This is a genomic window from Methylocella sp. (assembly GCF_044226135.1).
Taxonomy (GTDB): domain Bacteria; phylum Pseudomonadota; class Alphaproteobacteria; order Rhizobiales; family Beijerinckiaceae; genus Methylocapsa.
On sequence record NZ_JBGAHM010000020.1, the window covers coordinates 1 to 53,289 of the forward strand.

The following is a 53,289-nucleotide window of genomic DNA, read 5'->3' on the forward strand; positions in this document are numbered from 1 at the left end:
GGCGCGACGCCCGAAACGCTGACCGGCGCGCGCACGATCGACGCCGCCGGCGTCGCGGAACTGATCGCGTCCGGCGGGCCCCTGCTGTTGCTCGACGTCGGGCCGGCCGACCGCCGTCCGCCCTCGCTTGCGCCCGACGCCGTGTGGATGCCGGCGCATCGCTCGATTCCGGGCGCGACGTGGCTGCCGGGGGCTGGGCTCGGCACGGACGATCCGGCCTATGCCGCGGCCTTCCGCGACCGCATCGCGACATTGACGGGCGGCGATCTCGATCGGCCGATCGTCGTCTTCTGCCAGCCGAACTGCTGGGGCAGCTGGAACGCCGGCAAGCGCCTGATCGGGCTCGGCTACAGGCGCGTGCTCTGGGCGCCTGGCGGCGTCGACGCCTGGCAGGCGGAGCATGAGGTCGCGACCGTCAGGGCCGATCCCGTCTGGGCCCGCGCCGCCCCCCAGGGAGCGCCGCAATGACGCCGGCCGCGCTCTGGCGCGGCGCCGGCCGTCAATAGGCGCGCGCGGAAAAGACCTCGCGCAGGACAGTGAGCGCCATGATCCTGAGATCGAAGGCCACGGACCAGTTGTCGATGTAGTAGAGGTCGCAGCGCACGCGGTTCTCGATCTCCTCGACCGTCGTCGTCTCGCCGCGCCAGCCGTTGACCTGGGCCCAGCCGGTGACGCCGGGCTTCACCCTGTGGCGCACGGCGTATTGCTTGACGACGTCGGCGAACAGCCGGTCGGCCGCCTTGGTGTTGGGCGCATGCGGGCGCGGGCCGACAAGCGACATCGTGCCGTCGAGGACGTTGAACAGCTGCGGCAGCTCGTCGAGGCTGAAGCGCCGCAGCCATTTGCCGATCCGCGTCACGCGCGGGTCGCCGCGCACGGTCTGGCGGTCGGCGAGGACGTCCGTCATATGCGTGTGCATGGTGCGGAACTTGTAGCAGGTGAAAAGGCGATTGTTGAAGCCGAGCCGGGGCTGGCGGAACAGCGCCGGGCCGGGACTGTCGAGCTTCACGGCGACGGCGATGAGCGCGAGCAGCGGCGCGAGCAGGAGCAGCGCGAGCGACCCGAAGCCGTAGTCGAGGCAGGCTTTCTTGACGGCGCGCCAGTCCTTGATCGGCGTTTCGCTGACCGAGATCACCGGATTGGCCCCGACCGCCGCGAACTGGCGTCCGTGATAGGAGACGCCGGCGAGGTCGGTGGTGAGGCACAGGTCGGCGACGGCGCTCGACAGGCCCTGCAGCACGGCGGCGATGCGGTCGACGGCGGACAGCGGCAGAGCCACGGCGATCACGTCGACGCGCGCGTCGCGGCTGTCGCGCAGCAGATCGGCGAGCGAGCCGCGCACCGGCACGCCCGCATGAACGCGCGGAACGCGGCCCGAGCGCAGCCTGTCGTCATAGACGCCGACGATCTCGAACAGGTCGGGCTCGGCCTGCAGCCGCCGGATGAATTCGGCGCTGAAGTCGCTGACCGCGAAGATGGCGACGCGGCGGCGGAAGCGGCCTTCGCTCAGCCAGCGCCCGAAGACGCCGCGAAGGCCGAGCCGCGACGCGACGAGCAGAAGGGCCCCGGCCGCGCCGAAGGCGAAGGGAAAGGCGCGCGCGAAGCCGCCCTGCGCGCCCGAGAGAAACAGGCACAGCGCCGCCGCGACGGCGGCGGCGAGGCTGGATTTCAGCAGCGTCGCGAGGCCCTGCGCGCGCCCGCGCGAGGCGATGGCGCGAAGCCGTTCGAGGTCATGCGCGCCCGAGGCCGACAGCGTCGCCGCGCCCGCGACGACGCCCGCGAGACAGGCGAGCGCGAGCGCGCCGCCGGCCGGCGGCGGCCCTGACGCCGCTGCGAGCGCGGCCGAGGCCGCGCCGCCCGCCGCGACGAGCGCCGCCACGTCGAGGGCGGCCAGCGCGCCGCGGAAGACCGGCGCGGACAAGGCCCTCTGGCCGCCGCGCGCGGGCGCTCCCCGGACGCGGATCGCCGATCGCTCGGCGGTCATGGGCTCGGCGGTCATGGGCTCGACGCTCATGGGTTCGACGGTCATATGTTCGGTCATGGATCCGCGCTCTCCGCTTGCGCCAAGACTGAAGGCTCAATCCTGTCCCGGCCTTGCGGCAAGGTTCCAGCCCGGGGCCCTGAACAGGGGCTCCTCGGGCGTCTCGTCCGCCGTCGCCGCGGCATGGCGCGCGGGGTCGATCACGAACGGCCGGCCGCGCCCGCGATGAAGCTCATCGAGCGGCGCCGCGAAGAGGCGGAGCGGGCCGCCGCCAGAGTCGAGGCTCGCGCCATAGGGCGGATCGCCGCCGAGCTTCGCGCGCACCAGGGCGCGGCCGTCGGCGGCGCGCCCGAGAGCCGCGCAGGGCGCGTCGAGCGCGATCCATTGGTCGCGCCGCTCGCGGTGGAAGCGCATCACGGGCAGGTCCCAGATCTCGTCCATGTCGAGCGTGGTCTCGAACCAGGATTCATAGTCTTCGGGCCGCCACGCCCTGAGCGTCTCGCGGCCGAGCTCATAGAGCGAGCGGCCTCCCGCCGCTCCGGCCGGGATCGCGTCGAAGATCCGCGCGAACACGACGGCGACGGCGGCCCATTCGACGCGGTCCTCATACCAGCCGTCGGCGCTGCGCAGGGCGCGTGGCACGGCCCTCTGGCGGCGCGGCGCGAGATGATAGCCGCCGCGCTCCTGCGTCTTGAACCAGCAGAGCCCCGGGGCGACCTCCGCCCAGTCGACGAGCGCCCCCCAGGGCGACAGCGCGGGCGGGCGGGCGCCCTGGCGTGTGCGCAAGAAGCCGAAGACGCGCGGCCGCGGCGCCGCGCGCGCGGCGAAGAAGGGCGCGAGGCTAAAGGGCGCGGGCGCGATCAGATCGGCGCTGTCGAGCGTGAGCGGCGGCATCGCTTGCGGTCTCCTGCGGCTCGCCGCGCCCGCAGCTTCGGGCGGAAGGCGGACGGGCCGACGCTTCGGGGGTCTCGCCAGAAGCATAGGGCGCGAGGCGCTAGCGGCCGCTTGCCGCAAACCACAGGATTTTAGCGAAGGGCCGCGCCGCTCAGCGGCAAGAGGCGGTGAAGGAAAAATCGCCCTTCGGCCCGCCGTCGAGCGGGGCGACGTCGCGCAGCGCGATCGTGGCGAGCCCGGGCCCGCGCGGCGCAAGCCGCGCGATCGCCACATGCGACCAGATTTGCGGAGCCTCGCGCGCCGAGGCCACGCCGCCGGCTTCGACCCGCGCCGAGGCGACGGGCCGGTCGAACAGCACGAACAGCGCGCCGTCGCCGCAGGCGATCGAGGGCGCGCCCGGAGGCCCGAGCCGCACGTCCCGCTTGCCCGACTTCAGGTCGGGGCCCGGGCGGAAGAAGGCCTCCGTCACGGCGAGCGGCCGGGCGGGCTCGGGCGGCGTGACGCCATGTTCGGAATTATAGGCGAGCGCCCGGGCCGAACGTTCGCCCGGCAGCCAGACGAAGGGGCGTTCATCCTTGAACGAGTCGCGCGGCGCGGCGACGATCCGCGTGACGCGCTCGTCGTCGCCGCCAAAGGGCGCGCGCGGAGGCTGCGGGCCGTCGACGTCATAGGCGGCGAGCCAGCCGCCGCGGCCGCGCCAGTCTGGCGCGAGCGCCGGGCCGCGCGTCGGCGCGTCCGGCGGCAGGCGGGCGGAGAGAACCTCGTCGAGCCACAGCGCCATGAAGGAGAAGTCGGCGACGTTGTGGAAGGTGTGATAGGCGCCGCCGTGGAAATGGCCGAGCTGGCTCGCGACGGTGATCGGCGCGCCCTGCGCGGCGCGGCTTTTCGCATAGGCGTCATGGGTGATCTTCGGCTCATAATCCTGAACGTTGGTCTCAAGGCCGCCGTAGAAATCGCCCGGGTCCGACAGAAAGAGATGCGGCGTGGAGAGCGGCGGCGAGAACGGCGGCCGGTCGATCTCGTCGAGGCCGACGACGGCGAGGACGCGCTGCGGCGGCCGTTCCGGATCGGGGTTCGACAGCAGCGGGCTCGCCGCCGTGCGCCCCGCCGCCGCGGCCGAGGCCGAAAAGCCGAACAGCGCCACGCCGAGATGCGCGAGTTCGGGCCGCGCGGGCAGACGGCGCGCGCCGTCGGCGAGCGCGTCGAGAATCAGGCGCGCGTTCGCGTCCTGCTCGCGCCAGTCGAGCTTCAGGGCGAGAACCAGCGCGTTATATTTGCGGGCGAGCGCGCGCAGACGCGGATCGTCGGGAGGAAGCGCGTCGGGCGAGGCGTTGACGAAGGCGAATCGCGCCGGGCTGTCGGCGTCGGGCAGATAGGCCGAGGCCGCGCCGAGCCGCCCCCGCCACGCCTTCGCCGGAAGCGGATCGGGCGCGGCGAAGGCCGGCTGCGCCGGCGCGGCCATGAGAAAGGCGAGAAGGAGGGCGCGCCAGTTCGGCATGCAGACGCTTTCGGCAGCTTTTCGAGCGGAATCGCGCGCCGGGCCTTGCGGAGCCATGGCGCCCGCGCGAGCTTAAGGGCGGCCGCGCCGTTTCTCCAATAACGCCTGCGTTGACGTCCGGCCGCGGCGCGTTTGCGAAGGCCGCGCCTTCGGGATAGAAGGCGAAGCTCCGGAGCGCGCGGGCTTTTGTCGTCCGCCCGCAAGGAGGATCTCCCGATGAAGGACGATGATGCGCGGACCTGGATGTGGTCCGACGCCGTCGAGGTCTTGAGCCGCGCCGACCGCCTGCACCGCCAGCTATTCCAGCTCGCCGCCACGCACGCGCGGCGCCCGAGCTGGGAGCCGCCGGTCGATCTGTTCGAGACGGAGCGCGAGGTGCTCGCGCTCGCGGCGCTTCCGGGCGTCGATCCCAAGGACATCGCGCTTCGCGTCGAGAACGGCTCGCTCGTCATTTCGGGCGAGCGCGTGCTGCCGCCGCAGGCGCGGGCGGCGGCGGTCCACAGGCTCGAGCTGCCGCAAGGGCGCTTCGAGCGCGTCCTTCCCCTGCCGTCCGGCCGTTACGAGGTCATGGCGCCCGCCATGCTGAACGGCTGCCTCGTCATAAGCCTGCGCAAAATCTGATCGGGGGTCTTCGATGGATCCGTTCGCTCCGGCGCGCTATTCGCGCGCGGTCTATTCCGCCGACGACTCCGCCGCCGGCGCGCCGCAAGCCGGCCCGCCTCAGGACGGCGCGCCCAAAGCCGACGAGCCGCTGATCATCGTGCCGGTGCGTCGCTTCGTGATGTTTCCGGGCGTGGTGCTGCCGGTCACGGTGCAGCGTCCGGCCTCGATCGCGGCGGCGCAGGAGGCGGCGCGCACGCAGCGCCCGGTGGGCGTGCTGATGCAGCGCGACCCGTCGCAGGACGCGGTCGACCCGCTCAACATGCATCGCTTCGGCGTCGTCGCCAACATCGTGCGCTACATCACGACGCCGGACGGCGGGCATCATCTCATCTGCCAGGGCGAGCAGCGCTTCTTCGTCGAGGAGTTCGTGCGCGCCGAGCCCTATCTCGCCGCGCGCGTGCGCCTGATCGAGGAGCCCGACGCCAGCGCGCCCGAGATCGAGGCCCGCTTCGCCCATCTCCAGGCGCAGGCGACCGAGGCGCTGCAGCTGACCCCGCAGACGCCGCCCGAGCTCATCGCCGCCGTCGCCAACGCGCCCTCGGCCTCGGCGCTCGCCGACCTCGTCGCCGCCTATATGGAGGCGACGCCGGAGCAGAAGCAGGATATTCTGGAGACGGTCGAGCTCAAGGCGCGCATGGACCTCGTCTCGAACATCCTCGCCCAGCGCCTCGAAGTGCTGCGGCTGCGCGAGGAGATCAGCCGCCAGACGAAAGCCACGATCGACGAACGCCAGCGCGAGATGCTCCTGCGCGAGCAGATGGCCTCGATCCAGCGCCAGCTCGGCGAAGGCGACGGCAAGGCGCAGGAGCTCGCCGAGCTCGCCGAAGAGATCGCCAGGGCCGACATGCCGAAGGAGGTCGAGGAGGCGGCGCGCAAGGAGCTGAAGCGGCTCGAGCGCATGCCCGACGCCTCGTCGGAATATGGCATGATCCGCACCTATATCGACTGGCTGATCGAGCTGCCCTGGAAGCTGCCGCAGGACGGCGGGATCGACATCGCCGAGGCGCGGCGCATCCTCGACGCCGACCATTTCGGCCTCGACAAGATCAAGCGGCGGATCATCGAATATCTCGCCGTGCGAAAACTCGCGCCGCAGGGCAAGGCGCCGATTCTCTGCTTCGCCGGGCCGCCCGGCGTCGGCAAGACCTCGCTCGGCCAGTCGATCGCCCGGGCGATGGGGCGCAAGTTCGTGCGCGTCAGCCTGGGCGGCGTGCATGACGAGGCCGAGATCAGGGGCCACAGGCGCACCTATGTCGGCGCCATGCCGGGCGACGTCATCCAGGCGATCCGCAAGGCCGGCGCGCGCGACTGCGTGATGATGCTCGACGAGATCGACAAGATGGGCGCGGGCGTCCAGGGCGATCCGGCCGCCGCCATGCTCGAGGTGCTCGACCCCGAGCAGAACGCGACCTTCCGCGACAATTACCTTGGCGTGCCGTTCGACCTCTCGCATGTGGCGTTCATCGCCACGGCGAACCAGCTCGAGACGATTCCGGGGCCGCTGCGAGACCGCATGGAGGTCATCTCGCTGCCCGGCTACACGGATCAGGAGAAGCTCGAGATCGCGCGCCGCTACCTGCTGCGCCGCCAGCTCGAAGCTAACGGCCTGGCGCCGGAGCAGGCGCAGATCGACGACGACGCCCTTGGCGAGATCATCCGCGGCTACACGCGCGAGGCGGGGGTGAGGACGCTCGAACGCGAGATCGGCCGCGTGCTGCGCCATGTCGCGGTGCGCGTCGCCGAGGGGACGGCGAGCGCCGTGCATGTGACCCGCGGCGACCTCGCCGAAATCCTCGGCCCGCTGCGCTTCGAGGACGAGGCGGCGATGCGCGTCTCGACGCCCGGCGTCGCCACCGGCCTCGCCTGGACGCCGGTCGGCGGCGACATCCTGTTCATCGAGGCGACGAAGACGCCGGGCCACGGCAAGCTGATCCTGACCGGCCAGCTCGGCGAGGTGATGCGCGAAAGCGTGCAGGCGGCGCTGAGCCTCGTAAAGAGCCGGGCGGATTCGCTCGGAATCGATCCCGCCGCTTTCGATCGCGCCGATATCCACGTCCACGTGCCGGCCGGCGCGACGCCCAAGGACGGGCCGTCGGCGGGCGTCGCCATGTTCGTGGCGCTGACCTCGATCCTGACCGGGCGCAAGGTGCGCAGCGATACGGCGATGACCGGCGAAATCAGCCTGCGCGGTCTGGTTCTGCCGGTCGGCGGGATCAAGGAGAAGGTCATCGCCGCGGCGCGCGCGGGCCTGACGCGCGTGCTGCTGCCGGCGCGCAACCGGCGCGACTATGACGACATCCCGGCGCAGGCGCGCGAGAAGCTCGCCTTCTTCTGGCTGGAGACGGTCGACGACGCGCTGGCCCAGGCGTTCGAGGAAGCCCCGGCGGTGGCCGAGACGGCGTGAGGCGCCGGTCGCGCGCCCGGCGCCGGCGCGCGACAAGACTTGCGGCGGCGCAAGGCCGCCGCAAGCTTCTTGTGGCGCAATGCCCGCGTCAAACATGCGGGGGGTCGCCATCATGGGTTTCGCAGTTCCGCGTTTCGCGGCGCCGTGCGCGCGCAGTCGCCTGCGGGTCGTCGCCCTTCTCGCCTGCGGCCTCGCCGCCGCGCCGGCTCTCGCCTGCACCAGCTTTCTCCTCAAGGCAAAGGACGGAACGCCCGTCTACGGGCGCACCATGGAGTTCGGGCTCGACCTCGAATCGTCGGTCTTCGTCGCCCCGCGCGGCTACGCCTATGACACGCAGCGGCCGCAGGGCGCGGCTGGCCCCAAATGGCGCGTGCGCCACGCCTATGTCGGGGTCACGGCCTTAGGCCTGCCCTTCGTCGCGGACGGGATGAACGAGAAAGGCCTCGCCGTCGGCGCGCTCTATCTGCCGGGCTTCGCCGGCTATGCGGCGCCCTCGCCGGCCAATACGGGGCGCGCCTATGCGCCCTATGAATTCGCGAGCTGGCTGCTGTCGACTTTCGCCACGGTCGCGGAGGTCAGGGCCGGGCTCGACGGGGTCGAGATCGCCGCCCTGCCGACGCCCGGATCGAGCTTCGTCCTGCCGCTGCATTTCACCGTTCATGACGCGAGCGGCGCCTCGCTCGTCATCGAGCCCATCGACGGCAAGCTCAAGGTCCATGACAATCCGCTCGGCGTCCTGACCAACGCGCCGACCTTCGACTGGCATCTGACCAACATCCGCAATTATGTGAAGCTGTCGCCGGTCGCCGCCCCGCCGCTGAAGATCATGGGCGAAACCTTCGCGCCGCTCGGCGAAGGCTCGGGCCTGCTCGGCGTTCCGGGCGACGTCACCCCGCCCTCGCGCTTCATCCGCGCGCTCGGCTTCGCCGTGTCGGCGGAGCCCGGCGCGGACGGGCCGCAGACGGTGCGCGTCGCCGAGCATGTAGCCAATAATTTCGACATTCCGGCTGGCCTCGTGCGCGATCCCGAGAAAGGCGCGCCGCGCGAGACGACCCAATGGACGGCGATCGCCGACCTGCGCGCGCGCAAATATTACATCAAGACCTATACTGACCAGACCCTGCGCGAGATCGACCTGATGAGCTTCGACCTCGACGCCAGGGAGCCCCGCGTCGCGCCGCTGAAGCCGCTCGCGAAGCCGCCGGCGCTGGAGTTTCCAGAGCCCTGAGCCGTCTGGCGGTCACAGCAAAGGGTCGAGCATGCGCGCCGCGCCCTCGATCGCGTCGCGCAGGTTCGAGACGGGCAAAACGCCTTTCTCCGTCCTGTCGCGCAGCGTCTCGATCCAGCGCTCCACGGCCTTGATCTCGGGCGCGCTGTAAAACACCGCATTGACCTCGAAATTGAGGAACAGGCTGCGCGGGTCGAGATTGACGGAGCCGACCATGGCGAGCCCGTCGTCGACGAGCAGGATCTTGGCGTGCACCATGCCGCCGACGAAGCGGATCACATTCACCCCCGCCGCCGCCGCGTCGCGCAGCGGCTGGCCGCGGGCGAGGTCGGCGACCGGATGATTCGAAGGGTCCGGCACATAGACGCGCACGTCGACGCCGCGATGGGCGGCGAGCGCCAGCGCCTCGGCGAGCGCGTCGGGCGGGATGAAATAGGGCGTCACCACCCACAGCCGGCGCTTCGCCGCGAAGATCGCCGACAGGATCGCGGCATAGACCGGATCGCCCGGCGCGTCGGGGCCTGAGGCCGCGATCTGGGCGATCGCCTCGCCCGCCGGCGGCGCGGGCCGCGCGGGCTCGACGTCACGGCCGGTCGCGAAGCGCCAGTCTGCGGCGAAGATCGCGGCGTAGTCGGCGACGGCCGGCCCCTCGATGAGGAAGGAGAGATCGCGCCAGCGCTTCGGGTCGGGCTCGGGGCCCATATATTCGCCGGCGACGTTGGCGCCCCCCGCCACCGCCCGGGCGTCGTCGGCGATGAGCATTTTTCGGTGGTTGCGCAGATTGGTGCGGGCGAGCGTCCGCAGCCTCACCGGAAGAAAGAAGGCCGTCTCGCCGCCCGCCCGCAGGATCGGGTCGAGCGCCCGCTTCGATGTGCGGAAGGAGCCGAAGCCGTCGAGCAGCAGCCGCACCTCGACGCCGCAGCGCGCGCGCTGCGCGAGCGCCTCGATCACCGCCGTTCCGACCGAGTCGGGATGCAGGATGAAGCTCGCCATATGCAGGCGGCGGTCGGCGCTTTCGATCGTCTCCATCACGCGGCGGTAGATGTCGACGCCGTCGGCGCAGAGCGCGACGCGGCAGCCGGCGCGCGCCGACGGCAGGCCGTAGCTTTCCATGAGCTTGTCGGCGCCGGCCTGCGCCGGCCGCAGCGACGCTTCGGGCGGCGGCGCGACGAGCGGCGGCTTGATCTCGCTCTCGCCCTTGAGCTTGCGCGCGCCGAACATGAGATAGGCCGGGATGCCGACGGGCGGAACGAGCAGGATCGCCATCAGCCACGCCGTCGTGCTCGTCGCCGCGCGGCGCTGGCGCAGGAGCTTCGGCGTGATGACGATCGTCAGGACGACGCCTGCGATCATCGCCAGATGCGAAGCGATGGCTGAAAGCAAGATGAAGGCCGCCCATGTCGAGATGCAGAAGCAAGCTTTTGAACATGGCGCCCCGCGCTCCGCAAGGACGGCGCAGGCTTGCCGTGAAAAATTAACCCGCGCGGGCGAAGCTTGCGCCGTGCGCGGCTCGCGCCTCCGCAATGCCGCCGCAAAGTTCGGCGAGCCTGAACGGCGCGCTCCAGGAGAGACGCGGCGCGCGAGAATTTTTCAGCGCGCGGGACTTATGCGGCGCATGGCCCGACGCCCGGTCGGCGCGCCTGAGCGGGGACAGGGCTTTCCATGCGAGAAAGCGAAACGCGGCCGCCGTCGCGGCCGGGGCTTCTTGCGCGCCTGCTGCGCGCGTCGCGGCGCCGGCGCGCGACCGCCGGGCTCGTCGTTTCATGCGCGCTCCTTTCCGTCCTGCCGCTCGCGGCCGCCCGCCCCGCTAAGGCCGGCGCGCGCTCCGAGGCGCCGGTTCCAGCGGCCACGCTCGCCCTCATGCGGGCGAAAGGCGTCGCGCCGGACGCCCCGATCCTGATGCGCGCCTACAAGAAGGAATCCGAGATAGAGGTCTGGAAGCGCAACGCCGAAGGACGCTACGTCCATCTCAAGACCTTTCCGATCTGCCGCTGGTCCGGCGCGCTCGGCCCCAAGCGGCGCGAGGGCGACCGGCAGACGGTCGAGGGATTTTACAGCGTCGCCGCGCGGCAGATGAATCCCAATTCGGCCTATTATCTCTCCTTCGACACGGGCTATCCCAACGCCTATGACCGCGCGCACGGGGGCTCGGGCTCGGCGCTGATGGTGCATGGCACATGCTCGTCCGCGGGCTGCTTCGCCATGACCGACAAGGGCGTCGCCGAGCTTTACGCGCTCGCCCGCGACGCGCTGCGCGGCGGCCAGGCGGCGTTCCAGTTCCAGGCCTTTCCCTTCCACATGAGCGCGCAGAACATGGCGCGCTACCGGGCCGACCCCAACATCGGCTTCTGGCGCCAGCTCAAGGAGGGTTCGGACCGTTTCGAGGCCACGGGCGAGCCGCCCGAACCTCTCGTCCTTGGCGGGCGCTACGCCTTCGCCCCCTACCCCGACGCCGAGAAGGAGGCGCTGGCGCTGGCGCGGCGCCTGCGCGAGACCATGCGGATCTCGAAATATGTCGCGCTCGGCAGCGCCTCCGTGCGCACCACCTATGTCGACGGCGGCCAGCATCCGAGCTTTACGGCGCAGCTCGCCCGCGGCGCCGACCTCGGCATGGTGAGCCGGCCCGAGGCGCTCGCCTACGCCGGCTTCGACGAGGTGCTGAGCCCGGCGCGCGGGCTTTGCGCGCGCAAGGGCGGCTGCCCCGAGACGATCATGGCCGGCCCTTCGCCCGCGCGGGCGAAGCCGGCGGCGGGCGACGTTCTGGCCGCCGCGGCCGATCTCGCGCCGAACGCCGACATGACCCCGGCGGCCGAGATGGCCCCCGAGCCGGCTGGCGAAGCCACGCCGCCGGACGCCGCCGCGTCGAGAGCCGCGGGACGAATCACCTTCGCCGCCGCAAGGGTCGTCGCCCTGCGCCAGCCCGAGCCCACGACGCTGCGGCCGACGCGCCTGTCCTATGAGCTGCAGCTCAAGACGCCGCCGCAGACGCTGATCGCCGGGGCCATGCCGATCCTCCCCGACGCCTGGTTCTGACGCCTGGCTCAGCCCCCGGCCTTCGCTCAGGCGAACGCCCTGCCGCGCTTGCGCTGCGCGACCGGCTGCGCCTCCGGCCGGGCCACGGGAGCCGAGAGGCGCCGCAGCACGCCGATCGACGGCGCGAAGAAATAGGCGCCGCCGACCATGAGAATGAAGCGCGCGAAATCAAAGGCCGGCTTGCGCGCGCCGTCTCCCGAATCCGGCGCCGCTCCGACGAAGCGCTGCGGCGCGTCCGGCTGGCCGATACTGGTCCTCGATCGAGGCGACATGGCATTTGAACAGAAGGCCGCGCCGTATCTCGTCGCTTGACGCGCCGGCCACCGCCGCGTCCTCGGCAAGTTCCGGCCCAAAGGCTATTCCGCGCCGCGTCATGCGACGCGTCTGCGTGCGCGCTCCGGCCGGCTTCACGACCTTCTTCTTGCGCGGATCGACGTCGCCCGGAACGTCGTCGCGCGGACAGGCCTTGCGAGTATGCGCGGCGGAGGGACATCTGACGCCTTGGCGGTCGTCGCGCCGTTCTTCATGTGGTCAGAGATCTCGCCCTCGACGCGGTCGCCGTCGCTCGTGAAGCTGTCGGCCTCCGCATCCTGCCCCGGCGCGCGCCGATCGTCATTGTCGCCGCGCGAGGGACGAGAAACGCGTCGCCCTTCACGCGGCCCCGCGCGCCAGGCTGGGAGACGCCGTCGGCCAAGCCGAAACGCTCATGCCCTTCCGTCGGCTTGAGGCGCAGGTCGCCGACCCCGGAGGCGACCTTCCTCCGCCCGTCGGCGGCGGCCTCTGAGAGATCCCATGAAACATGCCCGCCTGCATGGAGCCGGCGAGGATGAACATGCCGTGGATCGTCGCCTTGGCGGCGGCGGCCGGCGCGGCGGAAACCGTTCAGGCTTCGCCGCGCCGGCGCGCGTCAAACAGCGCCAGCGCCTCGTCGGCGAGAAGTCCGCCTTCGATCTCCATCGCGGCGAAGGGCGCCGCCGCGGCGAGGGCGCGCGCGCCGATTTCGATCTGGCCGAGCTTTTCGGCGAGCCGCGGAATCGACGCCCCATACACGAGCCGGTCGATTCCACACCAGAGACTCGCGCCCATGCACATGGCGCAGGGCTCTCCCGTGGCGTAGAGCGTCGCGCCCCTCAGCCGTTCGGCGCGCCCGGCGGCGATCACGGCGCGCAGCGCCTCCATTTCGGCGTGGGCGGTCGGGTCGCGCGCCGAGCGCCCGCGGTTGCGCCCGCGCGCGAGAAGGGCGCCGTCGCGCGTCACGACGGCGCCGAAGGGAAGATCCCCGAGCGCCGCCTCGTCGAGGGCGACGCGCATGAAGTCTTCGTCGCCCTCGCGTCCCGGCATGGCTCGCCTCCCCGAGCGCCGTTTTCCGGCGCGAATCGATCCGCGCCCGAAGCGGCGCGAAAGCGCCCGCGGTTTTGCGCCGGCCTGGCGAAAATCCTGCGCCTTTTCGGGCGGGCCCGCTAGATCTTCATCGTTCCCGTTTCGACGAAACGCTGGTGCCAGGACAGCGCCTCGCCGAGCAGGCAGGGAGACTGGCGCCCATAGGAGCCCTTTTCGGCGCGGGCGAAATAATCCTCGAGCATCGGCCGGTAATCGGGGTGCGCGCAATTGGCGATGATCACCGCCGCGCGCTGGCGCGGCGACAGGCCGCGCAGGTCGGCGAGCCCCTGCTCGGTGACGAGAATCTGCACGTCCTGCGAGATATGGTCGACATGGCTCGCCATCGGCACGATCGCCGAGATCGCGCCGCCCTTGGCGGTCGAGGGCGTCATGAAGATCGACAGATAGGCGTTGCGGGCGAAATCGCCCGAGCCGCCGATGCCGTTCTGGATGCGCGAGCCCATGACATGGGTCGAGTTCACGCGGCCGTAGATGTCGGCCTCGATCAGCCCGTTCATGGCGACGCAGCCGAGCCGGCGCACGAGTTCGGGATGGTTCGAGATCTCCTGCGGGCGCAGGATCATCCTGTCGCGGAAGCTTTTCATGTCGGCGTTGATCCGCTCGGCCGCCTCGGGGCTGAGCGAGAAGGCGGTGGCCGAGGCCATGCGCAGCTTGCCGGCGGCGAGCAGGTCGAGCATGCCGTCCTGGATCACCTCGGTGTAGGAGGTCATGTTCTCGAAGGGGGCGTCGAGGAGCCCGGTCAGCACGGCGTTGGCGACGTTGCCGACGCCCGACTGGAGCGGCAGCAGGCTCTGCGGCAGCCGGCGCCGCGCGACCTCGTGCCGGAAGAATTCGACGAGATGGCCGGCGATCGCCTTCGCCGCCGCGTCGGGGGCGGCGAAGGGCGCGTTGCGGTCCGGCGCGTTGGTCTCGACGACGGCGACGACCTTGTCGAGGTCGCAGCGGAAATAGGGCTCGCCGATGCGCTGGTCGGGCTTCGTCAGCGGGATCGGCACGCGGTCCGGCGGCAGCGCCGTGCCGTAATAGATGTCATGCATGCCCTCGAGCGCTTCGTTCTGCCAGGCGTTGACCTCGAGGATGATCGACTTCGCCTGGTCGAGCCAGGTCTTGTTGTTGCCGACCGACGAGGAGGGGATCAGCGCGCCGTCGGCGGCGACGCCGGAGACCTCGACCACCGCCGTGTCGAGCGTTCCGAGAAACCCCTGCCAGGCCATCGGCGCGACCTGGCTCAGATGCATGTCGACATAGTCCATCTCGCCGCGATTGATTCTCTCGCGCAGATAGGGGTCGGTGTTGAACGGAAGGCGAAACTCGATGCCGTCGGCCCGCGCCAGCGCGCCGTCGAGCTCCGGCCCGGTCGAGGCGCCGGTCCACACGCGCACCCGGAACGGATGGCCCGCCGCCCGCGCCTCCTCCATGCGCAGCGCGAGCGCCATCGGCACAGCCTTCGGATAACCTGATCCGGTAAAGCCGCTCATGCCGACGGTGGACCCCGAGGCGATCAGCGAGGCGGCCTTTTCGGCGCTGACCACTTTCTGGGCGAGCTTCGCGCACTGGATTCGTCCCAATCTCCCAACTCCCTGTTCTCGGCGCGGCGCGGACGACGCGAGGTCCGGCGCCCGTTCGGCGCCGGAAAAGGTTCGATTAGTCAGGCGCGGCGGACGCCGCCATCGCGCAAAACGACTAGAACCGGGCCTTATCGTCGCAGGCGCGCGCGGATTTGCGCGAGATCAAGCCGGCTTGCGCGCGCCGGCGCGCGGCGCTAGGGTCGGATTTCGCCCTGGGGTGCCGCCAAGACGGCGGCTGAGATCATACCCATCGAACCTGAATCTGGATAATGCCAGCGCAGGGACCGGCCGAAACGCGCGACGCGCCGATGATTCGTCATCCGCCCCGCCGTCCCCCGCCAGCGAAGGCATTTCGGACGCGCGGAGGAGCTCGCATGAACATCCATGACAAGGCGCAGCGGCAACGGCCCGAAAGCGTGACCTGCGGGCCGCTGCCCGGCTCGCGCAAGATCCATGTGAGCCCAATGGGCTGGCCGGACGTTTCCGTGCCCTTCCGCGAAATCGCGCTCGACCCTTCCGCCAACGAGCCGCCGGTTCGCGTCTATGACGCCTCCGGCCCCTACACCGAGGACGGGCGCGGGATCGACCTTTCGGCCGGCCTGCCGCGCCTGCGCGAGCCCTGGATCGCGCGGCGCGAGGGGCTTGAGCGCTATGAGGGGCGCGCGGTGAAGCCCGAGGACAATGGCTCGGCGCCGCCGGACCGGCTCGCTCCGCCCTGCCCCGCCGTGACCGCGCCGCGGCGCGGGCGGCCCGGCGCGCGCGTCACGCAATATGAGTTCGCCCGCGCCGGCGTCGTCACCGAAGAGATGGTCTTTGTGGCGGCGCGCGAAAATCTCGGCCGCGAGACGATGCTTCAGGACGCGCAGGCGCGCATCGCCGACGGCGAGAGCTTCGGCGCCGAAATCCCGGCCTTCATCACGCCCGAATTCGTGCGCGACGAGATCGCGCGCGGGCGCGCCATCATCCCGGCCAACGTCAACCATCCCGAACTCGAGCCGATGATCATCGGCCGCAACTTTCTGGTGAAGGTCAACGCCAACATCGGCAATTCGGCGGTCACCTCCTCGGTCGCCGAGGAGGTGGAGAAGATGGTGTGGGCGATCCGCTGGGGCGCCGACACGGTGATGGACCTCTCGACCGGCCGCAACATCCACAACATCCGCGACTGGATCATCCGCAACTCGCCCGTGCCGATCGGCACGGTGCCGATCTACCAGGCGCTCGAAAAGGTCGACGGCGACCCGACGAAGCTCACCTTCGAGCTGTTCCGCGACACATTGATCGAGCAGGCCGAGCAGGGCGTCGACTATTTCACCATCCACGCCGGCGTGCGCCTCGCGCATATCCCGCTGACCGCGAAGCGCACGACGGGCATCGTCTCGCGCGGCGGCTCGATCATGGCGCGCTGGTGCCTCGCCCACCACCGCGAGAGCTTCCTCTACGAGCGCTTCGACGAGATCTGCGAGGTCATGCGCGCCTATGACGTGTCGTTCTCGCTCGGCGACGGGCTGCGCCCCGGCTCGATCGCCGACGCCAATGACCGCGCGCAGTTCGCCGAGCTCGAGACGCTGGGCGAATTGACGAAAATCGCCTGGGACAAGGGTTGCCAGGTGATGATCGAAGGCCCCGGCCACGTGCCGATGCACAAGATCAAGGTCAACATGGAGAAGCAGCTCAGGGAGTGCCACGAGGCGCCGTTCTACACGCTCGGGCCGCTGACCACCGACATCGCGCCGGGCTACGATCATATTACGTCGGGCATCGGCGCGGCGATGATCGGCTGGTTCGGCTGCGCCATGCTCTGCTATGTGACGCCGAAGGAGCATCTCGGCCTGCCCGACCGCGACGACGTCAAGACCGGCGTCGTCACCTATCGCATCGCCGCCCACGCCGGCGACCTCGCCAAGGGGCATCCCGCCGCGCAGCTGCGCGACGACGCGCTGAGCCGCGCGCGCTTCGACTTCCGCTGGAACGACCAGTTCAACCTCGGCCTCGACCCCGACACGGCGCGGCTGTTCCACGACGAGACGCTGCCCAAGGACGCGCACAAGAGCGCGCATTTCTGCTCGATGTGCGGGCCGCAGTTCTGCTCGATGAAGATCACGCAGGACCTGCGCGACGAGGTCGCGGCCATGGAGCGCGAGCGTGCGAAGGGCATGGCCGAAAAGAGCGCCGAATTTCTGGAGGGCGGCGCGAAGCTCTATGTCTGAGCGGCGCGCGGTCCTGAGCTGAGCGCGCGGCGCCCCTGACGGGGCCGCGCGCCGCCGGCGCGAAAGCTGAAAGGCTGGAGACAGACAAAGCCCGCCCGCGCGAAAGCAGCGGGGCGGGCTCTCCGGCTCCGCGCCTTGCGAGACGCGTCAGGCCATGTACTGGCCGCCGTTGGCGCTGAGCGTCGACCCGGTGATGAAGCCGGCCTCGTCAGAGACGAGGAAAGCGACGCAGCGGGCGATCTCCTCGGGCTCGCCGAGACGGCCCGTCGGAATGAGCGGCAGGATCTTCTTGTCGAGCACGTCCTTCGGCACGGCGCGGACCATTTCGGTGGCGATATAGCCCGGGCAGACGACGTTGACGGTGATTCCCTTGCCCGCGCTTTCGAGCGCCAGCGCCTTGGTGAATCCGATGTCGCCGGCCTTCGAGGCCGAATAGTTCGCCTGGCCGAACTGGCCCTTCTGGCCGTTGATCGACGAGATGCTGACGATGCGGCCGAAGCCGCGCTCGCGCATGCCCTCGATCACCGGGCGGGTCATGTTGAACAGCGAGTTGAGATTGGTGTTGATGACCTCGAACCACTGCTCGGGCGTCATCTTGTGGAACGGCGTGTCACGGGTGATGCCGGCGTTGTTGACGAGAATCTCGACGGGGCCGAGGTCGGACTCGACCTGCTTCAGCCCTTCCGCGCACTGCTTGTAGTTGGAGACGTCCCACTTGTAGACGGGGATTCCGGTCTCCTCCTTGAACGCCGCGGCGGCGGCGTCGTTGCCGGCGTAATTCGCCGCAACGGCGTAGCCCGCCCCCTTCAGCGCCTTGCTGATCGCCGCGCCGATGCCGCGCGTCCCGCCGCTGACCACTGCCACTCGCGCCATGTTCGTCTCCCTATCCGGCGTTGCGCCGTTGTTATCGCGCCTCGCTGACCGCAGGGCGCAGGTTGATGCGATGATTTTCGCCCGGCCTCGCGAACGGGGCCGGGCTCAATGCAATGTGGAAAAACGCCTTCGCGCCCTTAGCGCTCGATGGTCAGGGCGATGCCCATGCCGCCGCCGATGCACAGCGTGGCGAGGCCTTTCTTGGCGTCGCGGCGCTTCATTTCATGCAGCAGGGTGACGAGGACGCGTGCGCCCGAAGCGCCGATCGGATGGCCGATGGCGATGGCGCCGCCGTTGACGTTGACCTTGTCGGGGTCGAGGGCGAGGTCCTTGCAGACCGAGAGCGACTGCGCGGCGAAGGCCTCGTTGGCCTCGATGAGGTCAAGGTCGGAGACTTTCCAGCCGGCCTTTTCGAGCGCCTTGCGCGAGGCCGGAATCGGGCCCGTGCCCATGATCGCCGGATCGACGCCCGCGGTCGCCCAGGAGGCGATGCGGCCGAGCGGCTCAAGGCCGCGCTTCTGCGCCTCTTCGGCGGTCATCAGCACCACCGCGGCGGCGCCGTCGTTGATGCCCGAGGCGTTGCCGGCGGTCACCGTGCCGTCCTTGTTGAAGGCCGGGCGCAGCTTGGCCAACGCGTCGAGCGTCGCGCCCTGGCGGATGAACTCATCCTTGTCGAAGGTGACGTCGCCCTTCCGCGTCTTGATGACATAGGGGAGGATCTCGTCGTCGAAGCGGCCGGCCTTCTGCGCCGCCTCGGCCTTGTTCTGCGAGGCCACGGCGAAGCGGTCCTGCTCGTCGCGCGAGAGCTGCCATTTGACGGCGATGTTCTCGGCCGTCTGGCCCATGTGGTAGCCGGCGAAGGCGTCGGTCAGGCCGTCGGTGAGCATGGTGTCGCCGAGCTTGAGCTCGCCCATCTTCACGCCGGAGCGCAGATAGGCCGAATGCTGCGCCTGCGACATGCTCTCCTGGCCGCCCGCCACGACGATCGCGGCGTCGCCCGCGGCGATCTGCTGCATGCCGAGCGCCACCGTGCGCAGGCCCGAGCCGCAGAGCTGGTTGACGGCGAAGGCGGTGCGCTCGGCCGGCACGCCGGCCTTCATCGCGGCCTGCCGCGCGGTGTTCTGGCCCTGGCCGGCGGTGAGCACCTGGCCGAGAATCACTTCGTCCACCTCGCCCGCGTCGACCTTGGCGCGCTCCAGCACGCCCTTGATGACGGCGGCGCCAAGCTCATGAGCGGGGACGCTGGCGAGGGCTCCGTTGAAAGAGCCGACGGCGGTGCGCGCCGCGCTCACGATGACGATATCTGACATTAGGCACATCCTCCTTGGGCCCCCGGTCAGCGGCCGGCGGCAAGCTGAAAGCGTTCTTCATTGCGTTGTCACGACGCCCGCCACTGGTTTATCGCGGCGGCTGCGAAAAAGGGAGGGAAAAAATGGCCTCCAAAGGCCTTACGGGCGGTCCGGAGCGCCGCCCCCCTCGCCTGCGCCCGAAACGTCCGCCCGAAACGCCGGCCGCGCCCGCCGCCGCGCCGAGAATCCTTGAAAATAACTTGACCCGCGGGCTTGCTTGCAGGCACGCTTCCCGCACAATTACGGAGCGGGCCCGAACGTCGAGCCGGACCGCCCGTGGCGCGCCAGGGCAAGAGCGTCGACCGACCTCGAGCGCCGCGGACGGCGGCGTGAAGGGCACTTCAAGGGGAGCTAAGCTGATGGCGCATTCGGCTCAACTGGCGAGCTCCGCAGACAGGCGAGCGACCATGGCCACCGACAAGCAGCCGATCACCATCAAGAAATACGCCAACAGGCGGCTCTACAACACCGGCACCAGCGCCTATGTGACGCTCGAAGACCTCGCCGGGATGGTCAAGAAGGGCGAGGACTTCGTGGTCTACGACGCCAAGAGCGGCGAGGACATCACCCGCTCCGTGCTGACGCAGATCATCTTCGAACAGGAGGGCAAGGGCGGCCAGAGCCTTCTGCCCATCGCCTTTTTGCGCCAGCTCATCCGCTTCTACGGCGACAGCATGCAGATGCTGGTGCCGAGCTATCTCGAATTCTCGATCGACAAGCTGACGAGCGAACAGAGCAAGTTCCGCGACAAGATGGCCGGCGGGCCGCTGCAGCAGGGCGTCGGCCCGAGCTTCGCCTCGCTCGAGGAGCAGGCGCGCAAGAACATGGCCCTGTTCAGCCAGGCGCTCAGCATGTTCAGCCCCTTCGTGCCGCAGCTCCCCGCGCATGAGGAGCCGGCCGAGCCGGCCCCCGCCCCGCGCAGCGACATCGAGGAGATGAAGCGCCAGCTCGAGGAGATGCAGAAGAAAATCGAGGGCATGGCCTCGAAGGACTGAGCGCCGCGCAGGGCCGGCGCCCCAAAAGCCCCGCCGCGCCCGGATTGACCCGAATATGATTTGGGCCGCGCCTGCGGTTGGACTACATTGCGCCGCATGACCCACCGTGCGGAGACACTGAAGCGTTGAACGCGACCTATCTTCACGCGCTCGCGGGCGGGGCGCTCATCGGCCTCGCCGCGGCCGCCTATCTGCTTCTTCTCGGCCGCGTCGCCGGCGTCAGCGGCGCGCTCGGCGCGGCGCTCGCCTTCAGGCCGCAAGAGGGCCTGCGCAATCTCGCCTTCCTGTTCGGCGTCTTCTGCGGCCCGTTTCTTTATTACATGGTCTTCGGCGGCGTCCCGACGGCGCGGTTCGAATCGTCCTATCCGGTCCTGATCCTCGCCGGCCTGCTCGTCGGCTTCGGCGCGCGGCTCGGCTCGGGCTGCACCTCCGGCCATGGCGTCTGCGGCCTCGCGCGGCTGTCGCCGCGCTCCTTCGCGGCGGTCGCAACCTTCATGGCCACGGCGATCGCCACCGTCGCCCTCATGAACGCGGCGGGCGTGAAATGAGCGGCCAACACGCTCCCCTCGGCGGCCTCGCGGCGAAATCGCTCGCCTCGCTGTTCTGCGGCCTCCTGTTCGGCTTCGGCCTCTCCCTTTCGGGCCTCATCGATCCCGCGCGCGTGCGCGGCTTCCTCGACATTTTCGGCGCCTTCGACCCGACCCTCGCCTTCGTCCTCGGCGGCGCGGTGATCGTGTCCTTTCTTGGCGTGCGCGCCGCGCGGACCCTGCCCCGCCCCGTGCTCGACGACCAGTTTCACACGCCCGGCAAGGGCCGGATCGACGCGCGGCTCATCGCCGGCGCGGCGGTCTTCGGCGTCGGCTGGGGCATGGCCGGAATCTGCCCCGGCCCGGCGCTCGCCGGCCTCGCGCTCGGCCTGCCGAAATTCTTCGTCTTCGTCGTGGCGCTCGTCGCCGGCGTTCTTCTGCATGACCGGGTCTTCGCGGCGAGGCGGGCCGCCCCCCCGCTGCGGAGCGGGACGGCGATCGACGCGCCGCGCGACGCCGTCGACGCATGAACGCGCCGCCCGCCGTCGCCAATCTGTTCGACCTCGCCGGCGTCTCGCCCGCGGCGGAGGATTTCGCGCCCCTCGTCGCGCGGCCCGGCCTGCGCATCGAGCGCATCGTCTCGCATGGCCAGGCGACGCCCGAGGGCGAATGGCTCGAGGAGCCCTACGCCGAATGGGCCGTGCTGCTCTGCGGCCGCGCCGGCCTGCGCTTTGAGGGCGCGGACGAGCCGCTCGCGCTCAAGCCCGGCGACCATCTGTTGATCGAGGCCGGCCGCCGTCATCGCGTCGAATGGACCGACCCGTCGCAGCCGACCGTCTGGCTCGCCGTGCACCACGCCTGACGCCATGGCCGCCGAAATGTTCGCGTCCCTCGCGCAGGCCCTTCGGCTCCCCTCCGCCCTGCGCCTTCCGCTCGCCCTGCGCCTCGCCCTGCGCGAGCTGCGCGGCGGCTTTTCGGGCCTCTATGTGCTCGTCTTCTGCCTCGCGCTCGGCGTCGCGGCCATCGTCGGCGTCGGCGCGCTGTCGCTGTCGCTCCGGGACGGGCTCGCGCGCGAGGGCGCGGCGATCCTTGGCGGCGACCTCGCCGTCGAGCTCGTCCAGCGCGCCCCGAACGGCGCGGAGCGCGCGCTCATCGAAGGCGCCGGCCGCGTCTCCGAGATCGTGATGATGCGCGCCATGGCGCGGGCGGCCTCGGGCGAAGCGGCGATGGTCGAGATCAAGGCGGTCGATTCGGCCTACCCTCTCGCCGGCGCCCTCGCGCTCGATCCGCCGGAGCCGCCGCAGGCGGCGCTCGCCGCGCAGGGCGGCGTGTTCGGCGTCGCCGTCGACCCGGCGCTGCCGCCGCGCCTCGGCCTCAGGCTCGGCGACGTCATGCGCATCGGCGAGGGGCGCTATCGGCTCGAGGCGCTCGTGACGCGCGAGCCCGACGAGCTCGCCAGCGGGATCGGCTTTGGCCCGCGCGTGCTGATGAGCATGGAAGGGCTCGAAGCCTCGGGGCTGGCGCGGCCCGGCGCTTTGTTTCGCCATGTCGCGCGCGTGGCCCTGCCGCAGGACGGTCGCGCGCCGGCGTCGGACGCCGCCGTGCGCGCCGCCGCGCAAAGACTTCGCGCCGCCGCGCCCGAGGCCGGCTGGGAGATCCGCACGCGCGACAACGTCTCGCCGCAGTTCTCGCGCAATCTTGACCGCTTCTCGCAGTTTCTGACGCTCATTGGCCTCGCCGCCCTGATCGTCGGCGGCGTCGGCGTCGCCAACGCGGCCGAGGCCTATGCGCTCAGGAAGCGCCGCGCCGTGGCCGCGCTGAAGACGCTCGGAGCCGGCGGAAGCTTCGTCTTCTCGCTCATGCTGACCGAGGTCATGCTGGTCGCGCTCGCCGGCGTCGCGCTCGGCGCGGCGCTCGGATCGGCCTTTCCATTCGTCGCGGCGGGCCTGTTCGGCGCGCTCCTGCCGTTTCCGCTGGCGCCGGCCGTCCATCCCGCGGCGATCGCCGAGGGCGCGCTTTACGGGCTCCTGACCGCCTTCGCCTTCAGCGTTCGCCCGCTTGGCCGCGCCCATGACGCGCCGGCGCAGGCGGTGTTCCGCGAGAGCGTCGAGGACGAGGAGGCGCGCCCGCGCCTGCGCTACCGCCTGCTCGCGCTTGGCGCGGCGGCGCTGCTTGCGGGCTCGGCCCTCGCCCTGTCGGACGACCGCAGGATCGCGCTGGTCTTCGTCGGCGCGATCCTCGCCGCTTATGGGCTGATGCGCCTCGCCGCCGCCTTCGTCACGGCCGGCGCGCGCCGCGCGGGGCGGCTCGGGCCCGCGCCGCTGCGGCTCGCCCTCGCCAGCGTCCGGCGCCCCGGCGCGCTCGCGCCGGCGCTCTTGCTGTCGCTCGGCCTCGGTCTCGCGCTCATCGTCGCCCTCGCCCTCGTCGACGCCGGCGTCCGCGCGGACCTCGCCAGCGGGCGCGGCGGAAAAACGCCGAGCTTCTTTTTCCTCGACGTGCCGGGCGGCGAGGCCGAGGCCTTCGCCGCTTTCGTCAAAGCGCGCGCCCCGCAGGCCGAGCTCGCGCTCGCGCCCATGTTGCGCGGGCGCATCACCCGGCTCGCCGGGCGCCCGGCCGAGGCGGCGAAGCCCGGAGACAGCGCCGCCTGGGCGCTGCAGGGAGACCGCGGCCTCACCTTCGCCGACGCGCCGCCGCCGGGCTCAACGGTGGTCAAGGGCGAATGGTGGCCGAAGGACTACGCCGGCCCCCCGCTCGTCTCGCTCGAAGACCGCGTCGCCGAAGGGCTCGGGCTCGACGTCGGCGACGAGATTTCGGTCAATGTGCTCGGCCGCACGCTGACCGCGCGCGTCGCCAGCCTGCGCAAGGTGCAGTGGCGCGGCATGGGCCTCAATTTCGTGCTGGTGTTCTCGCCCGGCGCCTTCGCCGGCGCGCCCTACAATATGGTCGCGACCCTCACGCCGCCGGCCGGCGCCTCGCCCGAAACGGAGACGGCGCTGTCGCGCGCGCTCGCCGCCGCCTGGCCGTCGGTCACGAGCGTGCGGGTCAAGGAGGCGCTCGACGCGGCGGGCCTCGTCGTCGACAAGCTCGCCGCCGCCGTGCGCGCGGCCTCGGCCTTTTCCGCCGCCACGGCGATTCTCGCCCTCGCCGGCGCGATCGGCGCGCGCCAGAGCGCGCGCGCGCGTGAGGCCGCCATCCTCAAGACGCTCGGCGCGACGCGCGGCCGCATCCTCGCCGCCGCCGCCTGGGAATTCGGGCTGCTCGGCGCGGCCGCGGCGCTCGCCGGGGCGCTGATCGGCGCGGGCGCGGCCTTCGCCGTCGCGCGATGGGCCATGGATCTCGATTTTTCGCCCGACTGGCGGATCGCGCTCGCCGCCGCCTTCGCCGCGCTCGCGGCGGTCCTGGCGCTTGGTCTTGCGGCGTCTTTACGGGCGCTGTCGCTGCCGCCGGCGCCCGTCCTGCGCGAGCTTTAAGCCGGGTTTTCGCCACGCCGCGCCCGCCGGCGCGCAAGGCCAAATTCAAGAATTATCAAGAATTGGCGGACGACGCTTGACGAGACCCTCCCCGCCATACAGATAATCCCGCGTGTCGCGATGCAAGCCTCACAATCGAAACGAGCATTGTGCAATCACGCGTTTGTAAATTTAAGTCCCGCGCTTCATTCCTAGCCTTGACCGAAAGGGTTCGCCCTGCGCCAAGACAAACACAAAGCCGAACACGAACCGGAAAAACCTGTTCGGCGACGTTCCCCGGAAATGAGGTCAGGGGCGAAGCCGCGCCCATGCGCCAGGACCAAAAGCGCCGCGCCGTAAAGACAGCCTCGATCGCGGCTGGCCCGCAGGGCGGCGCCGCCCAGGCGGGGGGTGGAGACAGCTAAGATCATGCCTATTTCCTTGCGGGCCGACAAAGATTTCCTTGCGATCCTCGCCGCGCGGAGCCTCTCCGCCCGGCTGTGGCCGGGGAGGCATGTTCGGGAGTCGGCCTGCCATGCGCGTCGCGCCTTCGATGGAGCTTGAAGTTTTCGACGGGCGCCGCAAGGCCACGCTCCCGATGCGCGCGCTGCTCAACGCCGTTCCGGGCTCTTTTCTGCTCGTCGCGCCGCCAGCCATCGCCCTGCTGTTCTGGCTTCTGCCGTTCAACAGACAGAACGCCGACGCGCTGACGATCATGTTCGGCTGCATCGCCGCGCTTCTGCTCATGATGATCGCCAATCTGTGCGACGCCCGGCCGCGACCGATCCATCTGCTGACCTGCATATATCTTATCTTCTACTTTCTTCTGCCTGGCTATTTCCATGTGGCCTATGGGCAGTATCCTTTCTTCCAGGCCGGCTATTCTCCGGCCCAGGTGCTGAACGCCGCGATCGTCGTCGCCGTGTTCATCTGCTGCTTTTTTCTCGGCTACAGCGTCCAGATCGCCATCGGCGACTGCGCCCGCCGCGCCGTGCCGCACCGCCTCATGCTCGCGACCCTCCTGTGCGGCGTCACCGCCCTCGTCTGCGCGGCGGCCGTCGGCTTCGGCACGTTCCTTCAGACGATCCGGGAGGCGAACGCGCTGCAGGCCGCGGGCAGCGTCTCGCCGACGCCGTTCAAGCTCGTCTTCGGCGCGCTGGCGCGCTCGTCGAGCTTCTTTGGATTCCTGTTCGGCGTCTTTCTCTACCGGATTGAAAAGAGCGCGGGCAATCTGTTCGCCGCCCTGTTCGGCGCGGGCGTGTTTTTCCTCCTGAACTCGCCGCTCGCCGTCACGCGCTTCATTCTCGGCAGCTATATCATCTCGACCTTCCTGGTCCTGACCAAGTTCAGCAGGGTCCAGAAATTCATCATCGCCGCCGCCCTCATTTCGGCGCAGGCCGGCCTTTTCTCCTATATCAGCTACCTGTCGCGCGGCGATCTTTCGGCGAGCTTCACATGGTCGCCACTCGAAGAATTCACGAAAAGCGGCGACTTCGACGGCTTCCAGTCGACGATCAACGTCGTCGCGATGCATGACGAGCTCGGCGGAAAAGGCGGCGTCAACATCGCCTCGGCGCTGTTTTTCTTCGTGCCCCGGCCGTTGTGGCCGGAAAAATCGGGCGGCACGGGCGGCGAAGCCGCGCTTTTCTTCGGCTATCCGATGTATAATATATCATCGCCGCTGCCGTCGGAGTTCTACATAGATTTCGGCATTCCGGGCGTGATCGTCTTTTCGCTGCTGTTTGGCCTGCTCATCCGCATGGGCGACGACCGCTTCGCGTTCTACAAGGAGCGATCGGACTATCTCGGCCAGATCATGATGGCGACGGTCGCCTCCTATATCTTCATCATCCTGCGCGGCTCGCTCGTCGGCACGCTCGGGCCGTTCATGGTGTCGATCGCGCTCGCCTTCGTTTGCCATCGGCTCGTCTGCGTCCCGGCGCCGGCCGCGACATTTTCAGGCGTCGCCGCGCGGGACGGGTGAGCGGCGCTCCCTTTCCGAAAAGACATTCGCGCGTCATTCACGCCGCGCCCTTCGTCGGCGAAGGCCGTGTTTCGTCGCTGGATCGCCCTGCGGCATTACGCCGCAAATGCCATAACCCGCGCCCGAGTCTCCCTCGCCCGCCGCTCCCTGCGCGCGTCGCGCTCAAGCGCCGCCGCCGCAGGCCGCCCGCTCTTGCGCGACGTTTTTTTGGCGCAAGCCCCACACAAGCGGAACGATTTTTACTGCTCGTGCGATTCCATAGGTTGTAGGCGGCTGACGGCCCGGACCAAGATGACTAGTGACGTTTTTCAAAATTTACACATTACAGACAAAATTCCGTTTTACGCCTGATCCTCGACGGTTCGGCCGGGGGGATTTCTAGTCGAATCGCAAAAGGACCACGGCGAAGGGGAAAAGCCGGTTATGTCATGCGAGACGAAAGCTAAGTCATCTTATGTTCCGAGGGGGTCGCGATCGCGCGTCATCGAAGGCGCGGCCGCTTTCTTACTTGCCCTTATGTTCCTGATCCCGAACCTTGCTTCGAGGGCCGTCGCCGCGGACCAACCATTCGCGGCCCTGTCGTCAGACGAAGTCCTGAATTCGTCAAAGAACGTGTTCGCCCATTATGTCTTTGCGCCTCTTCAGACGCAGCAGAACGATTATTGGCCGAACAGCACCTGCATGTACTACATTATTCCGAAGAATACGCCGAATTCGGCCGGGAACCAGCGTCTCTGCCCATCGCCTTCGCCGAGTTCCGGCTCAGCTTCAACTTACATTATTGACAATCTGAAGGCCGAAATCGTCCGCATGATTGCGCGCGGCATCAACGGCATCGCGATCAATCTGTTCTCGACCTGCGACTGGTCGCAGTCGGGCGCGAATTGCGGCGGCAATCCGGGCAGCGGAGGCAAGGCCGGCTATCCCGGCGCGCTCATCAACGTGCTGCGCGCCGCGGCGGCGGTCGACAAGCGCTTCAAGGTGCTGCCGATGCCGGACATGACGGCCGGGATCAAGCCGACCGACCTTCCGAACATGTGGACCGCGCCGATCGACGGCACCACGATTTACAACCACCCCAACATCTATCGCTGGGCCGATTCGAACAATTATCCGCAGCTCTCGCCATTTTGCACCGAGTGCTTCCCGGCCTCGCAATATGCGACCGCCCTGTCGGTCATGAAGTCGAACGGCACGCCTGTTTCCTGGGGTCCCGTGTTCGGCAGCGGCGGCTGCAACGGCCAGGCCAACGGCTGCACCTTCTCGTCCTACGCCAGCCTGCCGACCGCGACGCTCAACGGCATGCATGACGTCAGCACCGACCGCACGAGCGCCGCGCGCGTGCTCGCCAACGTCGGCGGCGTGTCGAAAGGCGCGCCCTATGGCGGCGGCACGAAGATCAACTGGACCGGACCGGTCAAGCTGTTCGGCGGCATGGGCCCGCAGGCCTATCAGAGCGCCAGCGGCACCGTCTATGAAGCCCATAACAGCGAAGCCTACCGCGCCGCCTGGGAGTCCCAGATCGCGCTCGGCTCCGCCCTCGGCGACGTGATGATCTTCACCTGGAACGACTACGGCGAGGGCACGGCCATCGCGCCGTCGCAGAACCAGTACAATCATCCCTCGATGGGCTTCTACGATCTCACGGGCTATTACACCACCTGGCTGCGCAAGGGCTCGCCGCCTGAGATCACCGACGACGCCATTGTCTATTTCTACCGTCGCCAGAGCTATTCGGCCGCCCATAACGCGACCATCTCCGGCCTGTCGAAGCGTCCGACCATCCCCTCCTGGAACCTGCCGGCCTATGACGAGATCGAACTCGTGGCCTTCGTGAAGGACGACGCCGAGATCTGCATCTGGGACGGCAAGAAGCTGACGACGATAAAGGTCAAGAAGGGAATGAACGTGCTTCGCGCGCCCCTCGTCGCCGGATCGCCCCAGTTTTTCGTCTACCGCAACAGCGTCAAGCTCATCGACGTCAAGGGCTGGCCGACCTATGGTTCGGGCCAGATCCCGGCGGGCTCGGTGTCGGGCCTCACCATGTGCTCCAACTGCTTCCCGGCCGGCATTCCCGACCCGATCTATTACAGCGGCAGCACCTTCAACTGGAGCAACGGGGTCGCCCTCAACGGCTCCGACATGAGCAGCGTGGCGCTCAACCCGGCGACGCCCGCCGCCTGCGAAACGAAGTGCTGGAACGATTCGAGCTGCAAATCGTGGCAGTTCTCGTCCTCGGTCTGCAAGCTCAAGAACGGCTCGCCGCGCGAGAGCCTCGCCAAGGGAGTCGCTTCGGGCCACAAGCTGCGCTTCTGAGCGCCGCCTTCGCGTGCCGAACGCCTTGAATGAAAGCGCCCGCAAGGTCCTCCTTGCGGGCGTCTTCGTCTGGGAGCCACGGGGCCTTCACGACGTGCGGGCGCTTCGCCGGAGCGCAGACGTCAAAACGAGGCCTGGCGATCAGGCGACGCTAGCGTTTTCAGTAAAAGTTGCAGACTTTTACGTTAAGAAAATGCGTAAAAACAAGATGTTAGAGCATGCTCACGACTCGATGAACGCGCTCTAGAGGGTAGGATTGAAGACGATCGGCGCCGACATCATGCGCTCGTCGAGCGCCGTCGCCTTGACCATGGCGAAGACCAGCTCGCCGGACTTCAGACCGAGTTCGTCGACCGCCTTGCGCGTCGCCGTCGCGGCAAGCTTCTCCCCGCCTTCGAGCGCGAGGGAAATCGTGACCGACGGGCCGCCGTCCGCCTCGATCGACAGCACCGCGCCCGCGAGGATGTTGCGCGGGCTCAGCCCCTTGGGCGGCTCGACGGCCAGGATGACGTCGCTTGCGCGCACCGAGATGTTCACCGCGCGTCCCATGGGCCTGACCGCGCCGGCGACCCAGATCGAGCCCGCGGGATGCTTGAGCTCGGTCAGCCCATAGACGGGATCCTCGCGCCCCACCACCGCGGTCAGCGCCGACGCGCGCTCGAAACGGTCGTCCTCGAGCGCGACGTCCGCGCTGAACGCCTCGTTCGGCGCGCGCGCTAGAGCATTTTCAGCAAAAGTTGCAGACTTTGCGTTAAAAATGCGTCTAAAACAAGTAGTTAGAGCGCATTCGGCAGATCGACTCACTGAATGCGCTCAAAGCGCCAAAACCCGACGCCGGCCTCCGCAAGGCGGGATAAGCGGACGCGCGGCTTTGGCTTCGGGGCGCGCGAAGCCTCTTCGGGCGTCAGGCCTCCTCACCGTCCCGTATAGGCGCAGATCATCGCATAAAGATTAAAAACACCTTTATCTTGCGGCGCTTGACTATATCGCGCCGCGCCATACAAATAATCGCTCGCGTTGAAATCGGCGCGATGCATTTTTGAGCGCGCGTTTTACAATCACAAGGTTGTAATCTTCCTTCGCAGCTTACGCATCCGGCTTCGCCGGAACAACCGCATGATTCGCCGACGCTGGCGTCGCCTCTGCGGCTCGTCAGCCAGCTTTCTGGACAAGTTTCGACGCAGGCGGGGGAATAGTTAGATAATGTCTATTTTCCTTGCAGGCCGCCAAAGTTTTCTTCGCGATCTTCGCAAGGCCGCGCGGGCGGCTCGCGTCCGTCGCCGCGCCATATTGAGGAGCATCTCCGCCGTGCGCATCGCGCCTTCGATCGGGATTGAGGTTTTCGGCGCCCGCCGGAAGGCCTGCTCTCCCCATGCGCTCGCTTCTCAACGCCGTGCCGGGCTCGTTTCTGCTGGTCACGCCGGCCGCCATCGCGCTTCTGTTCTGGACTCTGCCCTTCAGCCGTCAATACGCCGATTCATTGACGATCCTTTTCGGCTGCATCGGCGCCCTGCTGCTGATGCTCATCGGCAATCTATGCGATTCCCAACCGCGGCCGATCCATCTTCTGACCTGCATATATCTCATCTTTTACTTCTTGCTTCCTGGCTATTTTCATGTGGCCTATGGGCAGTTTCCTTTCTTTCAAGCTGGCTATTCTCCGGCCCGGTGCTGAACGCCGCAATCGTCATCGCGGTGTTCATCTGTTGCTTCTTTCTCGGCTACAGCATCAACTCTCATCGGCGACGCCGCCCGCCAGGCCGTGCCGCATCGCCTCGCGCTCGCGACGATTCTCTGCGCTCTGACCGCGCTCGTCTGCACGCGACCGCGGTCGGATTCGGCACCTTTTTGCAGACGATCCGGGAATCGAACGCGCTGCCGCGGGCACGACGTCGCCGACGCCCATGAAGCTCGTTCTGGAGGCGCTGGCGCGCTCTTCAGTTTTCTCGGCTTTCTGTTCGGAATTTTCCTCTATCGGACCGAAGAAGGCCGGCGTACTTGTCGCTCTGTTCGGCGCGGGCGTTTTCCTGCTGAACTCGCCCCTCGCGGTCGCGCGCTTCATTTTCTCGGCAGCTATATCATCTCGACGTTTCTCGTCCTGTTCAAGTTCAACAGAATTCAGAAATTCATCATCGCCGCCGCCCATATCGGCGCGCAGGCGGGCTTGTTTTCCTACATCAGCTATCTGTCGCGCGGCGATCTCTCCGCAAGCTACGCCAGGTCTCCGCTCGAAGAATTCACGAAGAGCGGCGACTTCGACGGCTTGCAGTCAACCATCAACGTCGTCGCCATGCATGACGAGCTCGGCGGAAAAGGCGGCGTCAGCATCGCCTCGCCCTTCTTTTCTTCGTGCCCCAGCCGTTGTGGCCAGAAAAATCCGGAGGGACAGGCGGAGAAGCCGCGCTCTTCTTCGGCTATCCCATGTATAATATTTCTCGCCCTTCCGTCGGAATTCTATGTCGATTTCGGCATACCGGGCGTGATCCTGTTCTCCCTGCTGTTCGGCCTGCTCGTGCGCATGGGCGACGACCGTTTCGCTTTCTACAAGGAGCGGTCGGATTATCTCGGACAGATCATGATCGCGACGATCGCCTCTATATCTTCATTATCCTGCGCGGTTCGCTCGTCGGCACGCTGGGGCCGTTCATAGTTTCGGTCTCTCTCGCCTTCCTGTGCCACCGCCTCGTCTTGCGCGCCCGTCGTCCGGCGGGCGCCGCGAACAAACGCCTGAGCGCTCGGGACGCCTGACGCGCTTCGAACATTCGAGACGTAAAACGCGCGCTCGAGGCTGCGCCGCGACTGCCCGGCTCGGACGCGGCGCGCCGCAAGGGCCGTCTCGGCGGCGGTGAGCCCTGTTGCGACGTTACGCCGCAGGCCCGCAGAACAGCGCGGATTCAACCCTTCCGTCGCCGGTTTGAAGCTCTTTTTTCGACGTCATGACCGCCTTTTGAGCGGTCGCGCCCTCTCCGTAGAGGCGCGCGGCGTGGCGCAAGGCCCGCGCAAGCGGAACCAATTTTTTACTGCTCAGGCGATTCATAAGATGGGCTGCCAGGCGCGCCAAGCCCTGGATGATTAGTGACGTTTTTCAAAATTTACATTACAGACAAAATTCCGTTTTACGCCGAGCCTCACCGGTTCGGTTAGGGGATGATCTAGTCAGATCGCAAATGTGCCACGGCGAAGGGAAAGCCGGTTATGTCATGCGAGACGATAGCTAAATCATCTTGCCAGGCGACGCGTCGAGGGGCGCGTGTTCTCGGGCGCGTATCCTTGTTTTTACTCGTTCTTATAAGTCTGGCCGCCAATTTTTCATCGCGCGCCCTGGCCGCAGGGCAGCCTTACGTCGCCTTGACCACAGACGAGGTTCTTAATTCTTTCTAAGAATGTATTTCGCGCATTATGTTTTCGCGCCTCTTCAGACGCAGCAGAATGATTATTGGCCGAACAGCACCTGTGTATTATATTATTCCGTCCAATACGCCGAATTCTGCCGGCAATCAGCGGCTTTGTCCGTCGCCGTCGCCGTCGTCCGGCTCGGCTTCAACCCCATCATTGACAATCTGAAGGCTGAATTCGTCCGCATGATCGCGCGCGGGATCAACGGCATCGCGATCAATCTGTTTTCGACCTGCGACTGGTCGCAGTCGAGAACCAATTGCGCCGGCAATCCGGGCAGCGGCGGACGGGCTGGCTATCGGCGCGCTGATCAACGTGCTGCGCGCGGCGGCGGCGGTCGACAAGCGCTTCAAGGTGCTGCCGATGCCGGACATGACGGCCGGGATCAAGCCGACCGACCTGGCGAACATGTGGACCGCGCCCATCGACGGCACGACCATTTACAAGCACCCGAACATCTATCGCTGGGCTGATTCGAACAATTATCCCCAGCTCTCGCCCTTCTGCACCGAATGCTTTCCGGCTTCGCAATATGTGACCGCCCTGTCCGTCATGAAGGCGAACGGCACGCCGGTCTCCTGGGGCCCCGTGTTCGGCAGCGGCGGCGCGCAACGGCCAGGCCAACGGCTGCATCTTCTCGCCCTACGCCAGCATCCCGACGGCGACGATCAACGGCCTGCATGACGGCGACACGGACCGCACCAGCGCCGCGCGCGTGCTCGCCAATGTCGGCGGCGTGTCGAAAGCAAGACCTACGGCGGCGGAACGCCGATCAACTGGACCGGCGCGGTCAAGCTGTTCGGCAGCATGGGCCCCAAGCCTATCAGAGCGCCAGCGAAACCGTTTTACGAGGGCCATAACAGCGAAGCCTATCGCCGCCGCCTGGGAATCCCAGATCGCGCTTGGATCCGCCCTCGGCGACGTGATGATCTTCACCTGGAACGATTACGGCGAAGGCACCGCCATCGCGCCGTCGCAGAACCAGTACAACCATCCCTCGCTCGGCTACTACGACCTCACGGGCTATTACACGACCTGGCTGCGCAAGGGCGCGCCGCCGAAATCATCGACGACGCGATCGTCTATTTCTATCGCCGGCCAGACCTATCGCCTGGCCGCCAATAGCGCGACCATCTCGGCCTGACCAAGCGGCCGACCATTCCATCCTGGAATCTGCCGGCCTATGACGAAATCGAGCTTGTGGCCTTCCTCAAGGACAACGCCGAAATCGGCATCTGGGACGGCAAGCTGACGTCCATGCAGGTCAAGAAGGGAATGAATGTTTCGCGCGCCTCTCGTCGCCGGCTCGCCCCAGTTTTTCGTCTACCGCAACAGCGTCAAGCTCATCGACGTCAAGGGCTGGCCGACCTATGGTTCGGGCCGGATCCCGGCGGGATCGGTGTCCGGCCTCACCATGTGCTCCAACTGCTTCCCCGCCGGCATTCCCGACCCGATCTATTACAGCGGCAGCACCTTCAGCTGGAGCAACGGGCGTCGCGCTCAACAGCTCCGACATGAGCAGCGTGGCGCTCAACCCCGCGACGCCTGTCGCCTGCGAAACGCAGTGCTGGAACGACTCGAAGTGCAAAGTCGTGGCAGTTCTCGTCCTCGGTCTGCAAGCTCAAGAACGCCTCGCCGCGCGAGACCCTCGTCAAGGGCGTCGCTTCGGGCCACAAGCTGCGCGTTCTGAGCGCCGCCTTCAAGGGCGTCGAGCGGAACGCAAAACAGCGGCGTAATTGGAGCGAAAAGCCGATGGGTTTTCGCTCCAATTTCCTGTTGAGGCGTCTTCGCCTGGGAGCGCACGGGATGATCACGAAACCCGCGGTCGTTTGGACCGGAGCGCAAGACGTCAAAACGCCTGCGATCAGCCGCCGAACGGCTCCGCGCGCCCGCAATTTCCAGAGCGCATTCAGTAAAAGTTGCAGACTTTTACGTTGTTTAAATGCGTTTTCTTCATGCGAAAGTCTGCAACTTGCTCACGACTCGATGAAGCGGCGGCGTTAGAGGTTGGGATCGAAGACGATCGGCGCCGACATCATGCGCTCGTCGAGCGCCGTCGCCTTGATCATGGCGAAGACCAGCTCTCCCGGACTTCAGACCGAGTTCGTCGACCGCCTTGCGCGTCGCCGTCGCGGCAAGCCGCTCGCCGCCTTCGAGCGCGATGGGAAATCGTGACCGTCGGCCCGCCGTCCGCCTCGATCGTCAGCACCGCGCCGGCGAGCGTGTTGCGCGGGCTCAGCCCCTTCGGCTGCTCGACGGCCAGAATGACGTCGCTCGCGCGCACCGAGATGTTCACCGCGCGTCCAGCCGGCCTGACCGCGCCGGCGACCCAGATCGAGCCCGGCGGATGCTTGAGCTCGGTCAGCCCATAGACGGGATCCTCGCGCCCGACGACCGCCTTCAGCGCCGAGGCGCGCTCGAAACGGTCGTCCTCGAGCGCGGCGTCCGCGCCGAACGCCTCGTTCGGCGTGCCGATCTTCTTGACCTTGCCGTTCTGCAGCACGACGACGCGGCTCGCGAGCCGCACGACCTCCTCGACCGCATGGGACACATAGACCATCGGAATATGGAACTCGTCGCGGATGCGCTCGATCAGCGGCATGATCTCGAGCTTGCGCGACATGTCGAGCGCCGCGAGCGGCTCGTCGAAGAGGAGCAGTTTCGGGCAGGACAGGAGCGCGCGGCCGATGCCGACGCGCTGGCGCTCGCCGCCCGAGAGCCGCGCCGGCTGGCGGTCGAGGAGCTTGGTGATGCCGAGCGTTTCGACCGCCGCGTCGAAGCCGAGCCGCTCCGCGCCCTTCGGCGCGAACCAGCGCCCATAAAGCAGGTTCTGGCGCACGCTCAGATGCGGAAAGAGGTTCGCGTCCTGGAACACGACGCCGATGCGCCGCCTGTGCGGCGGCTCGAACACGCCCTGCTCGACGTCGACGAGCGGGCGGCCGTCGAGCCGCACATAGCCGCGGTCCGGCCGTCTCAGCCCGGCGATGACGCCGAGCGTCAGCGACTTTCCGCATCCCGACGGGCCGAAAAGCGCGGTGATCCCTTCGCCGTCGCCGAAGGCGACGTCAAGCTTGAAGGACTTGAGGTCCAGTCCGACGTCAACCTCGATCATTCGAAACTCGCCACCCGCCGGTCGGCGTAATGTTGCACCAGCTCGGAGGCCATCAGCGCCGCGAGCGCGATGACGACGGCGACGAGCGTGAGGCGCATCGCGCCTTCGTCGCCGCCCGGAACCTGGGTGAAGGTGTAGATCGCGGCCGAAATGGTCTGCGTCTCGCCGGGGATGTTGGAGACGAAGGTGATGGTCGCGCCGAATTCGCCGAGCGCCCTCGCGAAACCGAGAATGCAGCCGACGACGACGCCAGGCGTCGCGAGCGGCAGGGTGACGACGGCGAAGGTCCAGAGTTTGCTCGCGCCGAGCGTGCCGGAGGCGAGTTCGAGACGGCGGTCGACGTTTTCAAACGACAGGCGCATGGCGCGCACCATCAGCGGAAAGCCCATCACCGCGCAGGCGAGCGCCGCGCCGGTCCAGCGGAAAGCCAGCACGATCCCGAGGCTTTCGAGAAACGGGCCGAAGGTTCCGCGCCGCCCGAACAGGATGAGGAGAATGAAGCCCGTGACGACCGGCGGCATGACGAGCGGCAGGTGGACGAACCCGTTGAACAGCGTCTTGCCGGGAAAGCTCCAGCGCGCCAGCGCATAGGCGGTCAGAATGGCGAAGGGCAGGCTCGCGACCGTGGCGACGATCGCGATGCGCAGCGACAGGAAAATCGCAGTCCATTCGCCGGGCGAAAAATCAAACACCTGCGCCTCTCTCGCGGCGCCGCGGCGCCGCCCGAAGACCGTGGCCGACGGCCGGCGCGCTGCGCCAGCCGTCGCCGACGCCTTATTTCGCCAGGATCGAGAAGCCCTGGCCGGTCAGGATCTTGGTCGCCGCCTGCGAAGACAGGAACGCGACGAAGCTTGCGGCTTCGGGATTCTTCGACTCTTCGAGAATCGCCACCGGATAGACGATCGGGGCGTGGCTGTCGGCCGGGAACACGCCGACGACGCGCACCTTCGGCTCCGACTTCGCGTCGGTGGCGTAAACGATGCCGAAAGACGCCTCGCCGCGCGCGACGAGGGCGAGCGCCGCGCGGATGTTGTCGGCCTGGGCGAGCTTCGGCTCGGTCTTCTCCCAGACGCCAAGCGCCGTCAGCGCCTGCTTGGCGTAGACGCCGCCGGGACAGGAGGCGACGGAGCAGACGGCGATCTTGCCGTCCCCGACCGCGCCGGCGAGGCCGAAGCCCTTTTCGATCTTGAGCGAGGTCTTTTTGTCGGCCGGCTCGATCAGCACAAGCTCGTTGCCGAGGAAGCTGCGGCGCGTGCCGGGCCGCAGCAGCTTCGCCTTGTCGAGATAGTCCATCCACTGCAGGTCGGCAGAGATGAAGACGTCGGCCGGCGCGCCCTGCTCGATCTGCTTGGCGAGCACGGCGGACGAGCCATAGACGATCGCGGGCGCCTTGTTGCCCTTCTCGACCCACGCCTGGGCGATGGAGTCGAGCGCCGTCTTCATGCTCGCCGCCGCGAAGACGTTGAGCGTGGCCGGCGCCTGGGCGTTGGCCGCGAGCCCGACGCAGGCGAGAGCGAAGGCGAGCCCACAGGAAACAAGCGCTTGTCGCGCGCGTGGAAACATTTCGATGCTCCTTCAGCGCCGCCGCAGATCAAGCTTGAGCGGCGGCGTCGCCATACCGTATGCTATAAGATACTGTATATCTGAAACGTCAAGAGTTCGCGCCGCTCAGGAGGCTTTCTGCGCGAACGCCGTTTCGGCGAGCCCGCCGACGGAGGCGATCCGCACCCCGTAGAGGTCGAAGATCGCCTCCGGCGTGACGATTTCGCGCGCCGCGCCCTGCCGCAGCGTCGCGCCCCCCTTGAGCAGAACGACCCTGTCGGCGGCGGCGAGCGCATGGTCTGGATGATGCGTCGTCATCAGCACGCCGAATCCATCGTCGGCGAGGCGGCGCAGCGTCTGCAGCAGGACGATCTGGCGGCCGAAATCGAGGCCGCTCGCAGGTTCGTCGAGGATCAGCACGCGCGCCTCCTGCGCGAGCGCGCGGGCGAGCAGAATCATCTGCCGCTCGCCGCCGGAAAGCTCGGTGTAGCGTCGCCGCGCGAGATGAGCGACGCCGAGATCGGCGAGCGCGCGCGCGGCGAGCGCGCGGTCGTCGTCGCTTGGCGCGCGAAACAGCCCGCCATGGGCGAGCCGCCCGAGCAGCACGACGTCGAGCGCAAGATAGGGAAACGCCGCCGCATGGGCCTGCGGCGCATAGGCGAGGCGACGCGCGATCTCGCGCCGGCTCAGGCGCTCGAGCGGATCGCCGCCCGCGAAGACGCGACCGCGCGAAGGCCGAAGCAGCCCGAGGCCGAGCCGCAGCAGCGTGCTTTTGCCCGCGCCGTTGCCGCCGAGCAGCGCGACGAGCTCGCCCGCGCAGACGCGCAGACTGGCGTCATGGATGATCTCGCGCGCGGAAAAGGAAAAGCCCACATGATCGAGCTCAAGGAGCGCGGGCAAGGCGGCGCTCACGCGGCCCAGCTTCTGCGCGCGCGCGACAGGGCGAGGATGAAGGCCGGAATGCCGAGAAGCTCGGTCAGGACGCCGATCGGAATCTCGACGGCCGCCGCCGAGCGCGACACGGCGTCGGCGCCGATGAGAAAGACCGCGCCGAAGGCGGCGCTCGCAGGAACGAGACGCGCGTTCGCCGGCCCGACCACGAGCCGCGCGAGATGCGGGATGAACAGCCCGATCCAGCCGATCATGCCGGCGAGCGACACGGCGAGAGAGGAGACGAGCGTCGCCGCCGCCACGACGCCCAGGCGCAGCCGCTCGACCGGCACGCCGAGCGCCCTCGCCTCGTCGTCGCCCATGGAAAGCGCGTCGAGCGCGCGTCCGAGCGCCATGAGCGCGACGAGGCCGGCGACGATCGGCGGACCCGCCGCGCGAAGCTGCGCGAGATCCGCCGCGCCAAGGCCGCCCATGAGCCAATAGACGATGGCGGGCAGCTGATTATAGGGATCGGCGACATATTTCAGGACCGTCAGCAGCGCCGTGAACAGCGCGCCGCTGACGAGCCCGCCGAGCACCAGCATGATGATGGAAGCCTCGCCGAACAGGCTCGCGACGCCGACGCCGACGAGCGCCGCCGCGACGCCGCCGCAAAAGCCCGCGATCTGCATGACGAGCCAGCCGGCCCCGAGCATCAGCGCCGCGACGGCGCCGAAAGCCGCGCCGCTCAACACGCCCAGAATGTCGGGCGAAACGAGCGGATTGCGAAAGGCCGCCTGATAGGCCGCGCCCGAAACCGAAAGCGCGGCCCCGACGAGCGCGGCGGAAAGGACGCGCGGCAGACGGATCTCGATCACCACATTGGCGAGGATGTCGAAATCATCCGGACGCGGACCTGCGCCGACGCCGTAGAGCAGAAGCCGGCCAATGTCGAAAAGGCCGATGGGGTAGCGGCCGAGCGTCAGGGCGAGCGCCATGGCGAGCGCGACGAGCAGGACGAGCGCGGCGGCGAACAGCCCCGCCCCGGCCGTCGCGCGCGCGGACGACGGCGCGGCATGGTCCTGCGTCGTCAAGCGCGCCTCCGCGTCATTGCAGAAGGCGCGCGGCGCGCGCGCCGTCGATGTCGACATGGAGGAACAGCTTGTAGAAGCGCCGCGCCTCGGCCTCGACGTCGAGCGGATAAAGGTCCGGATAGAAGGCGTTGGCGAGCCATTGCGTCCCGAGCGCCTGCATGAAGCCCGGCGGGCGGTCGATCCAGTTGAAGGGCGCGCGGGGAACGAAAAGGACATGGCCTTCCGCCGCGGCCCTCACGGCGCGCCAGCGCGGCGCCGCCGCCGCCTCGCCGAAGGCGCGCTCCTGCGCCACGATCAGGTCGGGCGCGGCGGCGGCGATCTCTTCGAGGCTGACGCGCTCCATGCCGACGAGCTGCGCCTGCCGGCAGCGGTGGATGTTGTCGCCGCCCGCGCGGCGGATCGCTTCGGAATGAATCGAGGAGTCGCAATCCGTGGCGAGCCCGTCGGCGCTTTCGGCGTAATAAACCTTCACGCGACGCTCGGGCAGACGCCGCGCCAGCGCGTCGAGCCTGTCGAGCGCGCCCCGCACATAGGCGGCGAGTTCGGCGCCGCGCGCCGGGTCGCCCAGAACCTCGCCCATCAGCTCGAAGGCGCGCGGGTAATCCTCGAGGCTGTCGAGCTTCAGGACGACGAGCGGAATTTTCGCCTCGGCGAAGCGCTTTTCGAGCGCCGCGCCGTCGAGGAGCGGATTGGACCAGGCGACGGCGAGATCAGGCTTCAGCGCGATGACCTGCTCCATATTGGTCTGCTGGCCATGCCCCATCATGTTGCCGAAGACCGGCAAGCCGCGCGCGGCGGGCGCGACGAGCGCTTCGGCGTCGCCCGGCAGCGGCAGAAACGGCGGAAAATTCCAGCCAAGGAGCGTGGTCGGCGCGAGCGCATAAACGACGAGGCCGACCGGCGGCGCCGTCGTGTAGACGCGCCGGATCTCGTCGGGAAGCGTCACGCGCCGCCCGGTCATGTCGACGATCTCGCGCGCTTGCGCGGCCGTGGCGCAACAGGCTGCGGCGAGCGCGAGAAACGCGCAGACGAGCCGTCTCACAATTTCACCGCGATGCGGCCGACGACGGCCCGCGGCGCGCCCGGATAATAGAAGGCGCCGCCGAGCGCCGACTGCTGATAGTAGCCGTTGTTGATGAAGCCGATGTAGCGCGCGTCGAACAGATTGGTCAGCGCGACGCTCGCCTCGAGCGTGCCGTAAGGCATCGCATAGCTGTAGGCGAGATTGAGGTCGACGGTGGCGTAGCCGGACACATATTGCGTCTGCGCCGTGTCGCCCCAGCGGCCGCTGACGAAATTGACGACCGGCGTCGCCGAAAAGCCGTTCCAGCGCCAGGTTCCGCCAAACGACGCCGTCCATTGCGGCACGTTCGGCAGTTGCGTGCCGACCACATTGGCCGCGGCGACGGTCGCCGCCGAAGCCGTCGCCAGAACGGGAAGGTTCTCGACGAACTGGTTGCTCGTGTAGCCGACGGCGGCGAAGAAATCGAGATCGTCGCGCGGGCGCCAGCGGCCGAGCAGCTGTCCGCCGGCGTTGCGGGTCTCGCCGACGTTCTGGCCGTAGGAGACTCCGACGCCGTTGTCATAGACGACGTTGCGGTTGCTGCTTCGCGAGAAATAGCCGGTCGGCTCGATCGAGACGTCGCCGAAGCCGTCGAAGGCGTGGGTCCAGCGGAAGCCGAAATCGACCGCCGCCGTGGTTTCGAGCTTGAGCTGTCGCCACAGTTGGTCGGCGCTCAGCCCCGCCGCCCGGAACGCCGCGACGTTCTGCTGATAGGCCGGCCAGACGTCATAGGACGGCGCGCCGTAATTGCCGCCGACGCTGCCGCGCAGCTGCAGCTCGGGCGTCAGATCGTAACTCAGCGCCATGTAGGGCAGGAAGGCGCCCGACATCTTGCTTCCGACGCTGTTGGCGGCGACGACGCCCGAAGAGGCGGCGAGAGCGGCGTCATAGTCGAGCGCGCCGACGCCTGTCGTCGAATAGGCGTTGATGCCCGGCATGTCGTTCCAGACATAACGCGCGCCGGCTTCGAGCCGCGCGCCGCCGAAGTCGTGGTCGAGCTGCGTGTAGACGCTTTGAAACCGGTTGCGGCTCGTCTCCTGCGCCAGAATCGCCCACATCGGGCTCATGAGCCCGCCCGTCGCGGTCGGCGCATAGGTCTTCCACGCGGTCGGCGGCCCGGGCAGGCCGAGCGAGGTCAGCCAGTAGCCGCCCTTGATCTCGCTCGCGCCGAAACGCCCCTGCGCTTCGGCCGTCAGACCGTACCAGTTGTGGTCGATGCGCCAGTCGCGCACGCGCCCGGAGCCGAGCGCGTCCCAATAGTCGCCGTTCTCATTGGCGAAAAAAGGCTTCACCACCACGCGCAGATTGTCCGTGAAGGCGTAGCTCAGCTCCGCCAGGGCGAGCCATGTCGCGAAGGACTGGCGGTTGTTCCTGTAGTAATTGTTGAGCGCGGCCGGATCGTTCGAATAGCCGTAATATTGATAGGCGGCGAGATTCTGCACCTGCGTGTAGGTCAGCGGCCGGTAGGTGTTCTGCCTCATGTCATTGTAGAGGAGAAACGCCTTGCCCTCGAAGTTTTCGATCCTGGTCGAGAGGCCCGCCGAGATGTTGACGTTTCCGTTCGCCCCGTCGCCCGGGCCGCGCCACAGATCGGCGTCGGTCCAGGAGCCCGAAACGAAGACATTCGTCGTGCCGTTGAACAGATCGCCCGAATCGACGCGGCCGAAGCTGCGCAGAAAATAGGACGAGCCGAAGCTCTGCGAGAATTCGGCGCCCGCCTTCTTTTCGGGCCAGCGCAGCCGCATGTCGAGCACGCCGGCGTTGGTGGTGAAGGAGCTGACGTCCGACGGAACCGGGCCCTGATACAGGCGGATCGAGCTCACGTTCTCATTGGAAAGAAGCGACAGGAGGCCCGGCCCCGGGTTGACGCCGGCGATCGGCAGACCTTCGATCGTCAGATTGTTCGCGCCATGTTGCGGCGTCTCGCCGCGCACGCGAAATCCCTTGCCGCTCCCTGGAATGTTGGCGAGGCCGAAAGCGTCGATCGCCGGCGCGTCCACCGACGGCAGGATCGAAACGGCGCGATAGGGGTTCGCCGTGCCGCCCGGATTTGTGAGGTCGATGATCGTCGGCCCGACCTCATAGACGGTCGAAGGCGCGTCGACGGCCCCGATCGTCTGCGTCGCCGCGCCGGGCGCGCCGTCGACCATGACCGGCGGCAACTGGGCCTCGGGGGGCGCCGCGACGGTTTGCGCCCTGGCCTCAAGCGCGAGGCTGGAAACGCCGGAGGCGAGAAGGGCCAGAACGGCCTTTTGAACTTTTGCGCGCGAAGAAGACCGCGAAGAAGACATGGCGTGAAGTCCCGGAATGCACGGCCGCGTGCGCGCGCTCGGTGGCGCTCCGATGGGTCTGGCGTGGCTCGTGATATAAATTTATATATACAGGACAATGCTGCGGCGCGCAAAGCGCCGGACGTCGGCGGCGCATTTCCGCAACCGACTGTAGCTATGCTGCAACAGATATGGCTTCAGCCGATCGTCTCGTGTCCGACGCCGCGCTGCATGAGCGCCTGCAACGGTTCGCCCGCATCAAACGACCGGGCGAGGACGCCGCGCGCGCGCGCGGCTTCGGCGCGGAATTCGGCCGCTTTTTCCTCGCGTCCGGCCGCCGCGAATATTTCGGCGGCGCAGTCGTGGACCCGCGCCGCAGCGAGCGGCGCGCCCCCGCCGGCGACGACCTCCGCCGCGTCGAGGATGTCGGCGCGCGCCTGCGCGAGGTCGCCTTCGGCCAGCGCGATCCTGGCCGACAGGCGATGGGCGAGCGCGAGATAGGCGCTCTCGGGCGGCGCGGCGGCGAGGCGGCGCAGCCGCTGCGCCCAGTCGCGCGCCTGCGCGAGGTCGCCCGAGAGGAGGCTGAGCTCGGCGCCGTTGTGCAGATAGAGATATTGATGCGTCGTCTCGACGATGACGTCCTCGACATGCCGGGTCTCTTCGTCCAGCACGGCGCGCGCGCCGGCGAGATCCCCAAGACCGAGGCGCGCTTTCGCCAGCACGTTGTAGGCGAGATAGTAATTTGACGGATTGCGCTTGAGCCCGTCGTCGAGGATCTCCTCGCAGATCCGCAGCGCGCCCTCATGGTCGCCCGCTTCGGCGTGAATCCAGGCGATATGCAGCAGGCAGGGGCCGCTCAGCGCGCGCGAGGCGTTTTTTTCGGTCTGTTCGAGAACCTCGCGCAGCAGCTTGAGCGCCGCGCCGAGCCGCCCCAGATACACCAGCGCGGTGCCCTTCAATATGCTGAACACCAGATAAAAATAGACGTCGCCCGCCTCATGCGAACGCTGTTCGCCGTCTTCGGCGACGGCGCGGCAGCGCTCGTAGCGCGCGTTCATGAGTTCGAGCACCGCCTCGACCTGCATGTTCCTGACGATCATGGCCGCGTCGTTCGAGCCGCGCAGCGGCGCGAGCGCGCTCCGGCACAGGGCGGCCTCGTCGTCACGCCATCCGGTGAGGAGCAGCGTGAGATTGGCCCGGTTCGCCTCGGCGAGCGAACGCAGGTCCCCGATTTCGAGGCCGCGGCTCAAGTCCGCCGCGCGCCCGGCGAGGCCAAGGCAGCGCGCGCGGTCGAAGAACAGGCAGAAGCGGCTGAGGTCGACGAGCGCCCTGATCTGCGCCTCGCGGTCGCCTTCGGTTTCGGACAGGGCGACGGTCGCGGCGAAATCCTCGATCGCGCCCATGAAGTCGCCGGCCGAGCGGCGGGTCCAGCCCCTGTTCTGCAACAGGCGCAGGCGCGCCTCGGCCTGGCTTTCGGCCGGCAGGCGGTCGACGAGGGCGAGGGCGCGGTCGAGATAGACGGCGGCTTCGCGGTTGTTGAGGCGCTTCGCCGCCTGCGCCGCCGCCTCTTCAAGAAAGCGCGCGGCCCTGGCGAAGTCGCGCCCCTGTTCGAAATAGGCGGCGAGCGTCGAGGCGACCTCCTGGGTGCGGCCGGCGTAGGCGCGCTCAAGCCGCTCGCCGAACAGGCGGTGCGCCTGCGCGCGCTGGCCGGGCGCGAGGCGCTGCTGCAGAAACTCCTGGTAGAGCGCATGTTGAAAGCGGTAACGCCCGGCGATGGCGCCGTCGGGCCATTCCTCGACGCCGTCCGGGGCGAGCGCCTGCCCGCCGCGCGCCAGCGCCTCGCAGGCCTCCTCGACGTCGCCGACTTCGCGCCGCATGGCGGCGGCGACGAGCGCGGCCGAGAATTTCGCCCCCGCCGCGCTCGCGATTTCGAGCATGCGCTGGTCGTTCGGGGCGAGCCGGTCGATGCGCCGCGCGATCGCCTCGGCGAGGTCGCGCGGCATGCCGTCCTGGCTGATCGGCTTCAGCGCCGACGGCGCCCAGCGGCCCTCGACCTCGACGATCATGCCCTGCGTCACGAAATATTCGACGAGCGCCACGAGGAACAGCGGCTGGCCCTGCGTGCGCCAGAACACCTGCGCGCCGAGATCGGACGTCGTCTCGCCGCCGAGGCGCAGCTCGAGATAACGCTCGACGTTGGGCTGCGACAGGCCGCTCAGCGGAAGCTCGGCGCAGAGGCCGCGCACATGCAGCTCCTGATGCAGCCGCCCGACCGGATGGTCGGAGAGCGCGACGTCGGGCTTGCGGTAGGTCGCGACGACGAGCAGCGGCGCCCGCCCCCGTCCATGCGCGAGCCTTGACAGCGCGTCAAGCGTGGCGAGGTCGCTCCAGTGCAGGTCTTCGAGCGCGAGCAGCCACGGGCCCTGCGCGCCGAGGCGCTCGAACAGATCGGCGAATTCGCGCAGCCGGCGCTCGCGCGTCGCGCCCAGAACGTCGTGCCGCAACGCCGCCAGGTCTTCGGCCGGGACGACGCCGGGAATCTCGGCGACCCAGGTCGGCGCGTGATCGCGCAGCGCCTTCCGGAAGGCTTCCGAGCCGGCGCGGGCCGCGCCGTCCTCGATCGCCTCGAGCAGGGGCAGGAACGCCTCTTCGGCCGAAAAATGCTCGACGCAGCGCCCGGCGAGGACGTTGACCCCGCGCGCGGCGAGGCGCTCGATCAGCATTTCGACGAGCGTCGTCTTGCCGATGCCGGCCTCCCCGGTCAGGAAGACGAACTGGCGCGCGCCGCTCGCCGCCTGCGCGGCCAGAGCCTCGAGCGCCGCGAGCTGCGCCGCGCGCCCGACGCGAAGATCATTGCGCCCGTCCGCGCGCAGGAGCGGCGCCGACAGGACGGCGGGCTCCGCCTGCGGACGCTCGGGCGCGGCCGGCCCGCTCTGTTCCGGCTCGACGAGCACGGGCGCCACGAATCGATAGCCCCGGCGCGAAACGGTTTCGATGTAGGTGGGCGATTTCGAATCGTCGCCGAGCGCCGTGCGCAGCGCGTTGATCGACACGCTGAGGCTCGATTCGGCGCCCCGGCCGTCGCCCCACACGGCGTCGAGCAGTTCGTCCTTGGTCGCGAGGCGGCCGGCGCGCTCGACGAGATAACACAGCAGATCGAACGGCTTCGGCGCGATGACGACGCGCTCGTCGCCCCGAACGAGCAGCGCGTTCGCCGGATCGAGCCGGAATTCCCCGAAGCAAAGTCGATCCGTTGGCTTCACGTGTCGGCTTTCCGCTCCTTGAAAGACAAATCGGCGAAAAACAAACCGCGCCAGAAAGAAATTAAGCAAAAGATAAGGACTTCCTCAAGGCTTGAGCATATCTTTGCAGCGTTGTCGGCATTCGGCGTCCGCCACGGCCGACGCTTCGCCTGATACGGCCCTCAAAATGAAGCAGACGACGCTCTCCATTGTTCTTGAGGCGCAGCCGGAAAGCCTCGACCGGCTGAAGGGGCTCGTCATGCAGCTGCGCGAGGACGAGGAGGCCGCCAAATTCGGCCGCCTCTCCGACCGCGTCCCGCTGCTGCATTTCATGTCGATCAGCGTCTTCGAGGGCGCCGAATATGATCCGGCGCTGACCATCGAGGTCAATTTCGACGGTCCCCCCGGCCCGTTCTGGGCGCAGTTCGAGGCGGCGCTCGGCGCCGACGTGCGGCCCATGCTGCGCTGCTGCAAGCGCCCGGCCGACGAGGCCGGCCCGCTCTACGACGCCGTGACCCGGCCTGATTCGGGCTCGCCGCTCGCCGCCTATTTCGAAGCGCGGACCCACCGCCCTTCCGTGTTCCACCATGGCAACAGGGGGCTTGCGCGCGCGCGCATCGTCGACGAGGGCGCGCTGTTTGAGGCGGCGCGCGCGGAGCTTGCGCGCCGCGACGGCGCAGGACGCGGCGTCTACCGCGGGCTTCCGGCGCAGGAGATCCATGCGCGTCTGCGCGCCGCCCTGCTCGAGCGCCACCCCTGGCTCGGCGAGCCCGCGCCCGAGCGCATCCCGCCGCTCGAAAAGGCGGCCGACGTCGCGCGCCTTGCGGGCTTCGCCGCGCTCGTCGTCAGCGCGCTCGTTTTGCCGGGCGCGGTTCTCGCGCTGTTCGTGCCGGCGCACTGGCATCTGCTCGGCTCGGTCGTCCTGTCGCTCGCGCTGATGGGCGTCATCTACAGGATGCGCAACCCGCTCGCGGGCAAGGGCGTGCAGGTCGGCGCCGGCCTGCCGCTCCTCAAGGTCTGGCTGCAGGTTTTCGCGGGCGTCGCGTCGAACCGGCTGATCCTGTCCGCGGCGCTCGCCTATCTCGTCGCCGCCGCGCTCGCAGCCGCGGCGGCGGTCTGGCTGTTTTCGGGCGGCCCCTTCAACGCGCTGTTCACGCGGAGCCTGGGCGTTCTGGCGCTCGGCCTGTTCAGCGCGGCCTTCGTGATCGTCCCCGCGATCGTCGTGTGGCTGCGGCGCCTCGAACTGCGCGACTCCTCGCAGGACGCGCCTTCGGTCGATCCGGAGCTGTTGCTCTTGATGGCGCGGCGCGAGGACCGCATTCCGCAAAACCACATGGGCAGCATCGTGCTGCTCAAGCCCGGAATCCTGCGCGCGATCGTCGTCCGGCTCGGCCATCTGGGCCTCGGCCTGCTTTTGCGGGTCAAGGCGGCGGACGGCTATCTCGGCTCGATGCGCACCATCCATTTCGCCCACTGGGCCTTCGTCAACAACGGATCGCGGCTGATGTTCTTCAGCAATTTCGATCTGAGCTGGGAAAGCTACCTCGACGACTTCATCGAGAAGGCGCATGAGGGGCTGTCGCTCGCCTGGAGCTGCGGCGTCGGCTTTCCGCCCACAAGCTTTCTCGTGCGCGACGGCGCGAGCCACGGCCGCAAGTTCAAGCAATGGGCGCGGCACTCGATGGCGATGAGCCGCTTCTGGTACAGCGCCTACAAGGAGCTGACGGTGGACCAGATTGAGCGCAACTTCCGCGTCGCGGGCGGGCTGCGCAAGCCGTCGCTCGCCGAAGCCGAGGCCGCGGCCTGGGCGCGCGACCTGTGAGCGCGCCCCTCCCCTCCCCCGCAAGCGAGGCCTCGGGCTCGGTCAGGCTCAACGCGCCGCATGACGCGCAGGCGCAGGGCCTGATCGTCAGCGGCTTCAGCGCGCTGCCCTGCGCGAAGGCCCTGTTCCTGCGCTTTGGCTGGGGCGCCGAGGCCGCATCGGCCAAGGCCGCCCTGTGGCGGAAAATCCAGGAGCTCGCGCCGATCTCCGACGCCGACGGCAAGGAGGACAGCGCCGCCGTCCTCGCCTTCACCTTTACGGGGCTCAAGGCGCTCGGCCTCGCCGACGCGGCGCTCGACAGTTTCTCGATTCCGTTCAAAGAAGGCATGTTCCAGCCCGACCGGCTGCGCCGCCTCGGCGACCGCTACGACGGAGAATGGCTGCCGAGCGTCGTCGACGGCGGGCCGCTGTGGAGCGGCAATGTGGGCGCCGCCGCGCCGGCCGTCGTCGCGCGGCTCGAAGCCGTCGAGCGGGCGACCGAGGAGACCGTCTCGACGCCCCTCGCCATCCACGCGCTGCTGACGCTTTACGACGCGACGCCGGACAAGCTCGAACAGCGCGCCGGCGCGGTCGAGGCCGCCCTCCTCGCCTGCGGCGTCGTCGTCGAGCGCACGCTCGCCCTCAGCCTCCACATCGAAGGCGACAAGAAAGTCGCCCGCGAGCATTTCGGCTTCGCCGACGGCGTCTCCCAGCCGACGCCTTTCAGCCTCGAAACCGAGGAAGAGGGGCTCGACCCGGCGCAGGCCGCCGTCACGCCCGCCCGACGCGACCCCTGGAACGGCGCGCCGCTCGGCGACTTTCTGTTCGGGCACAGGGATTCGCATCATGAGCGGGCGCAGGGCCCGCTCGTCGCCGACGACGAGAGAGGCAGGGCCGCGGGACTGCCGCAGGACGGCGCGCCGGAGGGATTCCGCAATCTCGGCCTCGACGGAACCTATATGGTGGTGCGCGAACTGAGGCAGGACGTCGCCGCCTTCTGGCGCTCGGCCCACAGGGGCGCCGAGGCGCTCCGGCGCGAGGATCCCTCGGCGACCCACGTCACGGCCGAATGGCTCGCCGAACGCATCGTCGGCCGCACCCGCGACGGCCATCTGCTCTGCCCGTCGGGGCCGCTCGCCGCCCGGTCTGACGGGGCCCCCCGCAACGACTTCGGCTTCAGGATGGACGATCCCTACGGGATCGGGTGCCCGACCGGCTCGCATGTCAGGCGCGCCAACCCGCGCGACGGCCTGGCCCATGACGCGGCCTCAGCCCCGACCATGCTCGCCTCCTCGAACAGCCACCGCATCCTGCGGCGCGGCCGCAACTACGGGCCAAAGGTCGCCGACCCGTCGGTCGACGACGGGGCGGAGCGCGGCCTGCTGTTCATCTGCCTCAACACCGACATCGCGCGGCAGTTCGAGTTCATCCAGCAGAACTGGATTCTCAATCCGAGCTTCGCGACGCTGTTTCGCGAAAAGGACCCGCTCGTCGGGCCGGCGGGCGAGTTCACCATCCGCGAGGAGCCGCTGCGGCGCGTCGCCCCGGTCGAGACCTTCGTGCGGATGGCCGGCGGGGAGTATTTCTTCCTGCCGAGCCTTCCGGCGCTGAACTATCTTTTTACGTCATGAGCGCCGACGCGCCCGACCTTGCGCCGCGCCCCACGCCGGGCTTTTTCGCTCGGCTGAACGGCGTCGTGCTCAGGGCGGCGCTGCCGCGCTTTTTCGCCTTCGCGCGGGTGGTCCGCCCGATCTGGCGCGCCGGCGACGTCTATGTCGCGACGCGCAGCGACGACGTGCGCCAGATCCTGCTCGAGCCGCATCTGTTCGCGACGCCCTACCGCCAGAACCTCGACATCGTGGTGGGCGACGAGCCTTTTTTCCTCGCGATCGACGATCCGCTTGCGCATGACGCAGCGACCGGAGCCCTGCGCAAGGCGGTCCGGCCGGGAGACGTCGCGACGCGGCTCGCGCCCGCGATCGAACGCGCGGCGGCCGACGCCGTCACGGCGGGCAAGGGCCGCATCGAGGTCGTCGACGCCCTGGCGCGCCGACCGGTGTTCGAGGTGTTCACCGCCTATCTCGGCGTCGGCGCGCCGGCGGCGGGGGACGGCGATCTTTCGACCTCGGCCGGGCTCCTGTTCGAATTCCAGTTCGCCGACGACGGCAGCCCCTGGCTCCATGCGCAGGCGCGCGCGCGCGCCGCGGCTGCGCGTCCGGATCCAGCAGGCGATCGACGCGCGGCGCGCCGCCGGGGACGGCCCTGACGACGTGCTCGGCCGCCTGCTCGCGACGCAGCGTCAGGACGGCGCCCCGACCGACGCGGCGATCTGCGCCGCGCTCGTCGGGCTCATCGTCGGCGGCCTGCCGCAGCCCGCCATCGCCCTGGCGCAGGCGCTCGACCAGCTGTTGCGCCGCCCGCAGGCGCTAAGGAGCGCGCAGGCCGCGGCGCGCGCCGGCGACGACGCCCTGCTCTCGGCCCATATTCTCGAGGCGCTGCGCTTCGATCCGCTCGCCCCGCTGCTGACGCGCGTCGCGACGCAGGATTGCGTCCTGGCGCCGGGGACGCGCCGCGCCACGAAAATCCCCAAGGGAGCGATGGTGCGCGCCGCCTCCTCCTCGGCGATGATGGACGGGCGGCGCCTTGGCGGGCCGCGCCGCTTCGACGCGCGGCGGCTCGCCCATGAGCGGCTGCATTTCGGCCTCGGCCTGCATGAATGCTTCGCCGCGCGCATGAACGAGGCGCTGCTGCCGCTCCTCGTCAAGCCGCTGCTCGCGCGCGAGAACCTGCGCCGCGCGCCCGGCCGCGCCGGGCGCCTCGAGCGCGTCGGGCCCTTCGCCCACGCGCTCCACGTCGACTATGACTGACGGCCGACGGGGGCGCGCCTACATGCGCGGGACCTGGACGGGGCCGGATTCGGCGAGCACGCGGTCGAGCGCGTCGAGCACGGTCCGCACCATGTCGGCCCGCGCCTCGCGCGTCGCCGTGCCGAGATGGGGCAGCAGGAACACGTTCGGCAGGGTGGCGTAGCGCGGGTCGGGCGTCCGGCCGTCGGCGTCGAGGTCGAGCCCGGCGGCGGCGACGCGGCGCGTCCGCAGCGCCGCGATCAGCGCGGCGTCGTCGATCAGCGAGCCATGCCCGGCGTTGACGATCACCGCATGGTGCGGCAGGCATTCGATGGTCTGCGCGTTGAGCGCGCCGCGCGTCTCGGGCGAGGCGGACGCGTTCAGCGACAGGACGTCGCTGATCGCGAACAGCCCATAGGGCTTCGCATGGAACACCGCGCCCTGCTCCAGCTCCGCCGGCAGGCGGGTGCGGTTGCAGTAATGCACCTCCATGTCGAAGGCGCGCGCGCGCTGGGCGATCGCGCGCCCCACCCGGCCGAGGCCGAAGACGCCAAGGCGCTTGCCCGCGAGCTCCGTGCCGACGAGCGGCGCGCCGGCCTCGGCCCAGCGGCTCGAGCGGATCAGCGCCTCGCCCTGCGCCGCCTGGCGGCAGGCGCCGAGCATCAGCAGAAAGGCGAGTTCGGCGGCGCTGACGACGCCGGCCTCGGGCGCGCTGACGACGGCGATGCCGCGGCGGCGCGCGGCGGCGACGTCGATGTGGCTCGTCCCGACCGAGGCCGTGGCGATGACGCGCACGGTCGCCGGCAGATGTTCGATGACCTGCGCGCTCAGCCGCTCGGCGGCGCTGACCAGCATCGCGTCGGCGCCCTTCGCCTCGGCGGCGAGTTCGGCCCCGCTCCAGACCGAGGCCTGCTGGCCCCAGGCGTCATAGCGCATGTCGATCTCGCGATCGAGGCCGACCGAAAACGAGCGCGTCACGAAAAGCCGAGGCCTCGAAGCGTCATGCGACGCGGCGCCCGCGAAGGCGCCGCCTTCGCTCGCAACGCCTGAAACAGTCATGGTCATCAGCCGCCTCCTCGATTGGCGCCGCCAGCGGCGGGCGCTTGCGCAGTCTCTCCGCGTGGAGAGGCGGGCGGGCGTCGAAGAGGCCGGAAGATCGACGGCCGCCGCCGATCCCGGATGGCAGGCCCGTTCGCCGCCGCTCGCCAGTCCGGGATAGGTCGGGGCGGCGCGCATGTCTTAAGCGTTCTCTTAGCAAACGCTTAAATCTGAATATTTCGTCAGCTTGAGAGGCGCCGGCGTCCCGACGCGCCCGCGCCGGCGCGCGCCTCTCCGGCGCGCCGACCCTGACGACGCCCGCCCGTCACGCGTGACCCGGAACCCCGGCCGGCCCTCGTTCGTTGAACAAGGCCTGCCCCGCGGCGGCGGCGCCGCCGCGCTCGTCCAGGTCTTTGCCCTTCAGCTTTCCGCCCTTCAGTCTTTTGCCCCTCAGTCTTCCGCCATTCATCCCCTCACCTGCTCATTTCCTTTCTGCTCCCGAGGCCGTCCCATGAAGCTCTTCCTCGCCGCCTGCCTCATCGCGTCGCCCGCCGCGGCTTTCGCCGAAACGGCTCCCGGGAGCGCGTCGCGGACGGCGCACGCCGATTTCATCGACGCCTCCGGCGCGAAGATCGGGACCGCGACGCTGAAGCCGTCGCCGAACGGCGTCCTGATCGAGGCGAAGCTGTCGAAGCTTCCGCCCGGCGTCCACGCCTTCCACATTCACGAAAAAGGCGTCTGCGACGCGGCCGACGGCTTCAAGTCGGCGGGGGGCCATTATGGCGCGCCCGGGTCGAAGCATGGCTTCATGACCGAGCATGGCCCGCATGCGGGCGACGTCACGAACCAGACGGCGCTGGCCGACGGAACGATGACCATCGAGGCGTTCAACGACAAGGTGACGATCGAGGGCGGCGCCATGCCGCTTCTCGACGCCGACGGCTCGTCGCTCGTCCTCCACGCCAAGCCCGACGACTACGCCTCGCAGCCCGCGGGCGACGCCGGCGGACGCATCGCCTGCGCCGTGATCAAGGCGGATTGAGCGCCGGGTCGGGCGACGCTCCCCTTGCCTTGCGGCGTCAAAGGCTTAAATTGCAAGCCGCAGCCATGATCAAAACCTTGCGGCCAGGACTTCGGGCAGAATGACTTTCGTCGACGCGGTGGAGGCCTCGGGCCGCAGGGCAGGCCATATCAGATTGCACGGCGAAGACGCCTTCGCCGGCATGCGGCGCGCCGGGCGGCTCACCGCCGAGGCGCTCGACCTGATGGTCGACTATGTCAGGCCCGGCGTGTCCACCGAGCGGCTCGACGAGCTCGCCTTCGAATTCGCCATGGACCACGGCGCCTATCCGGCGCCGCTCGATTATCGCGGCTACCGCAAGTCCATCTGCACCTCGATCAACCATGTCGTCTGCCACGGCATGCCCGACAAGAAGCCGCTCAAGGACGGCGACGTCGTCAACATCGACGTGACGCTCATCGTCGACGGCTGGCACGGCGATTCGAGCCGCATGTATGTCGTCGGCGAGGCGCCGCGCCGCGCGCAGCGGCTGATCGAGGTCACGTATGAGGCGCTGATGCGCGGCATGGCCGTCGTGCGCCCCGGCGCGACGACCGGCGACATCGGCGCCGCCATCCAGGACTACGCCGAGGGCGAGCGCTGCTCCGTGGTGCGCGACTTCTGCGGCCACGGGCTTGGCCGCCTGTTCCACGACGAGCCGAACATCCTGCATTACGGCCGCCGCGGCGAGGGCGTGACGCTGCGCCCCGGCATGTTCTTCACCATCGAGCCGATGATCAATCTCGGCCGGCCGCAGGTGAAGATCCTGTCCGACGGCTGGACCGCCGTCACCCGCGACCGCTCGCTTTCGGCGCAGTTCGAACATGCGGTCGGCGTCACCGAATCGGGCTATGAGGTGTTCACCCTCTCGCCCAGGGGCCTCAACTGCCCGCCCTACGCGACCTCGGCGTGAGCGGCGACGGCCCCGGGCGCAGGCCCCGGGCCAAGCCTGCGGAGGAACGCCCGCCCGCCGGAGCCGGCGTCGAGGCGCCCGTTCAGGCCGCCGTCCCGCATGAGCACGGCCATCGCGAGCGCCTGCGCGCGCGTTTCCGCAAGGGCGGCGCCGAGGCGCTGGCCGATTACGAGCTCATCGAACTCATCCTGTTCCGGGCCATGCCGCGGCGCGACGTGAAGCCGCTGGCCAAGGCGCTGCTCGCGCGCTTCAAAAGCTTTTCCGGCGTGCTGGCGGCGCGGCCCGAGCGGCTCGCCGAGATCGACGGAATCGGCGAGGCGGCGATCGTCGAGTTCAAGATCGTCGAGGCCGCCGCGCGCCGTTTCGCCCGCGCCGAGATCGAGACGCGCCCCTCGCTCTCGAGCCTGCCGGCGGTCGTCGACTATTGCCGCGCGGCGATGGCCCATCTCGACCATGAGGAGCTGCGCGTCCTGTTTCTGGACGCGAAGAACTTCCTCATCGCCGACGAGGTGCAGGGCGTCGGCACCGTGAACCACGCGCCGGCCTATCCGCGCGAGATCATGCGCCGCGCGCTCGAGCTCGCCGCCTCGGCGGTGATCCTCGCCCATAACCACCCCTCGGGCGATCCTTCGCCCTCGCGCGAGGACGTCGAGCTGACGCGCCAGATCG

The 53,289-nt window shown here is 68.8% G+C and carries 44 protein-coding genes and 1 riboswitch; of the genes, 24 read left to right on the forward strand and 20 right to left on the reverse strand.

The annotated features are described in order from the left end of the window. Positions 1-468, forward strand: a 468-nt coding sequence (locus tag ACILRB_RS09970; protein WP_395666143.1) for a rhodanese-like domain-containing protein, incomplete at its 5' end; no start/stop codon positions are given. Positions 469-499: 31 nt separating this feature from the next. Here ACILRB_RS09970 and ACILRB_RS09975 read toward each other — a convergent pair. The 3 genes from ACILRB_RS09975 to ACILRB_RS09985 all read right to left on the reverse strand — a co-directional run bounded on the left by ACILRB_RS09975 (position 500) and on the right by ACILRB_RS09985 (position 4,373). Next, complete coding sequence (locus ACILRB_RS09975) at positions 500-2,041, reverse strand: undecaprenyl-phosphate glucose phosphotransferase (protein ID WP_395666144.1); 1,542 nt, start codon at positions 2,039-2,041, stop codon at positions 500-502. A 36-nt stretch (positions 2,042-2,077) separates the two neighbouring features. Continuing rightward, entirely contained in the window at positions 2,078-2,875 is a 798-nt protein-coding gene (locus ACILRB_RS09980; RefSeq protein WP_395666145.1) for a DUF7007 domain-containing protein, read from the reverse strand. 151 nt (positions 2,876-3,026) lie between these two features. Then, a complete protein-coding gene (locus tag ACILRB_RS09985; RefSeq protein WP_395666146.1) occupies positions 3,027-4,373 on the reverse strand; it encodes a hypothetical protein in 1,347 nt (448 codons plus the stop codon). A gap of 216 nt (positions 4,374-4,589) precedes the next feature. Between ACILRB_RS09985 and ACILRB_RS09990 the strand changes: the two genes are divergently transcribed. The 3 genes from ACILRB_RS09990 to ACILRB_RS10000 all read left to right on the forward strand — a co-directional run bounded on the left by ACILRB_RS09990 (position 4,590) and on the right by ACILRB_RS10000 (position 8,668). After that, complete coding sequence (locus ACILRB_RS09990) at positions 4,590-4,994, forward strand: Hsp20/alpha crystallin family protein (protein ID WP_395666147.1); 405 nt, start codon at positions 4,590-4,592, stop codon at positions 4,992-4,994. A gap of 13 nt (positions 4,995-5,007) precedes the next feature. After that, the gene (lon, locus tag ACILRB_RS09995) at positions 5,008-7,440 is read left to right on the forward strand and encodes an endopeptidase La (RefSeq protein ID WP_395666148.1); all 2,433 of its coding nucleotides are present in this window, start codon (positions 5,008-5,010) and stop codon (positions 7,438-7,440) included. A gap of 112 nt (positions 7,441-7,552) precedes the next feature. Next, positions 7,553-8,668 carry a linear amide C-N hydrolase gene (locus ACILRB_RS10000; protein ID WP_395666149.1) on the forward strand — a complete coding sequence of 372 codons (1,116 nt, stop codon included), beginning with the start codon at positions 7,553-7,555 and terminating at the stop codon, positions 8,666-8,668. Positions 8,669-8,680: 12 nt separating this feature from the next. Here ACILRB_RS10000 and ACILRB_RS10005 read toward each other — a convergent pair whose 3' ends face one another. After that, positions 8,681-10,051, reverse strand: a complete 1,371-nt coding sequence (locus ACILRB_RS10005; protein ID WP_395666150.1) for a phospholipase D-like domain-containing protein — start codon at positions 10,049-10,051, stop codon at positions 8,681-8,683. A gap of 279 nt (positions 10,052-10,330) precedes the next feature. On the opposite strand from ACILRB_RS10005, the gene ACILRB_RS10010 reads away from it, so the two are divergent. After that, positions 10,331-11,701: a murein L,D-transpeptidase family protein gene (locus ACILRB_RS10010; protein WP_395666151.1), complete on the forward strand. Its 1,371-nt coding sequence runs from the start codon at positions 10,331-10,333 to the stop codon at positions 11,699-11,701. A gap of 26 nt (positions 11,702-11,727) precedes the next feature. Here the strand turns inward: ACILRB_RS10010 and ACILRB_RS10015 are convergent, their stop codons facing one another. From ACILRB_RS10015 to ACILRB_RS10025, 3 genes are all read right to left on the reverse strand, one after another. Next, positions 11,728-11,973 carry a hypothetical protein gene (locus ACILRB_RS10015; RefSeq protein ID WP_395666152.1) on the reverse strand — a complete coding sequence of 82 codons (246 nt, stop codon included), beginning with the start codon at positions 11,971-11,973 and terminating at the stop codon, positions 11,728-11,730. Between the two features lie 610 nt (positions 11,974-12,583). Next, positions 12,584-13,042, reverse strand: coding sequence for a nucleoside deaminase (locus ACILRB_RS10020; RefSeq protein WP_395666153.1), 459 nt, complete (start codon positions 13,040-13,042; stop codon positions 12,584-12,586). Between the two features lie 119 nt (positions 13,043-13,161). Then, the gene (locus tag ACILRB_RS10025; protein WP_395666154.1) at positions 13,162-14,670 is read right to left on the reverse strand and encodes an acetyl-CoA hydrolase/transferase family protein; all 1,509 of its coding nucleotides are present in this window, start codon (positions 14,668-14,670) and stop codon (positions 13,162-13,164) included. A 203-nt stretch (positions 14,671-14,873) separates the two neighbouring features. Next, positions 14,874-14,972: riboswitch (TPP riboswitch) on the forward strand. 72 nt (positions 14,973-15,044) lie between these two features. Here ACILRB_RS10025 and thiC point away from each other — a divergent pair. Then, positions 15,045-16,880, forward strand: a complete 1,836-nt coding sequence (gene thiC / locus ACILRB_RS10030; protein WP_395666155.1) for a phosphomethylpyrimidine synthase ThiC — start codon at positions 15,045-15,047, stop codon at positions 16,878-16,880. Positions 16,881-17,027: 147 nt separating this feature from the next. Here the strand turns inward: thiC and phbB are convergent, their stop codons facing one another. Together phbB and ACILRB_RS10040 are read right to left on the reverse strand one after the other, a co-directional pair. Further along, positions 17,028-17,753, reverse strand: coding sequence for an acetoacetyl-CoA reductase (phbB, locus tag ACILRB_RS10035; protein ID WP_395666156.1), 726 nt, complete (start codon positions 17,751-17,753; stop codon positions 17,028-17,030). Positions 17,754-17,890: 137 nt separating this feature from the next. Beyond that, entirely contained in the window at positions 17,891-19,063 is a 1,173-nt protein-coding gene (locus tag ACILRB_RS10040; RefSeq protein ID WP_395666157.1) for an acetyl-CoA C-acetyltransferase, read from the reverse strand. Positions 19,064-19,509: 446 nt separating this feature from the next. Between ACILRB_RS10040 and phaR the strand changes: the two genes are divergently transcribed. The 7 genes from phaR (at position 19,510) to ACILRB_RS10075 (ending at position 28,373) form a co-directional block, all read left to right on the forward strand. Continuing rightward, complete coding sequence (phaR, locus tag ACILRB_RS10045) at positions 19,510-20,097, forward strand: polyhydroxyalkanoate synthesis repressor PhaR (RefSeq protein WP_395666158.1); 588 nt, start codon at positions 19,510-19,512, stop codon at positions 20,095-20,097. A 125-nt stretch (positions 20,098-20,222) separates the two neighbouring features. Continuing rightward, entirely contained in the window at positions 20,223-20,645 is a 423-nt protein-coding gene (locus ACILRB_RS10050; protein WP_395666159.1) for a YeeE/YedE family protein, read from the forward strand. After that, entirely contained in the window at positions 20,642-21,154 is a 513-nt protein-coding gene (locus ACILRB_RS10055; protein WP_395666160.1) for a DUF6691 family protein, read from the forward strand. Before ACILRB_RS10050 ends, ACILRB_RS10055 begins: the two co-directional genes overlap by 4 nt. Beyond that, a complete protein-coding gene (locus ACILRB_RS10060) occupies positions 21,151-21,486 on the forward strand; it encodes a cupin domain-containing protein (RefSeq protein WP_395666161.1) in 336 nt (111 codons plus the stop codon). The genes ACILRB_RS10055 and ACILRB_RS10060 overlap by 4 nt, the downstream gene beginning before the upstream one ends. A 16-nt stretch (positions 21,487-21,502) precedes the next feature. Next, positions 21,503-24,094, forward strand: a complete 2,592-nt coding sequence (locus ACILRB_RS10065) for an ABC transporter permease (RefSeq protein WP_395666162.1) — start codon at positions 21,503-21,505, stop codon at positions 24,092-24,094. Positions 24,095-24,608: 514 nt separating this feature from the next. Beyond that, complete coding sequence (locus tag ACILRB_RS10070; RefSeq protein WP_395666163.1) at positions 24,609-26,057, forward strand: hypothetical protein; 1,449 nt, start codon at positions 24,609-24,611, stop codon at positions 26,055-26,057. Between the two features lie 810 nt (positions 26,058-26,867). Next, the gene (locus tag ACILRB_RS10075; protein ID WP_395666164.1) at positions 26,868-28,373 is read left to right on the forward strand and encodes an endo-1,3-alpha-glucanase family glycosylhydrolase; all 1,506 of its coding nucleotides are present in this window, start codon (positions 26,868-26,870) and stop codon (positions 28,371-28,373) included. Positions 28,374-28,616: 243 nt separating this feature from the next. Here the strand turns inward: ACILRB_RS10075 and ACILRB_RS10080 are convergent, their stop codons facing one another. Further along, positions 28,617-29,177 (reverse strand): TOBE domain-containing protein, encoded by a 561-nt coding sequence (locus tag ACILRB_RS10080; protein WP_395666165.1) that lies wholly within the window; start codon positions 29,175-29,177, stop codon positions 28,617-28,619. Between the two features lie 568 nt (positions 29,178-29,745). On the opposite strand from ACILRB_RS10080, the gene ACILRB_RS10085 reads away from it, so the two are divergent. Further along, positions 29,746-30,048 carry a hypothetical protein gene (locus ACILRB_RS10085; RefSeq protein ID WP_395666166.1) on the forward strand — a complete coding sequence of 101 codons (303 nt, stop codon included), beginning with the start codon at positions 29,746-29,748 and terminating at the stop codon, positions 30,046-30,048. Between the two features lie 87 nt (positions 30,049-30,135). Further along, positions 30,136-31,023, forward strand: a complete 888-nt coding sequence (locus tag ACILRB_RS10090; protein ID WP_395666167.1) for a hypothetical protein — start codon at positions 30,136-30,138, stop codon at positions 31,021-31,023. A gap of 847 nt (positions 31,024-31,870) precedes the next feature. Here the strand turns inward: ACILRB_RS10090 and ACILRB_RS10095 are convergent. Further along, positions 31,871-32,143: a hypothetical protein gene (locus tag ACILRB_RS10095; protein ID WP_395666168.1), complete on the reverse strand. Its 273-nt coding sequence runs from the start codon at positions 32,141-32,143 to the stop codon at positions 31,871-31,873. Between ACILRB_RS10095 and ACILRB_RS10100 the strand changes: the two genes are divergently transcribed. Next, positions 32,133-32,453, forward strand: a complete 321-nt coding sequence (locus ACILRB_RS10100; RefSeq protein ID WP_395666169.1) for a hypothetical protein — start codon at positions 32,133-32,135, stop codon at positions 32,451-32,453. The genes ACILRB_RS10095 and ACILRB_RS10100 overlap by 11 nt on opposite strands. A gap of 241 nt (positions 32,454-32,694) precedes the next feature. Then, on the forward strand, positions 32,695-32,913 hold the full coding sequence (locus ACILRB_RS10105) for a hypothetical protein (RefSeq protein WP_395666170.1): 219 nt from the start codon (positions 32,695-32,697) through the stop codon (positions 32,911-32,913). A 921-nt stretch (positions 32,914-33,834) separates the two neighbouring features. Here ACILRB_RS10105 and modC read toward each other — a convergent pair. The 8 genes from modC to ACILRB_RS10145 form a co-directional block, all read right to left on the reverse strand. Beyond that, a complete protein-coding gene (gene modC, locus ACILRB_RS10110) occupies positions 33,835-34,881 on the reverse strand; it encodes a molybdenum ABC transporter ATP-binding protein (RefSeq protein ID WP_395666171.1) in 1,047 nt (348 codons plus the stop codon). Further along, complete coding sequence (modB, locus tag ACILRB_RS10115; RefSeq protein WP_395666172.1) at positions 34,878-35,573, reverse strand: molybdate ABC transporter permease subunit; 696 nt, start codon at positions 35,571-35,573, stop codon at positions 34,878-34,880. Before modB ends, modC begins: the two co-directional genes overlap by 4 nt. An 82-nt stretch (positions 35,574-35,655) precedes the next feature. Beyond that, complete coding sequence (modA, locus tag ACILRB_RS10120) at positions 35,656-36,444, reverse strand: molybdate ABC transporter substrate-binding protein (protein ID WP_395666173.1); 789 nt, start codon at positions 36,442-36,444, stop codon at positions 35,656-35,658. A 105-nt stretch (positions 36,445-36,549) separates the two neighbouring features. After that, complete coding sequence (locus ACILRB_RS10125; protein ID WP_395666174.1) at positions 36,550-37,335, reverse strand: ABC transporter ATP-binding protein; 786 nt, start codon at positions 37,333-37,335, stop codon at positions 36,550-36,552. Beyond that, a complete protein-coding gene (locus ACILRB_RS10130; RefSeq protein WP_395666175.1) occupies positions 37,332-38,387 on the reverse strand; it encodes a FecCD family ABC transporter permease in 1,056 nt (351 codons plus the stop codon). The genes ACILRB_RS10125 and ACILRB_RS10130 overlap by 4 nt, the downstream gene beginning before the upstream one ends. Positions 38,388-38,400: 13 nt before the next feature. Then, on the reverse strand, positions 38,401-39,429 hold the full coding sequence (locus ACILRB_RS10135) for an ABC transporter substrate-binding protein (protein WP_395666176.1): 1,029 nt from the start codon (positions 39,427-39,429) through the stop codon (positions 38,401-38,403). After that, the gene (locus ACILRB_RS10140; RefSeq protein ID WP_395666177.1) at positions 39,426-41,612 is read right to left on the reverse strand and encodes a TonB-dependent receptor; all 2,187 of its coding nucleotides are present in this window, start codon (positions 41,610-41,612) and stop codon (positions 39,426-39,428) included. Before ACILRB_RS10140 ends, ACILRB_RS10135 begins: the two co-directional genes overlap by 4 nt. 305 nt (positions 41,613-41,917) lie before the next feature. Then, positions 41,918-44,983 (reverse strand): ATP-binding protein, encoded by a 3,066-nt coding sequence (locus ACILRB_RS10145; protein WP_395666178.1) that lies wholly within the window; start codon positions 44,981-44,983, stop codon positions 41,918-41,920. A gap of 166 nt (positions 44,984-45,149) precedes the next feature. On the opposite strand from ACILRB_RS10145, the gene ACILRB_RS10150 reads away from it, so the two are divergent. From ACILRB_RS10150 to ACILRB_RS10165, 4 genes are read left to right on the forward strand one after another with little or no spacing between them, the layout of a single operon-like run. Then, complete coding sequence (locus ACILRB_RS10150) at positions 45,150-46,784, forward strand: hypothetical protein (protein ID WP_395666179.1); 1,635 nt, start codon at positions 45,150-45,152, stop codon at positions 46,782-46,784. Next, positions 46,781-48,394, forward strand: a complete 1,614-nt coding sequence (locus ACILRB_RS10155; protein WP_395666180.1) for a Dyp-type peroxidase — start codon at positions 46,781-46,783, stop codon at positions 48,392-48,394. The genes ACILRB_RS10150 and ACILRB_RS10155 overlap by 4 nt, the downstream gene beginning before the upstream one ends. Then, the gene (locus ACILRB_RS10160) at positions 48,391-49,029 is read left to right on the forward strand and encodes a hypothetical protein (protein ID WP_395666181.1); all 639 of its coding nucleotides are present in this window, start codon (positions 48,391-48,393) and stop codon (positions 49,027-49,029) included. The genes ACILRB_RS10155 and ACILRB_RS10160 overlap by 4 nt, the downstream gene beginning before the upstream one ends. After that, a complete protein-coding gene (locus ACILRB_RS10165; protein ID WP_395666182.1) occupies positions 48,944-49,630 on the forward strand; it encodes a cytochrome P450 in 687 nt (228 codons plus the stop codon). Before ACILRB_RS10160 ends, ACILRB_RS10165 begins: the two co-directional genes overlap by 86 nt. Positions 49,631-49,648: 18 nt before the next feature. Here ACILRB_RS10165 and ACILRB_RS10170 read toward each other — a convergent pair whose 3' ends face one another. Beyond that, positions 49,649-50,674 (reverse strand): NAD(P)-dependent oxidoreductase, encoded by a 1,026-nt coding sequence (locus ACILRB_RS10170; RefSeq protein ID WP_395666183.1) that lies wholly within the window; start codon positions 50,672-50,674, stop codon positions 49,649-49,651. A gap of 484 nt (positions 50,675-51,158) precedes the next feature. Between ACILRB_RS10170 and ACILRB_RS10175 the strand changes: the two genes are divergently transcribed. The 3 genes from ACILRB_RS10175 to radC all read left to right on the forward strand — a co-directional run. After that, complete coding sequence (locus ACILRB_RS10175; RefSeq protein ID WP_395666184.1) at positions 51,159-51,689, forward strand: superoxide dismutase family protein; 531 nt, start codon at positions 51,159-51,161, stop codon at positions 51,687-51,689. Between the two features lie 100 nt (positions 51,690-51,789). Continuing rightward, complete coding sequence (gene map, locus ACILRB_RS10180) at positions 51,790-52,620, forward strand: type I methionyl aminopeptidase (protein ID WP_395666185.1); 831 nt, start codon at positions 51,790-51,792, stop codon at positions 52,618-52,620. Next, positions 52,617-53,289, forward strand: a 673-nt coding sequence (radC, locus tag ACILRB_RS10185) for a DNA repair protein RadC (RefSeq protein WP_395666186.1), incomplete at its 3' end; no start/stop codon positions are given. The genes map and radC, both read left to right, overlap by 4 nt.

Bases quoted from the DNA above. Each gene is read 5' to 3' on its own strand.
- ACILRB_RS10000 (WP_395666149.1), top strand. From the start codon at position 7,553: ATGGGTTTCGCAGTTCCGCGTTTCGCGGCGCCGTGCGCGCGCAGTCGC.
- ACILRB_RS09985 (WP_395666146.1), bottom strand. From the start codon at position 4,373: ATGCCGAACTGGCGCGCCCTCCTTCTCGCCTTTCTCATGGCCGCGCCG.
- modA (WP_395666173.1), bottom strand. From the start codon at position 36,444: ATGTTTCCACGCGCGCGACAAGCGCTTGTTTCCTGTGGGCTCGCCTTC.
- ACILRB_RS09975 (WP_395666144.1), bottom strand. From the start codon at position 2,041: ATGACCGAACATATGACCGTCGAACCCATGAGCGTCGAGCCCATGACC.
- modC (WP_395666171.1), bottom strand. From the start codon at position 34,881: ATGATCGAGGTTGACGTCGGACTGGACCTCAAGTCCTTCAAGCTTGAC.
- ACILRB_RS10160 (WP_395666181.1), top strand. From the start codon at position 48,391: ATGAGCGCCGACGCGCCCGACCTTGCGCCGCGCCCCACGCCGGGCTTT.
- thiC (WP_395666155.1), top strand. From the start codon at position 15,045: ATGAACATCCATGACAAGGCGCAGCGGCAACGGCCCGAAAGCGTGACC.
- ACILRB_RS09980 (WP_395666145.1), bottom strand. From the start codon at position 2,875: ATGCCGCCGCTCACGCTCGACAGCGCCGATCTGATCGCGCCCGCGCCC.
- ACILRB_RS09990 (WP_395666147.1), top strand. From the start codon at position 4,590: ATGAAGGACGATGATGCGCGGACCTGGATGTGGTCCGACGCCGTCGAG.
- ACILRB_RS10040 (WP_395666157.1), bottom strand. From the start codon at position 19,063: ATGTCAGATATCGTCATCGTGAGCGCGGCGCGCACCGCCGTCGGCTCT.
- ACILRB_RS10015 (WP_395666152.1), bottom strand. From the start codon at position 11,973: ATGTCGCCTCGATCGAGGACCAGTATCGGCCAGCCGGACGCGCCGCAG.
- phaR (WP_395666158.1), top strand. From the start codon at position 19,510: ATGGCCACCGACAAGCAGCCGATCACCATCAAGAAATACGCCAACAGG.
- ACILRB_RS10075 (WP_395666164.1), top strand. From the start codon at position 26,868: ATGATTGCGCGCGGCATCAACGGCATCGCGATCAATCTGTTCTCGACC.
- ACILRB_RS10065 (WP_395666162.1), top strand. From the start codon at position 21,503: ATGTTCGCGTCCCTCGCGCAGGCCCTTCGGCTCCCCTCCGCCCTGCGC.
- ACILRB_RS10095 (WP_395666168.1), bottom strand. From the start codon at position 32,143: ATGTCCGGCATCGGCAGCACCTTGAAGCGCTTGTCGACCGCCGCCGCC.
- ACILRB_RS10060 (WP_395666161.1), top strand. From the start codon at position 21,151: ATGAACGCGCCGCCCGCCGTCGCCAATCTGTTCGACCTCGCCGGCGTC.
- ACILRB_RS10150 (WP_395666179.1), top strand. From the start codon at position 45,150: ATGAAGCAGACGACGCTCTCCATTGTTCTTGAGGCGCAGCCGGAAAGC.
- ACILRB_RS10055 (WP_395666160.1), top strand. From the start codon at position 20,642: ATGAGCGGCCAACACGCTCCCCTCGGCGGCCTCGCGGCGAAATCGCTC.
- ACILRB_RS10085 (WP_395666166.1), top strand. From the start codon at position 29,746: ATGCGCTCGCTTCTCAACGCCGTGCCGGGCTCGTTTCTGCTGGTCACG.
- ACILRB_RS10100 (WP_395666169.1), top strand. From the start codon at position 32,133: ATGCCGGACATGACGGCCGGGATCAAGCCGACCGACCTGGCGAACATG.
- ACILRB_RS10020 (WP_395666153.1), bottom strand. From the start codon at position 13,042: ATGCCGGGACGCGAGGGCGACGAAGACTTCATGCGCGTCGCCCTCGAC.
- ACILRB_RS10105 (WP_395666170.1), top strand. From the start codon at position 32,695: ATGATCTTCACCTGGAACGATTACGGCGAAGGCACCGCCATCGCGCCG.
- lon (WP_395666148.1), top strand. From the start codon at position 5,008: ATGGATCCGTTCGCTCCGGCGCGCTATTCGCGCGCGGTCTATTCCGCC.
- ACILRB_RS10170 (WP_395666183.1), bottom strand. From the start codon at position 50,674: ATGACCATGACTGTTTCAGGCGTTGCGAGCGAAGGCGGCGCCTTCGCG.
- ACILRB_RS10175 (WP_395666184.1), top strand. From the start codon at position 51,159: ATGAAGCTCTTCCTCGCCGCCTGCCTCATCGCGTCGCCCGCCGCGGCT.
- ACILRB_RS10070 (WP_395666163.1), top strand. From the start codon at position 24,609: ATGCGCGTCGCGCCTTCGATGGAGCTTGAAGTTTTCGACGGGCGCCGC.
- phbB (WP_395666156.1), bottom strand. From the start codon at position 17,753: ATGGCGCGAGTGGCAGTGGTCAGCGGCGGGACGCGCGGCATCGGCGCG.
- map (WP_395666185.1), top strand. From the start codon at position 51,790: ATGACTTTCGTCGACGCGGTGGAGGCCTCGGGCCGCAGGGCAGGCCAT.
- ACILRB_RS10165 (WP_395666182.1), top strand. From the start codon at position 48,944: ATGCGCAGGCGCGCGCGCGCGCCGCGGCTGCGCGTCCGGATCCAGCAG.
- ACILRB_RS10010 (WP_395666151.1), top strand. From the start codon at position 10,331: ATGCGAGAAAGCGAAACGCGGCCGCCGTCGCGGCCGGGGCTTCTTGCG.